Source organism: Micromonospora chokoriensis (assembly GCF_900091505.1).
Taxonomy (GTDB): Bacteria; Actinomycetota; Actinomycetes; order Mycobacteriales; family Micromonosporaceae; genus Micromonospora; species Micromonospora chokoriensis.
On record NZ_LT607409.1, the window covers coordinates 3,121,116 to 3,177,500 of the forward strand.

General features: G+C 72.8%; 54 protein-coding genes and 3 pseudogenes (2 of these 57 running past the window's edge). 44 read left to right on the forward strand and 13 right to left on the reverse strand.

Features of this window, described 5'->3' with window-relative positions:
* The 15 genes from GA0070612_RS14755 to GA0070612_RS14825 form a co-directional block, all read left to right on the forward strand.
* Positions 1–140 carry the end of a cell division protein FtsQ/DivIB gene (locus GA0070612_RS14755; RefSeq protein WP_088988413.1) on the forward strand. 679 nt of this gene lie to the left of the window's left edge, so the window shows 140 of its 819 coding nt (coding positions 680–819); the start codon falls outside the window, past its left edge; its stop codon occupies positions 138–140.
* Between the two features lie 246 nt (positions 141–386).
* On the forward strand, positions 387–1,502 hold the full coding sequence (gene ftsZ, locus GA0070612_RS14760) for a cell division protein FtsZ (protein ID WP_088988414.1): 1,116 nt from the start codon (positions 387–389) through the stop codon (positions 1,500–1,502).
* Positions 1,503–1,511: 9 nt separating this feature from the next.
* Positions 1,512–2,255, forward strand: coding sequence for a YggS family pyridoxal phosphate-dependent enzyme (locus GA0070612_RS14765; RefSeq protein ID WP_088988415.1), 744 nt, complete (start codon positions 1,512–1,514; stop codon positions 2,253–2,255).
* A gap of 190 nt (positions 2,256–2,445) precedes the next feature.
* On the forward strand, positions 2,446–3,138 hold the full coding sequence (locus GA0070612_RS14770; RefSeq protein WP_088988416.1) for a cell division protein SepF: 693 nt from the start codon (positions 2,446–2,448) through the stop codon (positions 3,136–3,138).
* A 30-nt stretch (positions 3,139–3,168) separates the two neighbouring features.
* Positions 3,169–3,474, forward strand: a complete 306-nt coding sequence (locus tag GA0070612_RS14775) for a YggT family protein (RefSeq protein ID WP_030334503.1) — start codon at positions 3,169–3,171, stop codon at positions 3,472–3,474.
* A gap of 44 nt (positions 3,475–3,518) precedes the next feature.
* A complete protein-coding gene (locus GA0070612_RS14780; RefSeq protein ID WP_088988417.1) occupies positions 3,519–4,325 on the forward strand; it encodes a DivIVA domain-containing protein in 807 nt (268 codons plus the stop codon).
* An 80-nt stretch (positions 4,326–4,405) separates the two neighbouring features.
* Positions 4,406–5,182 (forward strand): hypothetical protein, encoded by a 777-nt coding sequence (locus GA0070612_RS14785; protein WP_088988418.1) that lies wholly within the window; start codon positions 4,406–4,408, stop codon positions 5,180–5,182.
* A gap of 10 nt (positions 5,183–5,192) precedes the next feature.
* Positions 5,193–5,498, forward strand: coding sequence for a DUF167 domain-containing protein (locus GA0070612_RS14790; protein ID WP_088988419.1), 306 nt, complete (start codon positions 5,193–5,195; stop codon positions 5,496–5,498).
* A gap of 45 nt (positions 5,499–5,543) precedes the next feature.
* Complete coding sequence (locus GA0070612_RS14795; RefSeq protein WP_088988420.1) at positions 5,544–7,043, forward strand: potassium/proton antiporter; 1,500 nt, start codon at positions 5,544–5,546, stop codon at positions 7,041–7,043.
* Between the two features lie 226 nt (positions 7,044–7,269).
* Positions 7,270–7,689: a TraR/DksA family transcriptional regulator gene (locus tag GA0070612_RS14800; protein WP_088988421.1), complete on the forward strand. Its 420-nt coding sequence runs from the start codon at positions 7,270–7,272 to the stop codon at positions 7,687–7,689.
* A gap of 64 nt (positions 7,690–7,753) precedes the next feature.
* Positions 7,754–8,371: a signal peptidase II gene (lspA, locus tag GA0070612_RS14805; protein ID WP_088988422.1), complete on the forward strand. Its 618-nt coding sequence runs from the start codon at positions 7,754–7,756 to the stop codon at positions 8,369–8,371.
* A complete protein-coding gene (locus tag GA0070612_RS14810; protein ID WP_088988423.1) occupies positions 8,368–9,312 on the forward strand; it encodes an RluA family pseudouridine synthase in 945 nt (314 codons plus the stop codon). The genes lspA and GA0070612_RS14810 overlap by 4 nt, the downstream gene beginning before the upstream one ends.
* Positions 9,313–9,354: 42 nt before the next feature.
* Positions 9,355–10,383 (forward strand): hypothetical protein, encoded by a 1,029-nt coding sequence (locus GA0070612_RS14815; protein ID WP_088988424.1) that lies wholly within the window; start codon positions 9,355–9,357, stop codon positions 10,381–10,383.
* A 95-nt stretch (positions 10,384–10,478) separates the two neighbouring features.
* Positions 10,479–12,227, forward strand: coding sequence for a MinD/ParA family ATP-binding protein (locus GA0070612_RS14820; RefSeq protein WP_408630549.1), 1,749 nt, complete (start codon positions 10,479–10,481; stop codon positions 12,225–12,227).
* Between the two features lie 251 nt (positions 12,228–12,478).
* On the forward strand, positions 12,479–13,243 hold the full coding sequence (locus GA0070612_RS14825) for a DUF2567 domain-containing protein (RefSeq protein WP_231924637.1): 765 nt from the start codon (positions 12,479–12,481) through the stop codon (positions 13,241–13,243).
* On the opposite strand, the gene GA0070612_RS14830 is transcribed toward GA0070612_RS14825, so the two are convergent.
* Positions 13,158–13,862, reverse strand: coding sequence for an LON peptidase substrate-binding domain-containing protein (locus GA0070612_RS14830; RefSeq protein ID WP_088988427.1), 705 nt, complete (start codon positions 13,860–13,862; stop codon positions 13,158–13,160). The genes GA0070612_RS14825 and GA0070612_RS14830 overlap by 86 nt on opposite strands.
* Positions 13,863–13,968: 106 nt before the next feature.
* On the opposite strand from GA0070612_RS14830, the gene hisD reads away from it, so the two are divergent.
* The 12 genes from hisD (at position 13,969) to hisF (ending at position 22,460) form a co-directional block, all read left to right on the forward strand.
* The gene (gene hisD / locus GA0070612_RS14835; RefSeq protein ID WP_088988428.1) at positions 13,969–15,291 is read left to right on the forward strand and encodes a histidinol dehydrogenase; all 1,323 of its coding nucleotides are present in this window, start codon (positions 13,969–13,971) and stop codon (positions 15,289–15,291) included.
* 76 nt (positions 15,292–15,367) lie between these two features.
* The gene (locus GA0070612_RS14840) at positions 15,368–16,456 is read left to right on the forward strand and encodes a histidinol-phosphate transaminase (RefSeq protein ID WP_088988429.1); all 1,089 of its coding nucleotides are present in this window, start codon (positions 15,368–15,370) and stop codon (positions 16,454–16,456) included.
* 99 nt (positions 16,457–16,555) lie between these two features.
* The gene (gene hisB, locus GA0070612_RS14845) at positions 16,556–17,167 is read left to right on the forward strand and encodes an imidazoleglycerol-phosphate dehydratase HisB (RefSeq protein ID WP_088988430.1); all 612 of its coding nucleotides are present in this window, start codon (positions 16,556–16,558) and stop codon (positions 17,165–17,167) included.
* Between the two features lie 58 nt (positions 17,168–17,225).
* Entirely contained in the window at positions 17,226–17,399 is a 174-nt protein-coding gene (locus tag GA0070612_RS31845; RefSeq protein WP_167393628.1) for a hypothetical protein, read from the forward strand.
* Positions 17,396–18,028, forward strand: coding sequence for an imidazole glycerol phosphate synthase subunit HisH (gene hisH / locus GA0070612_RS14855; RefSeq protein WP_088988432.1), 633 nt, complete (start codon positions 17,396–17,398; stop codon positions 18,026–18,028). Before GA0070612_RS31845 ends, hisH begins: the two co-directional genes overlap by 4 nt.
* Positions 18,029–18,064: 36 nt before the next feature.
* Complete coding sequence (locus tag GA0070612_RS14860; RefSeq protein WP_088988433.1) at positions 18,065–18,388, forward strand: hypothetical protein; 324 nt, start codon at positions 18,065–18,067, stop codon at positions 18,386–18,388.
* 14 nt (positions 18,389–18,402) lie between these two features.
* A complete protein-coding gene (gene priA, locus GA0070612_RS14865) occupies positions 18,403–19,128 on the forward strand; it encodes a bifunctional 1-(5-phosphoribosyl)-5-((5-phosphoribosylamino)methylideneamino)imidazole-4-carboxamide isomerase/phosphoribosylanthranilate isomerase PriA (protein WP_088988434.1) in 726 nt (241 codons plus the stop codon).
* Complete coding sequence (locus tag GA0070612_RS14870; RefSeq protein ID WP_088988435.1) at positions 19,125–19,514, forward strand: RidA family protein; 390 nt, start codon at positions 19,125–19,127, stop codon at positions 19,512–19,514. Before priA ends, GA0070612_RS14870 begins: the two co-directional genes overlap by 4 nt.
* Positions 19,515–19,585: 71 nt before the next feature.
* Positions 19,586–20,032, forward strand: a complete 447-nt coding sequence (locus tag GA0070612_RS14875) for a MarR family winged helix-turn-helix transcriptional regulator (RefSeq protein WP_088991511.1) — start codon at positions 19,586–19,588, stop codon at positions 20,030–20,032.
* A 5-nt stretch (positions 20,033–20,037) separates the two neighbouring features.
* On the forward strand, positions 20,038–20,469 hold the full coding sequence (locus GA0070612_RS14880) for an organic hydroperoxide resistance protein (protein WP_088991512.1): 432 nt from the start codon (positions 20,038–20,040) through the stop codon (positions 20,467–20,469).
* 46 nt (positions 20,470–20,515) lie between these two features.
* Positions 20,516–21,514, forward strand: coding sequence for an NADP-dependent oxidoreductase (locus GA0070612_RS14885; RefSeq protein ID WP_088988436.1), 999 nt, complete (start codon positions 20,516–20,518; stop codon positions 21,512–21,514).
* A gap of 178 nt (positions 21,515–21,692) precedes the next feature.
* Entirely contained in the window at positions 21,693–22,460 is a 768-nt protein-coding gene (hisF, locus tag GA0070612_RS14890) for an imidazole glycerol phosphate synthase subunit HisF (RefSeq protein WP_088988437.1), read from the forward strand.
* Between the two features lie 217 nt (positions 22,461–22,677).
* Here the strand turns inward: hisF and GA0070612_RS14900 are convergent, their stop codons facing one another.
* Entirely contained in the window at positions 22,678–22,926 is a 249-nt protein-coding gene (locus tag GA0070612_RS14900; RefSeq protein WP_088988439.1) for a hypothetical protein, read from the reverse strand.
* A 114-nt stretch (positions 22,927–23,040) separates the two neighbouring features.
* Here GA0070612_RS14900 and GA0070612_RS14905 point away from each other — a divergent pair, with 114 nt between their 5' ends.
* Entirely contained in the window at positions 23,041–23,901 is an 861-nt protein-coding gene (locus tag GA0070612_RS14905) for a helix-turn-helix domain-containing protein (RefSeq protein WP_231924565.1), read from the forward strand.
* An 8-nt stretch (positions 23,902–23,909) separates the two neighbouring features.
* Positions 23,910–24,437 carry a GNAT family N-acetyltransferase gene (locus GA0070612_RS14910; protein WP_231924566.1) on the forward strand — a complete coding sequence of 176 codons (528 nt, stop codon included), beginning with the start codon at positions 23,910–23,912 and terminating at the stop codon, positions 24,435–24,437.
* A gap of 45 nt (positions 24,438–24,482) precedes the next feature.
* Here GA0070612_RS14910 and GA0070612_RS14915 read toward each other — a convergent pair whose 3' ends face one another.
* Both GA0070612_RS14915 and yczE read right to left on the reverse strand, forming a co-directional pair.
* On the reverse strand, positions 24,483–24,947 hold the full coding sequence (locus GA0070612_RS14915; RefSeq protein WP_088988441.1) for a hypothetical protein: 465 nt from the start codon (positions 24,945–24,947) through the stop codon (positions 24,483–24,485).
* Positions 24,948–25,098: 151 nt separating this feature from the next.
* Positions 25,099–25,735 (reverse strand): annotated as a pseudogene (gene yczE, locus GA0070612_RS14920) (membrane protein YczE); the annotation flags it as partial.
* Positions 25,736–25,794: 59 nt separating this feature from the next.
* Between yczE and yczR the strand changes: the two are divergent.
* Positions 25,795–27,252: a MocR-like transcription factor YczR gene (gene yczR, locus GA0070612_RS14925; RefSeq protein WP_088988443.1), complete on the forward strand. Its 1,458-nt coding sequence runs from the start codon at positions 25,795–25,797 to the stop codon at positions 27,250–27,252.
* A gap of 91 nt (positions 27,253–27,343) precedes the next feature.
* On the opposite strand, the gene GA0070612_RS14930 is transcribed toward yczR, so the two are convergent.
* The 3 genes from GA0070612_RS14930 to GA0070612_RS14940 form a co-directional block, all read right to left on the reverse strand.
* A complete protein-coding gene (locus GA0070612_RS14930; protein WP_088988444.1) occupies positions 27,344–29,170 on the reverse strand; it encodes an AMP-dependent synthetase/ligase in 1,827 nt (608 codons plus the stop codon).
* Between the two features lie 138 nt (positions 29,171–29,308).
* Positions 29,309–30,184, reverse strand: a complete 876-nt coding sequence (locus GA0070612_RS14935; protein WP_231924567.1) for a terpene synthase family protein — start codon at positions 30,182–30,184, stop codon at positions 29,309–29,311.
* A 199-nt stretch (positions 30,185–30,383) separates the two neighbouring features.
* The gene (locus GA0070612_RS14940) at positions 30,384–31,013 is read right to left on the reverse strand and encodes a TIGR03085 family metal-binding protein (RefSeq protein WP_088988446.1); all 630 of its coding nucleotides are present in this window, start codon (positions 31,011–31,013) and stop codon (positions 30,384–30,386) included.
* A 174-nt stretch (positions 31,014–31,187) separates the two neighbouring features.
* Here GA0070612_RS14940 and GA0070612_RS14945 point away from each other — a divergent pair, with 174 nt between their 5' ends.
* The 3 genes from GA0070612_RS14945 (at position 31,188) to GA0070612_RS14955 (ending at position 35,859) form a co-directional block, all read left to right on the forward strand.
* Positions 31,188–33,071, forward strand: a complete 1,884-nt coding sequence (locus GA0070612_RS14945; protein ID WP_088988447.1) for an ABC transporter ATP-binding protein — start codon at positions 31,188–31,190, stop codon at positions 33,069–33,071.
* Positions 33,072–33,240: 169 nt separating this feature from the next.
* The gene (locus GA0070612_RS14950; protein WP_088988448.1) at positions 33,241–35,022 is read left to right on the forward strand and encodes an ABC transporter ATP-binding protein; all 1,782 of its coding nucleotides are present in this window, start codon (positions 33,241–33,243) and stop codon (positions 35,020–35,022) included.
* Between the two features lie 87 nt (positions 35,023–35,109).
* Positions 35,110–35,859 (forward strand): DUF2470 domain-containing protein, encoded by a 750-nt coding sequence (locus GA0070612_RS14955; RefSeq protein ID WP_088988449.1) that lies wholly within the window; start codon positions 35,110–35,112, stop codon positions 35,857–35,859.
* A gap of 216 nt (positions 35,860–36,075) precedes the next feature.
* Here GA0070612_RS14955 and GA0070612_RS14960 read toward each other — a convergent pair whose 3' ends face one another.
* The 3 genes from GA0070612_RS14960 to GA0070612_RS14970 form a co-directional block, all read right to left on the reverse strand.
* On the reverse strand, positions 36,076–36,672 hold the full coding sequence (locus GA0070612_RS14960; protein ID WP_088988450.1) for a TetR/AcrR family transcriptional regulator: 597 nt from the start codon (positions 36,670–36,672) through the stop codon (positions 36,076–36,078).
* Positions 36,673–36,734: 62 nt separating this feature from the next.
* Positions 36,735–37,490 carry an ABC transporter permease gene (locus tag GA0070612_RS14965; RefSeq protein WP_088988451.1) on the reverse strand — a complete coding sequence of 252 codons (756 nt, stop codon included), beginning with the start codon at positions 37,488–37,490 and terminating at the stop codon, positions 36,735–36,737.
* Complete coding sequence (locus GA0070612_RS14970) at positions 37,487–38,242, reverse strand: ABC transporter ATP-binding protein (RefSeq protein WP_088988452.1); 756 nt, start codon at positions 38,240–38,242, stop codon at positions 37,487–37,489. Before GA0070612_RS14970 ends, GA0070612_RS14965 begins: the two co-directional genes overlap by 4 nt.
* 587 nt (positions 38,243–38,829) lie before the next feature.
* Here GA0070612_RS14970 and GA0070612_RS32920 point away from each other — a divergent pair.
* The 4 genes and pseudogenes from GA0070612_RS32920 to GA0070612_RS14985 all read left to right on the forward strand — a co-directional run.
* Positions 38,830–39,066, forward strand: a pseudogene (locus GA0070612_RS32920) (phosphoribosyl-AMP cyclohydrolase); the annotation flags it as partial.
* Positions 39,067–39,294: 228 nt separating this feature from the next.
* A complete protein-coding gene (hisI, locus tag GA0070612_RS32925) occupies positions 39,295–39,726 on the forward strand; it encodes a phosphoribosyl-AMP cyclohydrolase (RefSeq protein ID WP_088991514.1) in 432 nt (143 codons plus the stop codon).
* Positions 39,723–41,276, forward strand: a complete 1,554-nt coding sequence (locus GA0070612_RS14980) for an anthranilate synthase component I (RefSeq protein ID WP_088988453.1) — start codon at positions 39,723–39,725, stop codon at positions 41,274–41,276. The genes hisI and GA0070612_RS14980 overlap by 4 nt, the downstream gene beginning before the upstream one ends.
* Before the next feature lie 55 nt (positions 41,277–41,331).
* Positions 41,332–41,916, forward strand: a complete 585-nt coding sequence (locus tag GA0070612_RS14985) for a Trp biosynthesis-associated membrane protein (protein ID WP_088988454.1) — start codon at positions 41,332–41,334, stop codon at positions 41,914–41,916.
* Between the two features lie 28 nt (positions 41,917–41,944).
* Here the strand turns inward: GA0070612_RS14985 and GA0070612_RS14990 are convergent, their stop codons facing one another.
* Positions 41,945–42,208 carry a hypothetical protein gene (locus tag GA0070612_RS14990; RefSeq protein ID WP_408630550.1) on the reverse strand — a complete coding sequence of 88 codons (264 nt, stop codon included), beginning with the start codon at positions 42,206–42,208 and terminating at the stop codon, positions 41,945–41,947.
* Between the two features lie 493 nt (positions 42,209–42,701).
* Here GA0070612_RS14990 and trpC point away from each other — a divergent pair, with 493 nt between their 5' ends.
* The 3 genes from trpC to trpA are packed head-to-tail and all read left to right on the forward strand — an operon-like array spanning position 42,702 to position 45,587.
* Positions 42,702–43,505 carry an indole-3-glycerol phosphate synthase TrpC gene (gene trpC, locus GA0070612_RS14995; RefSeq protein WP_197699379.1) on the forward strand — a complete coding sequence of 268 codons (804 nt, stop codon included), beginning with the start codon at positions 42,702–42,704 and terminating at the stop codon, positions 43,503–43,505.
* A gap of 38 nt (positions 43,506–43,543) precedes the next feature.
* Positions 43,544–44,782: a tryptophan synthase subunit beta gene (gene trpB, locus GA0070612_RS15000; RefSeq protein WP_088988457.1), complete on the forward strand. Its 1,239-nt coding sequence runs from the start codon at positions 43,544–43,546 to the stop codon at positions 44,780–44,782.
* Between the two features lies 1 nt (position 44,783).
* Positions 44,784–45,587 carry a tryptophan synthase subunit alpha gene (gene trpA, locus GA0070612_RS15005; RefSeq protein WP_088988458.1) on the forward strand — a complete coding sequence of 268 codons (804 nt, stop codon included), beginning with the start codon at positions 44,784–44,786 and terminating at the stop codon, positions 45,585–45,587.
* A gap of 119 nt (positions 45,588–45,706) precedes the next feature.
* On the opposite strand, the gene GA0070612_RS15010 is transcribed toward trpA, so the two are convergent.
* Positions 45,707–46,327 (reverse strand): NUDIX hydrolase, encoded by a 621-nt coding sequence (locus tag GA0070612_RS15010; RefSeq protein WP_088988459.1) that lies wholly within the window; start codon positions 46,325–46,327, stop codon positions 45,707–45,709.
* Between the two features lie 102 nt (positions 46,328–46,429).
* Between GA0070612_RS15010 and lgt the strand changes: the two are divergent.
* Positions 46,430–47,521: pseudogene (lgt, locus tag GA0070612_RS15015) on the forward strand (prolipoprotein diacylglyceryl transferase); the annotation flags it as partial.
* Between the two features lie 387 nt (positions 47,522–47,908).
* Positions 47,909–49,096 carry an FAD-dependent monooxygenase gene (locus tag GA0070612_RS15020; RefSeq protein ID WP_088988461.1) on the forward strand — a complete coding sequence of 396 codons (1,188 nt, stop codon included), beginning with the start codon at positions 47,909–47,911 and terminating at the stop codon, positions 49,094–49,096.
* Between the two features lie 295 nt (positions 49,097–49,391).
* Here the strand turns inward: GA0070612_RS15020 and GA0070612_RS15025 are convergent, their stop codons facing one another.
* The gene (locus tag GA0070612_RS15025) at positions 49,392–50,237 is read right to left on the reverse strand and encodes a GNAT family N-acetyltransferase (RefSeq protein WP_088988462.1); all 846 of its coding nucleotides are present in this window, start codon (positions 50,235–50,237) and stop codon (positions 49,392–49,394) included.
* Positions 50,238–50,402: 165 nt separating this feature from the next.
* Between GA0070612_RS15025 and gltB the strand changes: the two genes are divergently transcribed.
* Both gltB and GA0070612_RS15035 read left to right on the forward strand, forming a co-directional pair.
* A complete protein-coding gene (gltB, locus tag GA0070612_RS15030) occupies positions 50,403–55,094 on the forward strand; it encodes a glutamate synthase large subunit (protein ID WP_088988463.1) in 4,692 nt (1,563 codons plus the stop codon).
* Positions 55,087–56,385, forward strand: partial view of a glutamate synthase subunit beta gene (locus tag GA0070612_RS15035; RefSeq protein ID WP_088988464.1) — the 5' portion only. Its footprint extends 222 nt past the window's final position; 1,299 of the gene's 1,521 nt are visible here — the first part of the coding sequence; the start codon lies at positions 55,087–55,089; its stop codon lies off the right edge, out of view. The genes gltB and GA0070612_RS15035 overlap by 8 nt, the downstream gene beginning before the upstream one ends.

Genomic DNA, 56,385 nt, shown 5'->3' on the forward strand with positions numbered 1-56,385 from the left:
TGCGGCTGAAGGGGGACCGGACGGTGGTCTGGGGCGACGCGACACGGGGTACGGACAAGGCCCGGGTGGCCACCGCCCTGCTCGACGAGGACACCGATCGGATCGACGTGAGCGCGCCGGACGTGGTGACCTTCCGATGAGCTGGGAGGCGTGTGACGTCGTGACCCGTTGCGCTCCGGCCGGCGACACGCCGGGCGGGTCCTTGGCTCATGGCGTGGTGGCGCTTACGTTGCCCCGAAGAGGTTCAGTGGTTGACATAACTGTAAGCCTCTAGTAGAGGGTGAGGGTTCACCCCTGATCCTCGTTGGTGACAGCTGTCGTCGGCCGCTGGTCTGGCCACGCCGTACCCGGTCGGCCGAAGCCAATCTCGAAGGAAAGGACCGGAGATGACACCTCCGCACAACTACCTGGCGGTCATCAAGGTCGTCGGCATCGGGGGCGGCGGCGTCAACGCCGTCAACCGGATGATCGAGGTTGGGCTCAAGGGCGTCGAGTTCATCGCGATCAACACCGATGCGCAGGCGCTGCTGATGAGTGACGCCGACGTCAAGCTCGACGTCGGCCGGGAGCTGACCCGCGGCCTGGGGGCCGGGGCCAATCCGGACGTCGGCAAGAACGCCGCCGAGGACCACCGCGACGAGATCGAGGAGGTGCTCAAGGGCGCCGACATGGTCTTCGTGACCTGCGGCGAGGGCGGCGGCACCGGCACCGGGGGCGCGCCCGTCGTGGCGAACATCGCCCGCAAGCTCGGCGCGCTGACCATCGGTGTGGTGACCCGCCCGTTCTCCTTCGAGGGCAAGCGGCGCCAGGTGCAGGCCGAGTCGGGAATAGACGAACTCCGCAACCAGTGCGACACGCTTATCGTGATCCCCAACGACCGGCTGCTGGCCCTGGGTGACCGCAACATCAGCATGATGGACGCGTTCCGCACCGCCGACCAGGTGCTGCTCTCCGGTGTGCAGGGCATCACCGACCTGATCACCACCCCCGGTCTGATCAACCTGGACTTCGCCGACGTCAAGAGCGTGATGAGCGGCGCCGGCAGCGCGTTGATGGGCATCGGCAGCGCCCGCGGGGAGAACCGCGCGGTCGAGGCGGCCGAGGCGGCCATCTCCAGCCCGCTGCTGGAGCAGAGCATGGACGGCGCGCGCGGCGTGCTGCTCTCCATCGCCGGTGGTTCCGACCTCGGCCTGTTCGAGATCAACGATGCTGCCCAGCTGGTCACCGACGCGGCCCACCCGGACGCCAACATCATCTTCGGTGCGGTCATCGACGACGCGCTCGGTGACGAGGTACGGGTGACTGTCATCGCGGCGGGCTTCGACGGTGGCACGCCCGCGTACAAGGCGGCCGAGCCGACCCGGAAGACCAACACCAACCAACCGGCGCCGCAGAGCACCCCGGTGCCGGCGCCGGCGACCAACCCGGCTCCGGCCCAGTCGCCGCGGCGGGTGCTCTTCGACGACGTGGACGTGCCCGACTTCCTCAAGAACGGGTCCTGAGCACCGCCGATGACCGACAGTTCAGCCACGGCGCGGCCGGAACGGCACGCCGAGATCGCGGCCGGCCTGGCTCAGGTGCGGTCCCGGATCGCCGACGCCTGCGCGCGGGCCGGCCGGGACCGCGCCGACGTCACGATGATCGCGGTGACGAAGACCTACCCGGCCAGCGACGTGGTGGCGCTGGCCGGGCTCGGGGTGACCGACATGGGGGAGAACCGCGACCAGGAGGCGGCCGGTAAGGCCGCCGAGGTGGCGGCGGCCGGGGTGCGTCCGCGGTGGCACTTCATCGGTCAGTTGCAGCGCAACAAGGCCCGCTCGGTGGTCCGGTACGCCGATGTGGTGCAGTCCGTCGACAGTGTCCGGCTGGCCCGGGCGTTGGCCACCGCGTCCGCCCAGCGGGAGCAGCCGCTCGACGTCCTGGTCCAGGTGAGCATCGACGGCGACGCGGCCCGGGGTGGGGCGTTGCCCGGGTCGGCCGATCCGGGCGCGGGGCTGGAACCGGTGGCCGAGGCGGTTGCCGAAGCGCCCGGGCTGCGCCTCGTCGGCCTCATGGCGGTCGCTCCGCTGGGTTGGGAACCCGAGCGGGCCTTCGCCCGTCTCGCCGAGGTCGCCGACGTGTTCCGGGGGGTCCATCCGGGAGCGACCGCGCTGTCCGCGGGGATGAGCGGGGATTTCGACATCGCGATCCGATATGGCGCGACACATGTCCGCGTCGGTAGCGCGTTGCTCGGAATGCGTTCCACGCTGCGGTAGCCTGACCGCGAGACATGCAAATTACATCAGTGTTGTTTCAGAGATGGCGTCCCCTGGTCGGGGGTCGCGGCGCGCGACGCGAATCGCGCGCCGGGGGATTGCCGTTTCGGTCCGATGGGCATGGTTGTCCACTCGCGACGGGCGACATGGCACGGGGGCGCGTGCCGCACGGCGGACGGAAGGGCGCGGGATGGGTGCACTGCGCAAGGCGGGGGTCTGGCTCGGTCTGGTCGAGGAAGACGACGAGCGGGCCTACGACGACGGTGGCTACGACAAGGGTGGCTACCGCGAGTCGCGTTACCGGCAGAGCCGATACGCCGAGGAGTTCGCCGACGAGGACGAGGACGACACCGAGGAGCCGCCGGCTCCCCGGCCACGGGTCAGCGAGCGGGGGCGGCTCTCCGAGCGCGCGAGCGGGCGGTTGGGTGAGGCCGACCGTGGCGACGGTGAGCGTCCGGAGCGGATCGAGCGGTCCAGCGTACGGTCGATCACGCGGTCGTCAGCTGGTGAGACCTCGGGCGCGTTGACCTACCACACCCGTGACAACCTGGCCCTCGCGCCGCAGGTCACGGCACGTGAGCGGGCGTTGCCCGAGGAGGAACAGCGCTACCAGATCACCACGCTGCATCCGACCACCTACCGGGAGGCGCGCACGATCGGTGAGCACTTCCGCGACGGCGTTCCGGTGATCATCAATCTCACCGAGATGGATGAGGCCGATGCCCGCCGTCTGGTGGACTTCGCCGCCGGTCTGGCGTTCGGTCTGCGCGGTACGATCGAGCGCGTGACCAATCGGGTGTTCCTGCTCTCACCGGCCAACGTCCAGGTCACCGCTGAGGACAAGGCCAAGATCGCTGAGGGCGGTTTTTTCAGCCTGAGTTGACCCCGCCCGACCCGAGGGACGTCGCTGACCGTGTTGTCGATCTTACTGCAAGTGCTGTACCTGATCCTTTATGTCTTCCTGCTCCTTCTCCTGTCCCGGTTCGTGTTGAGCGCCGTCCTGCAGTACGGCCGGCGCTGGCAACCGGGGCGCGGAGCATCGGCAGGATTGGAATCCGTGTGGAGCGTCACTGATCCCCCTCTCAACGCGTTGAGGCGTGTGATCCCTCCGCTGCGAATTGGTACCGTGAGCATCGACCTGGCCTCCCTTGTGCTCCTGGTTATCCTGTTCGTGCTGATGGAGTTCGTGTTAGGGCCGTCGATCAGGGCATCTGCCTGATGACCGACGCGCTTTCGCGGCCGCAACTGACCCGAGGAGTTTCGATGCCGCTGACCCCGGCCGACGTCCACAACGTCGCCTTCAAAAAGCCGCCGATCGGCAAGCGGGGGTATGACGAGGAAGAGGTCGACGCCTTCCTCGATGAGGTCGAGCGCGAGCTCGCCCGCCTCATCGAGGAGAACAACGAGCTGCGCGCCCAGGTGGAGCGCGGCGGCCGTGGCGGCGCCCCCGCGGGCCCCGGCGGCGACGCCCGACTGGCGGCGGAGCTCAACGACGTCAAGGCCCAGCTGGACCGGGTGCAGCGCGACAAGTCGGCGGCCGAGCAGGCCGCCCGCGCCATGCAGGCCGAGCTGGAGCAGGTCCGCACGACCGGCGGCCCCGCGGGCGTCACCGGTGACGGCGAGCAGCAGGCCCTGCGCGTGCTGATGATGGCCCAGCGCACCGCCGACGACCACGTGTCCGACGCTCGCCGCGAGGCCGACAGCCTGCTGTCCGAGGCTCGCAGCAAGGCCGAGGAGGTGACCCGGGAGGCGCGCGCGAAGGCCGACGCCCTCGAGCGGGACGCCCGCCAGCGGCACCAGGAGGCCATGGGCGGCCTGGACGCCAAGCGCACGGCCCTGCAGAAGCACATCGAGGAGCTCAAGCAGTTCGAGCGTGAGTACCGCACCCGGCTCAAGGCGTACCTGGAGAGCCAGCTGCGGGACCTCGACGGTCGCGGCCAGGGCCTCGAAGCCGAGATGACCCGCTCCGAGGCGGGTCGGGTCGCCGGCGGCAACGGGCTGGCCGCTGCGGGCCTCGCCGGTTCGTACGGCGGCGGCGGGCGCTCCGGCGCCCTCGAAGCCGGACGCTGAGCACCGGCCGGCGATCGCTCTCCGACAATGGTGACGGTCGCCGGCCCCGTCTGGGCGGTACGACGCGGCGGGGGTGAGCCGTGATAGTCGCAAGTCTCCTGCTCATCCTCGTCGCGGTGGTCCTCCTGGTGCTCGGCCTGGCCGGTGGGTCCAGCTTCCTGTTGATCATTTCCATCGCGGCCAGTCTGCTGGCCGCCGTGGCGTTGGTGGTAGGCGCCCGCCAGGCAGCCGCCAACCGCGCGACGGCGGATCCCGGCCGGACCAGCCCGCGGCAGCCCGACGTTCCCCGCATGGCCGGCCAGGCCACGGGTTCCGCGTACGGGCCGCCGCCGGCCGAGCCGGAGATACCGGTCCAGCACGTACCCACGACGGTTGGCACCGGCGGCACCGGGTGGCGGCAACCACCCGAGCCGCCGGTCGACCGTGAGCCGCGGTTCGGCTCTGCGGCGGAGCCGCCGGTCGGCTCTGCGGCGGAGCCACCGGTCGACCCCGGTGCCGACGAGGTGCCGCCGTTCGACGACGCGGCACCGTTCGTGACTGCGGCCGACGGTGCGTCCTCTCCCGTCCGGCCCGTCAGCCCCGCCTCGGCGACCGCGACGTCGACCGACGACGCCTACCGCGCCGACGAGCCGGCCGAGCAGCCGGTCACCCCCGCCGAGGCGGCCCGGGTGGCGCGACTCCCCGACGCTGTCCAGGTGGTCGACGGTCACCCCCGCTACCACCTCGCCAGTTGCCCGTACCTCGCCGGTCGGGTGCCCGAGGAGCTGCCGGTCGCCGAGGCCGTCGAACTCGGGTTCACTCCCTGCGCGCAGTGCGCGCCGGCCACCGCCCTGCTCGCCGACGTCCGTCCGATCTGAAGCGACGTCGGTGCCCGCGCAGGAGACGCTCACCGTGGCGGTACGGGTGAAGCCCGGAGCCTCCCGGGACCGGGTGGGCGGACGTTTCGACGGTCCACACGGGCCGGCCCTGGTGATCGCGGTGCACGACCCCGCCGTCGACGGGCGGGCGACCGAGGCGGCCCGTCGGGCGTTGGCGGCCGCTCTGGGTATCCGGCCGGCGGCGGTGTCCCTGCGCGTGGGCGCGGCCAGTCGGGACAAGCTCTTCCTCGTCGACCGGCCCGCGCCGGAGCTGGCCGCGCTGCTGCGCCGACTGCGCGACGGATCCGCCGAGTGAGGAACGCCCGGGCCAGGCAGCCGTGACGCCCGGGTTGGTCCCACCGTGACGCCCGGGTTGGACGTCGCGCTGCTGCTCGGTGCGGCAGTGCTGCTCGTCGCCGTGGGCGCGGTGCGACTCTCCACCCGGCTCGGTGTGCCCAGCCTCCTCGTCTACCTGGCGCTGGGTGTGGCGATCGGCGAGGGCGGGCTGGGTATCCGCTTCGACGACGTCGACCTGACCCGGGCCCTCGGCTTCTGCGCGCTGATCGTGATCATCGCGGAGGGTGGCCTCACCGCCCGATGGAGCACCCTGCGACCGGTGCTCGGGCTGGCCTCGGCACTCTCCACGGTCGGCGTCGTCGTGAGCATCGTGGTGGTCGGTGTCGCCGTACACCTTCTCCTGGGGTTGGACTGGCGGTTGGCCCTGCTCTACGGGGCGGTGCTGTCGTCCACCGACGCGGCGGCCGTCTTCGCCACCCTGCGCCGGCTGCGGTTGCCGCCCCGGCTGGTGGCGACCCTGGAGGCCGAGTCGGGCATGAACGACGCCCCGGTGGTGCTGCTGGTGGTGCTGCTGTCCCACGAGGGTTGGGCGCATCCGTGGTGGTACGAGGTCGGGCTGGTCTGCTACGAGCTGGGCGTGGGCGCGGCGGTGGGTGTGGGTGCGGGTGTCGCCGGCGCCTGGGCGCTGCGTCGGGCGGCGCTGCCGTCGGCCGGTCTCTACCCGATCGCCACCGTGGGCATCACCGTGTTGGCGTACGCCGCCGGGGCGGTGCTGCACGCCTCGGGGTTCCTCGCCGTGTATGTGGCCGGGGTGCTGCTGGGCAATGCCCGGTTGTCGCACCGGCAGGCGATCCTCGGTTTCGCGGACGGGCTGGCGTGGCTCGCCCAGATCGGGCTGTTCGTGCTGCTCGGGTTGCTGGCCTCGCCGGGTCGCCTCGACGCGGCGGTGCTTCCCGCCGTGGTCGCGGGGCTTGCCCTGGTGCTGCTGGCCCGGCCGTTGTCGGTGGCCGTCTCGGCGCTGCCGTTCCGGGTCGGCCTCCGTGAACAGGCGTTCCTGTCCTGGGCGGGGCTGCGCGGGGCGGTGCCGATCGTGCTGGCGACCATTCCGCTCTCCGAGCGGGTGCCCGGTGCGGAACGTCTCTTCGACGTGGTCTTCGTGCTGGTAGTGATCTTCACGCTGGTGCAGGCCGGGGCGCTGGGGCCGTTCGCCCGCTGGTTGCGGGTGACCGCGCCGACCGAGGCCGCCGAGATCCATGTGGAGACCGCTCCGCTGGAGCGGATGCGCGCGGACCTGCTCCAGGTGGAGGTGCCGCCGGGCTCGCGGTTGGCCGGCGTGCACGTCGACGAGCTGCGGCTTCCGCCGGGCGCGTCGGTGACGCTGGTGCTGCGCGACGGGGTGGGATTCGTGCCCGCGCCGGACACCCGGCTGAAGACCGGCGACAGCCTGCTGATCGTGGCGACCGCCGGGGTGCGGGACGCCGCCGAGCGGAGGTTGCGGGCGGTCAGCCGACGGGGGCGGCTGGCTCGGTGGTTTGGCGAACACGGGGATGAAGTGCCTGGTTGATCTGCTAGCGTTCCCTTTGCCCCAGTTGAGCATGGTTAGGGGCTGTTAAGCGGTGCGACGGTGCGGCACGTTGTCGGACGCCTGTACGTTCCGTATTCTTGCGAACCTCCGGAGTGCGCGGCCATCGTCGCCGCGCGCCCCTTTTCGTCCATGAGGGGACGCCGTGGTCGGCGCCCCTGACCAGGATGCCGCGAACCACGCGGCTCCCCGGCCGAGGGAGCGACCCATGGCTAAGCCAGCCGACACCAGGACCGCCGGACGTAAGCCGGTGGCCAAGGCCACCCGGAGCGCGGCGGAGACCGAGAAGATCCGGGCGGCGTTGGCGGCGCGGCGGGACGAGCTTCGTGCCGAGTACGATCAGACGCTGAGCGAGATCACCGAGCTGCAGCGCGATCGGCTGACCGACTCGGCCGGGGACGACCAGGCCGACACGGGCACCAAGACGCTCGAGCGGGAGCAGGAGATCTCTCTCGCCAACAGCATTCTGGAACGGATCACGCAGGTGGAGCGCGCGTTGGAGCGCCTCGACGAGGGTGGTTACGGCTGGTGCGAGCGGTGCGGCAACCCGATCCCGGTCGAGCGCCTCGCCGCATTCCCGTCGGCCACCCAGTGTGTGACGTGCAAGCAGCTGGAGGAACGGCGCTGAGGTCCGTTCCCCGGCGGCGATGAGACGGTGAGCGATCACCGCCGAGACTGTCGATGGGGAGCGCATGACCGCAGCACCGTCCGCCGAGCCCGGCCGCACCGATCCGGGCGGCGGCACACGCCGACCCCGGGCCGTCGCGATCCTCGCCGGAGTCGCCCTGGTGGCCCTGCTGGCCGACCTGGTCACCAAGCACCTCGCGCTGGCCGCGTTGACCGACCGGGAGCCGGTCCGTCTGCTCGGCGGGTTCGTCTACCTGAGCCTGACCCGTAACAGCGGCGCCGCCTGGAGCATCGGCGCGGACCACACCTGGGTCTTCCCGCTGATCACCATCGGTGTGGTCGGCTGGATCGTCTGGATGGCCCTGCGACTGCGCTCACTGCCCTGGGCGATCTCCCTCGGCCTGGTGCTGGGCGGCGCGCTGGGCAACCTCGTCGACCGGATCTTCCGGGCACCGTCCCCCTTCCACGGGCACGTGGTCGACATGATCAGCCTCTTCGACCCGTACGGCCAGGTCTGGCCGGTGTTCAACCTGGCGGACAGCTCGCTGGTCTGCGGCGTGCTGCTGGCCGTGCTGTTGGAGCTGACCGGCCGCCAGCGCGACGGCCGACGCGCCGGCCGCGACGGCGACCCGACCGGGACGGACGCCCCCCAGGGCGCCGCCGAGCAGCAGGAGCGGGCATGACCTCCGCATTCGCCGCTGGCGGCGACCACCGTTCCCTGCCCGTGCCGGACGGCCTCGACGGCATGCGACTGGACCAGGCCGTGTCCCGCCTGTTCGGGCTCTCCCGCACCGCCGCCGCGGCCCTGGTGGATGCCGGGGACGCGCTGGTCGACGGCAGCGCCCGGCCGAACTCGCACAAGGTCAAGGCCGGCTCCTGGCTGGACGTCACGCTGCCCGCCCCGGTCGCGCCACCGACCGTGGTGCCCCAGGCGGTGCCCGGGCTGCGGGTGGTCTACGCCGACGACGACATCGTGGTGGTCGACAAGCCGGTGGGAGTGGCGGCCCACCCCAGCCCCGGATGGACCGGCCCGACGGTGATCGGCGGCCTCGCCGCGATCGGGCACCGCATCTCCACGAGTGGTGCCGCCGAGCGTCAGGGCGTGGTGCACCGGCTCGACGTGGGGACCACCGGCATCATGGTGGTCGCCAAGAGCGAACAGGCGTACACGGCGTTGAAGCGGGCCTTCAAGTACCGCGAGGTGGACAAGGGTTACCACGCCGTGGTGCAGGGCCACCTGGACCCGCTGCGCGGGACCGTGGACGCGCCGATCGACAGGCACCCGACCCACGACTACCGCTGGGCGGTGGTGTCCGGCGGCAAGCCGAGCATCACCCACTACGACACCCTTGAGGCGTTCCCGGCGGCGAGCCTGGTCGACGTCCGGCTGGAGACCGGTCGGACGCACCAGATCCGGGTGCACTTCTCCACCCTGCGGCACCCCTGCGTGGGTGATCTCACCTATGGCGCCGACCCCACCCTCTCGGCCCGTCTGGGCCTGGCCCGACAGTGGTTGCACGCCCGCGAACTGAGCTTTTTGCACCCCCGAACGGGGGACGAGGTCCGGTTCGTCAGCGACTACCCTGACGATCTGGACCGCGCGCTCCAGATCCTGCGTGACTGAGCGGCGACCGCCCGACACCGATCCGACGAGGGGATCCCGCCCGTGCGCGCCGGCAACCTGCTGCGGCAGCTGGACCAACGGCTGCTGCCGCCGCTGACCCGGGCCGTGGCCCGGCTGGGCGACCGGTCGGCGCGGTCCGGGGTGCTCACCTGGGCCGCGGTGCTCTCCGCCGCGGCGGTCCTGGGCACCGCGGTCTGGGCTGTCGACGACGCGCCGGTGGGTGACCGGACGGTGGGTGAGGTGACCCGGGTCGGCGTCACCGACGGTGATTCCGTCCCCGGCTACCTGCGGTCCGCCGCCGCCGACCTGGCCGGGCTCCCCGCGTCCGCCCCGTCCACGGGGAGTGGCACGTACGCGCTGGTCACGCTTACCGATTACCTGCCGCCGCAGCGTCTGTCGGCGGTGCTCGGCGACGTCGGGGTCTCCACCGTCTTCGGGCGGGTGCCGCTGCCCGGACGGCAGACCGAGATCGTCCGCATTCCCGCGCTACGGGTGCCCGACGACGTGGTCGCCGGGATGGAGGAGGTGGCGGCCCGCAAGGCCGCCGAGGCCGCCGACTACCGGGCCCGGGCCGCGGCCGTCGACGGTGCCGGCGCGGGCGAGCGGGAGCTGCGGGAACGCTACGTCAGCGGGGCCGAGGTGGCGACCGCCGAGGCGGCGGCGTACCGGACCGGCTGCGCCTGCGTCTACGCCGCTGTGGTGCGGGCGGCCCCGCAGGTGTTGCGGGGTGTGGCGGCCCGCCCGGACGTCCGGGCGGTCGACCCGGCCCCCGAGGTGTACCGGCTGGACCGCACCGTCTTCACGCCACCACTGCCCGAGCAGCGCGACGTGGTGCGCCCGCCGGCCGACACCGGGCCGAGTCCGGCGTCGGCACCGGACGATGCCGTGGAGTCCACCCCACCCGCGCCCGCGCCGCTGGCGTCGGTGGGCGAATCGTCGGAACCCGCACCGGTCGTCACGATTCCGTCACCCACGCCGTCGTCCGCCGAGTCGACCGAGCCGCCCCCGCCGAGCGTCGCCACCTCCCCGGACAGCACCGGTGCCGAATCCCCGGCACCCGCGTCGTCGTGATCTGCGTCGGCTGGTGTGCGCTCTGAGGTGTGGTCCGAATAGGGTTTGGTTCGTAGCCTGTCAGACGGAGATCGATGGCGCTGGGAGGGCGGGCCGTGGAGGGCAGTGAGACCGGCTGGGGCCGGCCGGCCGAACCAGCGCCGCGGTGGCGTGCGTTGTTGGACCGTGCCCGGCTGGGCGGTCGCGGCGCGGAGCAGACCGAGCCGGAGCGGCGTGCCGACGACGCGCCACCTGACCCGCTGCCCCGGCGCGCGGCCCCCAACGGCTACGCGGGGCGGGCACCCGCCATCGGGCATCCCGCAGATCTGTCGTACGGCGCGGAGCCCGACTACCGCGCCGAGGCGACCTACCGCGTCGACCCCGCCTACCGGGCCGAGCCGGACTACCGCGCCGAGCCGGCGTACCGCTCGGACCCCGCGTACCGGTCCGAGCCGGACTACCGGTCGGACCCGGCGTACCGCGCGGAGCCGGGTTACCGGGCCGAGCCGGGGTACCGGCCGGAGCCCGACTATCGGGCCGAGCCGGCGTACCGTGCGGAGCCGGCCTATCGCCCGGAGCCGGGCTTCCGGGCCGAGCAGGGCTTCGGGGCCGAGCAGGGCTTCGGGGCCGAGCCGGGCTTCGGGGCCGAGCCGGGTTACCGGGGTGAGCCCGACTATCGGGCGGAGTCGGCGTACCGCGCGGAGCCGGGGTACCGGGCGGATCCGGGCCAGCGGATCGAGCCGACGTACCGGACCGAACCCGAGCCGCCGCCGGCCGTCCCCGACCCGGGTCCGTCGCGGTACGCGTTGCTGGACAACGGTTACCGGCCGGGCGACCCGCCGGTGGAGTCGCGGTACGCCCTGCTGGAGACCGGCTACCAGCCGGAGACCGGCTATCCGGTCGCCGTGCCGCAGCCCTCACCACCCGCAGCGCCGATCGCCCCACCGCCCGTCGCCCCGCCGCCGGTCGCGCCTCCGCCGGTCGCCCAACCGGTCGGCTCGGCGGTCGTCGAGCGCTCCTACCCGGCCCGGATCGAGTGGCGCTCGCAGGGCATCGACGAGCAGGAACGGGCCAACGGGGTGCTGCGACGGGATCTGGGCACGCCCCGGGTGCTCGCCTTCGCCAACCCGAAGGGCGGGGTGCACAAGACCACCGCGACCGTGCTCGCCGCCGCCACCGTCGGCAGCGTACGGGGGCAGGGCGTGCTGGCCTGGGACGACAACGAGCTGCGCGGCACCCTCGGTCTGCGCGCCGGCAGTGCCCGGCACGCCCGGACGATCCGGCACCTGGTCACCGACCTGGCCCAGATCGAGATCCTCGAGGGCGAGACCCTGCTGGGTCGGCTGGACGACTACCTGCGGCACGCCTCCGACGGTTCGTACGACGTGCTGGCCGGTGAGGAGAGCCCGCGCTTCGCCCAGCGACTGGACCAGTTCACCGTCCGGCGGGTGCTGGAGCTGCTACGGCGTACCCACGACGTGGTCTGCGTCGACACCGGCAACAACGTGGAGAGCCCCAACTGGCGCACCGTGATGCAGGCCGCCGACCAACTGGTGGTGACCACCGTGCCGCGGGAGGACGCGGCGTTCAGCGCGGACTGGATGCTCGACCTGCTGCACGAGGAGGGCATGGGCGAGCTGGCGGACAACGCCGTCACCCTCATCTCCTGCCCGACCCCGGGTCGCTCGCCGTTGCAGGACGACCTGGAACGGCACTTCGCCACCCGTACCCGTGGAGTGGCCGTGGTGCCCTACGACCCGGCGCTGGAGACCGGGGCGTCGATCGAGTACCACCAGCTCCAGCCGGAGACCCGGCAGGCGTGGTTGCGGGCGGCGGCGATGATGGTGGAGCCGTTCGCCCGGTGAGCTGGTCTGCCGCCACCGGAGCCCCGGCACTCGACCGGGCCTGAGAGGATCATCGGGTGAGCCCGGACTACCCCGATCCCACGCGGCCCGTCGGCGAGCCCGACCGCCCCGCGCCGCCCCGCACGCCAGGCGCGACCTCGCCGGAGGCTGAGCGGTCGTCCGGGCCGCAGCCGGACGCCGGGCCGCAGCCGGAGGCCGGGTCACAGCCGGAGGCCGGGTCGCGCCCGGAGGCCGGGTCACAGCCCGGGGACGTGTCGCTGCCGGGGACCGTGCCACCGCCGGACGCCCCGCCGGCGACACCGCAACACGGGTACGGTCCGGGCGACGCCCCCGCCTCGGCGGCGTACCAGAGCTCGTTGGAGTTGAGCTTCGACGAGCCGCGTCGTCCGCTGCGTACCGTGGCGACGGTGCTGGCCAGCGTGCTCGCCGTGGCCGTCCTGGGGGTGCCGTTCGGGCTGCTCTGGGCCGGGCTCGCGCCGGACACGCCGGTGCTCAAGACCGCCGAGGGGGCGATCTACGCCGACCCGCAACCGGAGCAGCCGATCGCCGCCGACGGGTGGTTCAGTCTGCTCGGGCTGGCCTTCGGGTTGCTGGTGGCTCTCGCCCTGTGGTTCGCGCTGCGACGTCGGCGCGGCCCGGTCGGGCTGCTCGCCGCGGTGCTCGGCGCGTTGGCCGCCGCGCCGGTGGCCTGGCAGGTGGGACGGCGGATCGGATTGGCCACCTTCGACCGGCTGCTGGCCACCGCCCCGGCCGGGCAGGCCTTCACCAAACCCGCCGACCTGCGGGCCGGCGGGGTCGACTGGCTGCTCGGTGTCCTCCCGGTGCCGCACGGCAACCTGCTGTTGCCGGCGTTCGGCGCCGCGATCACGTACACACTGCTGGCGGGCTGGTCACGGTGGCCGGGCCTGCGCCCGGAGCCCGAGCCAGGGCTCAGTTGGGTGTCGGCGGGGACGCCAGTTCCGCCAACGGCACCGGAACCGCCCGCACCTGACGCAGCAGAGCCGCCTCGCGGTTGAGCAGCCGCAGCTCGGCGCGGAGCCGCGCGGCGGTGTCGTCGATGGCCAGCAGCCGCTGCCGGTCGTCCACGGTGAGCGCCGCGGTCGCCGCCACCAGATGGGACAACACCGTCGGATCCTCCGGCAGTTGCTCGGAGATCTCCTCCGGGTCGGGGCGGATCAGCCCGAGGTACTGCCGGAACACCGCGATCACCCGGGCGGCCAACAGGTCGGCGACCTCGTCGGGCCCGGAGGGATCGGGGAGCCATTCGACGTCCGCGGTCAGGTAGGGAGCCGCGTCCTCGTCGACCTCGGCGATCCGGAACCGGCGGCGGCCGACAGTGACGATGTCGAAACCACCGTCGGCCAGTTCGGTCACCTGTCGCAGCTCGGCGGTGCAACCGACCTCGTGCAGGGTGACCTGGCCGACGCCCGCCGTCGCGCGGGCGCCGGGACCGGCGGGCGCGACCTCCCAGCCAGCCTGGATGGCCACCACACCGAACTCGCGGGGAGCGCCCTCGGGCAGGTCGACGAGGTGTCGGACCAGCGCCCGGTAGCGCTCCTCGAAGATGTGCAGCGGCAGCACCAATCCGGGAAAGAGCACCGTTGCGAGCGGAAACACCGGCAGCCGTGCGGTCACGTGGTCGAGCCTAACCAATCTCGTCCCGGTGGGCGTGGCCCGGCTCACCGTCCCGGCGTACGGGCGGCTCGGGTGCGCCGCGGGCGGGCCGCCTAGACTCGCAAGGGTGCTGAACCGGATCGACCTGCGCAACGGTCTCGGAGACCCGCGCCGCCTGCTGCCCCGTGCCCAGCTCGACGTGTCCGTCGCCGTCGAGCGGATCCGACCGCTGGTGGAGGCGGTCCGCGAGCATGGTTACCCGGCGATCCGGGAGGTCAGCGAGCGGTTCGACGGCATCTCGCCGGAGGTGCTGCGGGTGCCGGTCGAGGCGATCGCCGAGGCCGAGGGGGTGCTCGACCCGAGCGTGCGCGCCGCGCTGCTGGAGTCGATCAGCCGGGCCCGTCGGGTGCACGACGACCAGCGGCGCACCGACCACGTCACGCAGGTGGTGCCCGGCGGCACTGTCACCGAGCGGTGGCTGCCGGTCGACCGGGTCGGCCTCTACGTGCCCGGCGGCCTGGCGATGTACCCGTCGACGGTGGTGATGAACGTGGTGCCCGCCCAGGCGGCCGGTGTGCGGTCGCTGGTGGTGGCCAGCCCGCCGCAGAAGGACAACGGCGGCCTGCCCGACCCCCGGGTGCTCGCCGCGTGCGCGCTGCTCGGCGTCGACGAGGTGTACGCCGTCGGCGGGGCCCAGGCGGTGGCGATGCTGGCCTACGGCGCGGCCGTCGACCCGTTGGGTGAGCTGCGGTGCGACCCGGTCGACCTGATCACCGGCCCGGGCAACATCTGGGTGACCGCCGCCAAGCGGCTGCTGCGCGGCGTGGTCGGCATCGACGCCGAGGCCGGGCCGACCGAGATCGCCATCCTGGCCGACGACACCGCCGACCCGGCGCACGTGGCCGCCGACCTGATCAGTCAGGCCGAACACGACCCGCTGGCGGCGAGCGTGCTGGTCACCCCGTCGCTGGCGCTCGTCGAGTCGGTGGAGCGGGAGTTGGCCCGGCAGGTGTCGGCGACCAAGCACGTCGAGCGGGTGACCACGGCGCTGACCGGCGAGCAGAGCGGCGTGGTGCTGGTCGACGATCTGGAGGCCGGGCTGCGGGTGGTCGACGCGTACGCGGCCGAGCACCTGGAGATCCAGACGGCCGACGCCCGGGAGTGGGCGCTTCGGGTGCGCAACGCCGGGGCGATCTTCGTGGGCGCCTGGTCGCCGGTGTCACTCGGCGACTACTGCGCCGGGTCCAACCACGTGTTGCCGACCGGCGGGTGCGCCCGGCACTCCTCCGGGCTGTCGGTGCAGTCGTTCCTGCGCGGCGTCCACCTGATCGAGTACACCGAGGCGGCGCTGCGTGACGTCGCCCCGCACGTGGTCACCCTGGCCACCGTCGAGGACCTGCCCGCACACGGCCAGGCGGTGCAGGCGCGCTTCCCGGGAGCGTCGACGTGAGCGAGCGCAGCGAGCGAACCGGCTGGCTCAGTCGACTGGTGCCTCAGGCCGCCCCCTCGCGAAGCGGGGAGGCGGCATGAGCAGTCTCGACGACCTGCCGATCCGGGACGACCTGCGAGGGCTGTCGCCGTACGGGGCGCCGCAGCTGGACGTGCCGGTGCGGCTCAACACCAACGAGAATTCCTACCCGGTGCCGGAGCCGGTGGTCGAGGCGATCGGCAAGGCGCTCGCGGCCGAGTTGCGCGAGTTGAACCGCTACCCGGACCGGGACGCGGTGGCGCTCCGCGCCGACCTGGCCGCATATCTCGGGCACGGGTTGACCGTCGAGCAGGTGTGGGCGGCGAACGGCTCCAACGAGATCCAGCAGCAGTTGCTCCAGGCGTTCGGTGGGCCGGGGCGCAGCGCCCTCGGCTTCGTTCCGGCGTACTCGATGCATCCGTTGCTGGCCCTCGGCACCGGCACCCGGTGGGTGCCCGCCGCGCGTGGCGTCGACTTCGGGTTGACCGTCGCGGAGGCGGTCGCCCAGGTCCGCGAGCACCGACCCGACGTGGTCTTCCTCTGCTCACCGAACAATCCGACCGGCACGGCACTGGACCCGGCGGTGATCGCCGCGGTGCTCGACGCCGCGCCGGGCATGGTGGTCGTCGACGAGGCGTACGCCGAGTTCGCCCGGCCCGGGACGGTCAGCGCCCTGGCGGTGCTGCCCGGCCACCCGCGGCTGGTGGTCAGCCGCACGATGAGCAAGGCGTTCGGCTTCGCCGGTGGGCGGCTGGGTTACCTGGCCGCCGATCCGGCGGTGGTGCAGGCGGTGCAGCTCGTCCGGCTGCCGTACCATCTGTCCACGCTCACCCAGGCCGCCGCCCGTGCGGCGGTGACCCACCGCGACGCCCTCCTCGGTACGGTGAACGCGATCATGGCGCAGCGGGACCGGATCGTGGCGACGCTGCGGGAGCGCGGGTTGCGGGTCGCCGACAGCGACGCCAACTTCGTGCTCTTCCGGGTGGGCGGCGACCAGACCGTCGTCTGGAAGGCCCTGCTGGCCCAGGGCGTGCTGGTCCGGGACGTCGGTCTGCCCGGCTGGCTGCGGGTGACCGCCGGCACCGCCGTCGAGACCGATGCCTTCCTCACCGCAATGGAGACAGTCACGTGGGAGCGCGAGGAGTGAGCTTGCGAGCCCCGCAGTCGCGAACCGGCAGGCCCGGTGAGCGCGAGGAGTGAGCCGGTTTTGCGAGCCCCGGAGTCGTGAACGAAAGGTTGCACAGCGATGAGTCGGACCGCCCGGGTGGAGCGGATCACCAAGGAGACCAGGGTCCTCGTCGAGATCGACCTCGACGGCACCGGAGCCGCCGAGATCAGCACCGGCGTGGGCTTCTACGACCACATGCTGCACCAGATCGCCCGGCACGGCGGCTTCGACCTGACCGTGCGCACGGTGGGTGACCTGGAGATCGACGCGCACCACACCATCGAGGACACCGCGCTCGCCCTGGGCGCCGCGTTCGACGAGGCGCTGGGCGACAAGGCCGGCATCCGACGGTACGGTTCGGCGACGGTGCCGATGGACGAGGTGCTGGTCCGGGCCGCGGTGGACCTGTCCGGTCGGCCGTACGTGGTGCACGACGAGCCGGTGCTGGCGCCGTACATCGGGCCGGTCTACGCGACGAGCATGACCCGGCACATCTGGGAGTCCTTCGGGCAGGCGGCCCGGGTCACGCTGCACGTCGACGTGCTGCGGGCGGCCCGGCCGGGCGGCCACCCGGACGCGCACCACGTGGTGGAGGCGCAGTTCAAGGCGGTCTCCCGGGCGTTGCGCGAGGCGACCTCGATCGACCCGCGCGCCGCCGGCGCGATCCCCAGCACCAAGGGCGCGCTCTGATGAGCGCGAGGAGTGCAGCGGAGCGGAGCCCCGCAGTCGCGAATGGCGGGTGGAACTGATGGGCGCCGCGTTGCCGACGTTGTTGCTGATCCTGGCCGGGGTGCTGGTGGGTGGCGCCTGGTCGCTGTACCGCCAGGGTGCGCCGAAGGGCGTGGTGGGCATCACCGCGCTGCTCGCGGTGCTCGCCACTGTCGGTGGGGTGCTGTGGCTGTTGCCGGGGCAGGACGCATGAGCGCCGTGGTGGTGCTCGACTACGGCTCGGGCAACCTGCGCTCGGCGGAGCGGGCACTGGCCGCCGCCGGCGCGGACGTGCGGGTGACCGACGACCTGTCCGCCGCGGCCGCCGCCGATGGTCTGGTGGTGCCGGGGGTGGGCGCGTACGCGGCGTGCATGGCCGGGATCGAGGCGTTGGGCGCCGGCCCGGTGATCGCCGAGCGGGTGGCGGCCGGTCGGCCGGTGCTGGGGATCTGCGTGGGCATGCAGGTGCTCTTCGAGTACGGCGAGGAGCACGGTGTGGTGACCAAGGGCCTCGGGCTGCTGCCCGGTGGCGTGACCCGGTTGGCCGCCACGCGGTTGCCGCACATGGGCTGGAACACGGTCCGGGCGTCCGGTACGTCGGTGCTCTTCGCCGGGTTGTCGGAGCGGAGCCGGTTCTACTTCGTCCACTCGTACGCCGTGGGTGACGCGGCGGCGCTGGCTGCCGCCGGTGCCACGGTGACCACCGCCCATCACGACGTCGATTTCGTCGCCGCCGTGGAGCGGGGGCCGTTGTCGGCCGCCCAGTTCCACCCGGAGAAGTCCGCCGACACCGGTGCCGCGCTGTTGCGCAACTGGCTCGCCACGCTGCCCAGCGGTGGTTGAGCGTCGTCGCCCGGTGCCCGGCGCGGGGGCGTCGCGGTGAGCCGGGAACGGGCCCGTCGGCGGGCGGAGCGGGAGGCGGAGCAGGCCCGGGAGCGCGCGGTCCGGCAGCGGCAGGTGGCTCGCCGGCAGCGTCGTCGCGCGCTGGTCCGCCGGTTGACGCCGCAGCTGCGGCGGGGCCGTTCGGGCCGGCTGGCCCGGCACAGCCGTGGTGAGCGGGCCGCGATCGTGCTGCTCACCGGCGCGGCGCTGATTCTGATCTGGGCGCTCGTCGACAATGTGGCGTTGCGTGTCGCGCTGATCGTGCTGTTGCTGCTCGTACTGCCGGCGATCGTGGTGATCGCCCTGGACCGTCGTACCTGATCGAGGAGAAGACGTTGAGCCTGACCCTGTTACCCGCCGTGGATGTCGCCGACGGCCGGGCCGTCCGGCTCGTGCAGGGCGCCCTCGGAAGCGAGAGCGTCTACGGCGACCCGTTGGACGCGGCGCTGGCCTGGCAGCAGGACGGCGCGGAGTGGATCCACCTGGTCGACCTGGACGCGGCGTTCGGGCGGGGCACCAACGCGCACCTGCTCGCCGAGGTGGTGCGCCAGTTGGACGTGAAGGTGGAGCTGTCGGGCGGTATCCGCGACGACGAGTCGCTGCGTGCGGCGTTGGGCACCGGTGCGGCCCGGGTGAACATCGGGACCGCGGCTCTCGAGGACCCGGTCTGGTGTGACCGGGTGGTCGGGGAGTACGGCGACCGGGTGGCCATCGGGTTGGACGTGCGGGGACAGACCCTGTCCGCGCGTGGGTGGACCCGGGACGGCGGTGACCTCTACGAGGTGCTGGAGCGGCTGGACAAGGCGGGCGCGAGCCGGTATGTCGTCACCGACATCACCAAGGACGGCACGATGCGCGGGCCGAACCTGGACCTGCTGCGTGAGGTGTGTGCGCGTACCGACCGGCCGGTGATCGCCTCCGGGGGTGTGTCCACGCTGGACGACCTGCGGGCGTTGGCGACCCTGGAGACGGTCGGGGTGGAGGGCGTCATCGCCGGTAAGGCGCTCTACGCGGGCGCTTTCACGGTGGCCGAGGCGCTGCGGACGCTGGCCGAGGCGTGACTGTCACCCGGCTGGGGTCGGGTGGGCCGTGGGAGCAGAGTTTCGGTTACTCCCGCGTGGTCCGGGCCGGTGACCGGGCCTGGACGGCGGGCTGCACGTCGACGGTGGACGGTCAGGTCGCGCACGTCGGTGACGCCGCCGCGCAGACCGCGCAGGCGTTGCGGATCGGTCTGGACGCGTTGGCCGAGGTCGGTGCGGAGCCGGGTGACGTGGTCCGGACCAGGCTGTACGTGACCGACCGGCTGCACGCCGACGAGGTGGGCCGGGCGCACAACGCGGTCTTCGGAGCGGTCCGGCCGGCGGCCACCCTGGTGGTGGTGGCCGGCCTGTTGGACGCGGAGCACCTGGTCGAGGTGGAGTTGGAGGCGTACCTCGACGATCGCTGAGGTGTGTCCGGCCGAGCCGGGGTCGACCCAATTAAGTTGTGCACAACCTAATTGTGGGCTACGGTTCAACGGTGATCGATGACCTGGTGCTGCGCCGGCAGGTGTGCTTCGCGCTCTATACCGCGTCGCGCGCGATGACCGACGTCTACCGGCCGATCCTCGACGAGTTCGGGCTGACCTACCCGCAGTACCTGGTGCTGCTGGTGCTCTGGGAGCGTCCCGACGACGCCCGCACGGTGACCGAGCTGGGCACCGAGCTGCAACTGGACTCCGGCACCCTCTCTCCGCTGCTCAAGCGGCTGGAGGGGGCCGGGCTGGTGGCCCGACGACGGTCGGCCCGCGACGAGCGGCGGGTCGAGGTGGGCCTCACCGAGCAGGGTCGTGCCCTGCGCCGGCAGGTCGACCACGTCCCGATGTGCGTCGCCCAGGCCACCGGGCTGGGCATCGCCGAGCTGGTCGCGCTGCGCGACACCCTCAACCAGGTCACCGACACCATCCACCGACAGAAGGAGCAGTGACGCTCATGCAGGTTCTCTACACCGCGTCAGCGACCGCCAGTGGCGACGGCCGGGACGGCCACGTCGAGACCTCCGACGGCACCCTCACGCTCGACCTGGCCGTGCCGAAGGAGATGGGTGGCGCCGGCGGCGCGGCCAACCCCGAGCAGCTCTTCGCCGCCGGCTACGCGGCCTGCTTCCACAGCGCGCTGCGGGTCGTGGCCCGTCGGGCCAAGGCCGACGTGACCGGCTCCGTCGTCGCCGCCGAGGTGGGCATCGGCCCGAGCGGCAGCGGTGGCTTCGGGCTCACCGTGCAGCTCGTCGTCGACCTGCCGGCCGTGCCCCGCGAGGCCGCCGAGCAGTTGGTCGAGCAGGCCCACCAGGTCTGCCCCTACTCGAACGCCACCCGGGGCAACATCGACGTCGCGCTGACCGTCCGCGAGACCCTGGCCGCCTGACCACAGGCCCCTCAGGCACCCCACGGACGAGAGGACGACCACCCCCGTGACCAGCAACCGTGAGATCCACCTGGCCAGCCGCCCGGAGGGCTGGCCCACCGACGACAACTTCCGGCTCGTCGAGACCGACGTCCCGACGCCGGGGCCGGGCCAGATCGTGGTCCGCAACCAGTACATGTCCGTCGACCCGTACATGCGGGGACGGATGAACGACGTCAAGTCGTACGTCGCGCCGTACGCGCTCGACGCGCCGCTCGACGGTGCCGCGATCGGCGAGGTGGTGGCCAGTGAGTCGGCCGACGTCGCCGTCGGGGCCACCGTCCTGCACGGGCTGGGCTGGCGGGAGTACGCGCTGCTCGACGCCACCGCCGCCCGGCCGGTCGACCCGACCGTCGCCCCGGCCAGCGCGTACCTCGGCGTGCTGGGCATGACCGGGCTCACCGCGTACGCCGGGCTGCTGGAGGTGGCCGCGATGAAGCCCGGCGAGACGGTGTTCGTCTCCGCCGCGGCCGGCGCGGTCGGCAGTCTGGTCGGCCAGATCGCCAAGCTCAAGGGCGCCGGGCGGGTCGTCGGCAGTGCCGGCTCGCCGGCCAAGGTCGAGCGGCTGCGGGCGTTGGGCTTCGACGCCGCCTTCGACTACCACGACGGGCCGGTCCGTGACTCGCTGCGGGCGGCCGCCCCGGACGGCGTCGACGTCTACTTCGACAACGTCGGCGGCGACCACCTGGAGGCGGCGATCTCCGCGATGAACCTGCACGGTCGAGCCGCCATCTGCGGCATGATCGCGCAGTACAACGCCACCGAGCCGCCGGCCGCCCCGCGCAACCTGGCGCTGGTCATCGGCAAGCGGCTCACCCTGCGTGGCTTCCTGGTCAACGACCACAACGACGTGCGTTCGGCGTTCGTCAGTGACGTCGCCGGCTGGCTGCGCGACGGCACGCTGTCCTACGACGAGACGATCGTGGACGGCATCGAGAACGCCCCGGCGGCCTTCCTCGGCCTCCTGCGCGGCGAGAACCTGGGCAAGATGCTCGTCCGCGTGTGACGCCCGACTCGGTTCCACCACCCCCCTTGATCCACTCGAGCTCGCCGACATGGCGGTATCCGAGCGCCGGGGATACCCCAACTTCGGTGAAACGGAGGGGGTCACCCCGCAAGCGCGGCACGGCGGTCGACCCGTCCGGGTCGACCGCCGTGCCGCGCGCGGGAGATAGGCTCGCGGCATGACCGTGGCGGTACGGGTGATTCCCTGTCTGGACGTGGATGCCGGACGGGTGGTCAAGGGCGTCAACTTCCTCGACCTCCGCGACGCCGGCGACCCGGTGGAGTTGGCCGCCGCGTACGACCGGGCCGGCGCGGACGAGCTGACCTTCCTCGACGTCACCGCGTCGTCGAGCGACCGGGGCACCATGCTCGACGTGGTACGCCGCACCGCCGAGTCGGTGTTCATCCCGCTGACCGTCGGCGGTGGGGTCCGGCAGGTCGCCGACGTGGACACGCTGCTGCGTGCCGGTGCGGACAAGGTGGGCGTGAACACCGCCGCGATCGCCCGTCCGGAGCTGATCGCCGAGATCGCCGACCGGTTCGGCCGGCAGGTGCTCGTGCTCTCCCTCGACGTCCGACGGGCCCCGGACGGCGTGACGCCCAGCGGCTTCGAGGTCACCACCCACGGCGGCCGACGTGGCACCGGGATGGACGCCGTGCGGTGGGCGGCCCGCAGCGCCGAGCTGGGCGCGGGGGAGATCCTGCTCAACTCGATGGACGCCGACGGCACCAAGGCCGGCTTCGACCTGGAGTTGATCGCCGCGGTGCGCGCGGTGGTGGACGTGCCGGTGGTCGCCAGTGGCGGTGCCGGCGAGGTGGCCCACTTCCCGCCCGCGATCGGCGCCGGGGCGGACGCGGTGCTCGCCGCCAGTGTCTTCCACTTCGGCGAGCTGACGGTGGCCCAGGTCAAGGACGCGCTGCGCCACAGCGGTCACCCGGTGCGCTGACTCGTCAGTGCCCGCCGGAGTGGCCCTCCGGGTTCGGCTTCGGGGAACGCCGACGGCGGGCCCAGGTGGTACGCATCGTGCGCGATCAGATCCGCGAACGCTCCCGCCCATACCCAGCACCGAGCGCGAGTGCCGCACATGGGGCATCGCCCGTGTCGTTGCTCATGCTCAGCCAAAACCCGCCACCATCGGGTCAGTTGTTCGGGGTTCGGCGGACTCACCGGGCTCCGTCAATGTTCGCGCGGATCGCCGCGACCGACACTCGCGCCTCGAAGCACCAGCCGCCGGCGCAATCCGGTGCAGGGCCAGCACACGTGTGCCCCCGCATCCACACCATGCCTCCGACCTGCTGCGGGTCCACGATCACCACCCAAACCAGTTCGTCGCGGTTGGTCGGATTCGGGCTGATCTCCCACGCCACCAGGTGCAGCGGGGTGCCCGCAGGAACCTGAAGGCTGTCGGTCATCTTGGCTCCGAGGGCAAGGGGGTGGACATCACCGAGAACGGCAGCGACACTTCCCTCCGCAAGCTGCTGTATCAGATGGGCTGGCACGTCGAGCGTGGCCGATAAGCTGCTCCTGTGGCAGGCGTGCACGGTGTGCACACGCTCCTGCACACGCGCTGGGAGCCGGGAATGGATACTTTCGGGCAGCTGCTCAGACGGCATCGCGAGAGCGCAGGGCTGTCCCTGCGGCAGCTCGACTCGCTCATCCACTTCCAGTACAGCCACATCTCCCAGGTGGAGCGCGGTGACCGCCGACCCACCGAGGCACTCGCCTCGGCCTGCGATCGAGCCCTCGGTGCTGAAGGTGCGCTCATCGAGGCGTACCGAAGCGAGCGGGCCGGTGCCACCGACATGCGGAGACGCACGATGCTGCGTGCCGTGACCGCCATGGCCGCCGGTCCTGCCGTCGCCCCGCTGGCCGAACTGGAAGCCCTGCGCCACGGTCTCGGCGGCGCGGCGACACCCCACCACGACGAGTGGGAGCAGATCACGGCCGACTACGGCCACGGCTACTACCGGCAAGCCCGCCCCGAGTTGATGGCCCAACTGAGCGCTGACCTGACCGTGCTGCAACACCAGATCGCCGCCGACACGGGCACACACCGAGCCAGGCTCCTGCGGGCTGCCGCGCGCCTATCCGTCATCGTCGCGTTGAGCCTTGTCGCTTCGGGGCAGATCATGCTGGGTCGCCGCTGGTGGCAGACCGCCCATCGGGTGCATCAGGCCGCCCGGCTGATTCGTGGCGGGCTCATTCCCGACGGACTACGGTGTGCCGCCGACACCCTTGACGCGTTGCCAGTCCACCTGCACAACCACGTGCTGCGGTCAGTGGCCGGGCAGGTCACGGACGCCGTACCCAGAGCCGAGTGGTCACGGCCGGCGTTCGCTGATCTCGCCGACCGGGTTCGGGCCCAGTCCTATCCGCCATGCCGGTGACGTACACCGTGCACACCGCCGAATCGGCCACTGCCGTGTTTCCGGCGCTGGTGCGTCTGTACGCAGTCGTCTACGCCGAGCCGCCGTACGCCGAGGGACCGGAGCAGGTGGCCGCCTTCGCCGGCGGTCTGTCTGCCGAGAAGGAGCGGCCCGGGTTTATCCTCGTCGTCGCCCAGGACGACGACAGTGCCCTGGTCGGTGCGGCATACGGATGGACGATGACCGCCGGACGGTGGTGGACGCGCGCCGACACCGAGCCTCCCGAAGATCTCCGGTCCGCCAGCAAGTTCGCGGTCATGGAGTGGGTCGTGCATCCCGACCGGCGCGGCGCGGGCATCGGCGGGGAACTCATCCACCGGCTCCTCGACGGGCGGCCGGAGTCTTGGGCGACCCTCGCGTCCAACCCGGCCGCACCGGCCCGCGCGATCTACCAGCGCGCGGGATGGCAACAGGTTGGCAGGTCGGCGATGCCCGATGGCACACCCATGGACCTGCTGGTCCTGCCGCTGCCCGCTGCGCCGGTCCGGCGTCGCTGATCCCCGGCCGCATCCGCCGGGCCGAGCCTTGCGACGACAGGGATGTCAGTGTCCGCCGGAGGAGTGGCCCTCCGGGGACCGGCGGGGCGTCGGGATGGACCGGACCGCGTACTCCTGGACGGCCGCCGCGTGGTCGGCCTCGTCCAGGTTCCATTCGGCGCTGCCGGGAGCGTGTCGGCGGGTCAGCACGCCCTGCACGGTGTCCACCATGGTCGCCACACCCGCCCGTGGGCGGGTACGCCAGAGCTGCTCGCCCTCGGCGGTGATCCGGAACCAGCCGTCGGCGACGCTGACCAGGCCCGCCCCGACCAGCCGCTGGACCGCGGCCTCCACCTCGTGTCGCTGCGGAATCGTGTGGTTGAGGTGGTCGGCGGTCGACAGCACATCGGTGAGGCGGACGCCCTCCGGCCGTCGACTTGTCGCCGACCGACGATGCCGGCCGGCACCGCTCGCGATGACCAACGAAACGAAGATCCAGGCGTCCGTCCAGCGCCAACCGTTCTCCCCCATGCAGAGATGATGACGGCGCGCGCCCCGGAAGGGAACACCCACCCTCCATCCGGCGCTGTGGAGCACCACGGCGTGCCGGCCCGGGGACGGTCGGTGAGGGTTCAGGCGGTGGGGGCGGCCGGTGCGGTACTACCGGCCGTGGGCGCGGCGCCGTCGGCTGCGGCTTGGTCGGATGTGGCGGCTTCGGGTACGGCGAACAGCGGGATGAAGAGCTGCGCCAGCGGACCGATGGCCAGCGCGTACGCGACGGTGCCCAGGCCGACGGTGCCGCCGAGCAACCAGCCCAGCGCCAGCACGGTGACCTCGATGGCCGTTCGCACCAGCCGGATCGACCAGCCGGGCCGGCGGGCCACGAAGCCGGTCATCAACCCGTCGCGTGGGCCCGGGCCCAACCGGGCACCGAGGTACATGCCGGTGGCGGCCCCGTTCGCGACGATGCCGGTGACCAACAGCGCGATCTGGACGCCGAGCGGGCCACCGGCGGGCAGCACCGCCAGGGTGGCATCCACGACCAGACCGATCACCACGACGTTGCTGACCGTGCCGAGACCGGGTCGCTGCCGCAGCGGGATCCAGAGCAGCAGCACCAGCGCGCCGACGCCGATGGTGACGGTGCCGAACGAGAGCCCGGTCCGCTTGGAGAGGCCCTGGTGGAAGACGTCCCACGGGTCGAGGCCCAGCTGGGAGCGGACCATCAGGGCCATGCTGACGCCGTAGACGCCGAGCCCGAGGTAGAGCTGGACCAGCCGCCGAACCGGCCGGTGCCGCAGATTGCCAAGCAATGCCATGCATGCCACCCTAGGTGCCAATCCTCATCCAGGAAGAAGCCAATATTGGGGGAGTGGCCATGACTGGTCAGGTGCGTGGGGTCCAATTGGCTCGCCTGCTCGGGCAGTGGCATGCCCTCCCGGGTCGCCGACGCAGCCCCGACTACGCGGCCCTGGCCGGCGCGGTGCGCGGTCTGCTCGCCGACGGCCGCCTGCCGCTGGGCGTGCGCCTACCCGCCGAGCGGGAGCTGGCCGAGGCGCTGCGGATCAGCCGGACCACTGTCACCGCCGCGTACCGGCACCTGCGCGAGACCGGGCACCTGGCCAGCCGCCGGGGCGCGGGCAGCTGGACGATGCTGCCCGGCAACCACCGCGTCGCCAGCACCGGCCTGTGGACCCCGCTCGACGACCGGGACATGATCGACCTCGGGGCCGCCGCACCGGCCGCCCCACCGCAACTGCTGGACGCGGCCCGCGCCGCCGCCGAGGACCTGCCCCGCTACCTGGGCGGAGCCGGTTACCACCCGACCGGCATCATCGAGCTGCGCGAGGCGGTGGCCGCCGGGTACACCGCCCGTGGGCTGCCCACGTCGGCCGACCAGATCATGGTCACCAGCGGCACCCAGCACGCCCTGGACCTGGTGCTGCGGCTCGCCCTGGCCCCGGGCGGCAGTGTGCTGGTCGAGTCCCCGACGTACCCCAACGCGCTCGCCGCGCTGGCCGGGCGACGGGCCCGGATCACCACCCACGGTCTGGCCGTCGACGCCGACGGCTGGGATTCCGACCTGCTGCTGGGCAGCCTCCGGCAGACCCGGCCCAAGCTGGCCTACCTGATTCCGGAGTTCCAGAACCCGACCGGGCACCTGATGCCCGCCGCGCTACGGGAGCGGGTGGTGGCCGCGGCCCACGCGGTCGGCACCGACCTGGTCGTCGACGAGTCCTTCGTGGACCTGCCACTGGACGGCACCGAGCTGCCACCCCCGGTCGCCGTCTACGACCGGCACAGTCGCGTGATCAGCATCGGTGGGATGAGCAAGCCCTACTGGGGTGGCCTGCGGATCGGCTGGGTACGCGCCGCGGCGCCGCAGGTGCAGCGGCTGGCCGCCGTCCGGGTCGGGGTGGACATGGCCAGCCCGGTGCTGGACCAACTGGTGGCGGTGCACCTGCTCGCCCACGCCGACGCGATCGTCACCGACCGCCGCGTCACGTTGGCCGCCCAACGCGACGCGCTGCTCGACGCGCTGGCCCAGCGGTTGCCGGACTGGCGGGTCACCGTTCCCCGAGGCGGCGTGACGCTCTGGGCCGAGTTGGACGGCCCGGTCTCCAGCGCGCTGGCCCGGGCCGCCGAGGAGGTCGGCGTACGACTGGCGCCCGGCCCCCGGTTCGGCCTGGACGGCACTCTGGAGCGGTTCCTGCGGCTGCCGTTCACCCTGCCCGCCGCGGACCTGGTGGAGGCGGTGGGGCGGATCGCGGCGGTCCGCTACGACCTGGACCGGACCGGCCGGCAACGGTGGCGGGAGACCGCCGTCATCGCCTGAGCCCCGACGGCGACGGCCGACCCCCGGCGAGGGCGGCGGCGACAAGCCGATGGCCCCGCACCCGGGCGGGCGCGGGGCCATCGGCCACTCGTCAGAGCTCGGCGAGCGTGCCCGCGTACATCTCCTCGATCTGGGCGGCGAAGTTGCTCTCCACACCACGTCGCTTGATCTTCAACGACGGGGTGATCTCGCCGTCCTCGATCGTCAGGTCACGCGGCAGGATGGCCACCTTCTTGATGGTCTCCCAGCGGTTGAGCTTCCCGTTGAGCTCGGCGACGTACTCCTCGACCATCGTCCGGGCCTCCGGCGAGGCCACGATCTCGGCGTAGCTGCGTCCCTCCAGCGGGCCACCGGCCGCCCAACCCCGGATCGCGTCCGGGTCGAGCGTGACCAGCATCGTGCAGAAGTTGCGGGCCTGACCGACGACGACCGCCTGCGAGGTGTACGGGCAGATGGCCTTGAACATCCCCTCGATGTGCGACGGTGCGATGTACTTGCCGCCCGAGGTCTTGACCAGGTCCTTCTTGCGGTCGGTGATCCGCAGGTAGCCCTGCTCGTCGAGGCTGCCGATGTCGCCGGTGCGGAAGAAGCCGTCCTCGGTGAACGCGGCGGCGGTCTCCTCCGGCAGGTTGTGGTAGCCGCGCATCACCGGCCGACCCCGCACCAGGATCTCCCCGTCGCTGTCGATCCGGCACTCCAGGTCACCCATGGCCTGGCCCACGGTGCCGATCCGCAGCCCCGACGGCGGGTTGACGAAGTTGCCGGCGCTGGTCTCGGTCAGGCCGTAGCCCTCGGAGATCGGCAGGTTCGCCGCGGCGAAGAAGGTGGCGATCTCCGGGCTGAGCGGGGCGGCGCCGGACACCAGCACCCGCATCCGGCCGCCCAGTCGGGCCTGGAGCTTGCTGAACACCAGCTTCTCGGCCAGCCCGTACCGCAGCTTGAGCCCGCCCGGCACCGGCTTGCCGGCCTGTTCCAGGGCCACCTTCTCCTTGCCGACCCGGACGCCCCAGGCGAAGATCTTCGCCTTCGCGCCGCCCGCGCCCTGGGCGGTGGTCACCGCGCGGTTGTAGACCTTCTCGAACACCCGGGGCGCGCCGCACATCAGCGTCGGGCGGATCACCGACAGCAGGTCGACCAGCTTCTCCACCCGACCGTCGACGTAGGTGGGCAGGCCGACGTGGATGGCGCCGCAGAGCAGCGTCTTGCCGAACGAGTGGGCCAGCGGCAGCCAGAGGTACTGCAGGTCGTCGTCGCGCAGCAGCCCGACCTCGGCCTGCGCCACGGCCTCCCAGCACCATCCGCCGTGCAGCAGCTCGACGCCCTTGGGTCGGCCGGTGGTCCCGGAGGTGTAGATCAGGGTGGCCAGGTGCTCCGGGCCGATGCCGGCCACGAGCATGTCGATCAGATCCGGCTCGGCGGCGAGCGCGTCGGCGCCCCGCTCCTCCAACTCGGCGAGCGTCAACTGCGGAACAGCGGCGGTCGGGTCGACGGCCCCGTCGAGGAGCACCACGTGGGTGAGCGCGGGCAGGGTGGCGCCGGCGATCTTCGCCGCCTGGGCCGGGTTTTCCGCGAAGAGCACCTTCGACCCGGAGTCCGCGATGATGTACGTCGCGTCGGCCGGTTCGGTGGTCGGGTAGACGGTCGTGGTCGCACCGCCGGCACACATGATGCCGAGGTCGGCGATCACCCAGTCCAGCCGGGTGTTGGCGAGGATCGCGACCGGGTCCTCCTGGCCGACGCCCAGGCCGTGCAGGCCGGCGGCGACCGCCTTGGCGCGCCGGCCGACCTGCTCCCAGGTCAGCCAGGCAGGCCCCGCGTCGTCGGGGGTCGGGGACGCGAACGCGTTCCGGTCGGGGGTGGCCGCCACACGCTTGAGGAACATGTCCGGGATGGAGCGGTACGGTACATCGAGAGCCATCGCTGTAGCCGCCTTCGGGGGTGGTGGCGTGACGGGCGTCACGTCATGATGGTTACCGAAGAGTATTGCCTGCCACCGTGCATCGGCTAGCCCTGGTGATCGTCTAGCCGTGGCAACCCGCCGACCGGTACGGCGGAATCAGGCGTATCGGTCAGCCACGACTGACCAGTCGTAGGTGGCCCGGACCCAGTTCCGGCGGGCGGCCAGCGCCAGGTGCATCTCGTCGTTCCCGCTGGACAGCAGCGCCTCCTCGGCGTCCAGGTAATCTGCCAGGCCCTGGTTGAACCGGTTCGCCGCGGCACGCAGCGCGGCCGGCTCGTCCGCGTCGCTGTCCTGGGCGATCACCGTGACCAGGTTGTGCGCGTCCGGGTCGGCCCGGCTCTCCTTGCCGTAGGAGAAGAGGTCGTTGCACCAGCAGACCAGATCCACGGCCAGTAGATCCAGGGCGAGCAACGCCGGGTTGGCGCGTTGGGCCGACCCCGGGGGCCGCGCGGAGGCCAGGTCGGTCAGCGTGAGGCAGGGATGCACGCCGCCGATGTGCCGGCGCAGTTGGACGTACTCCGCCACGTCGGGCACGCGCCGGCGCTCCCGGTTGGTCGCCTCCCAGAGCAGCGCCAGCAGGTACTCCCGCATCTGGCTGACGAACCGCAGCAGCAGGGCCGAGTGCCCGTGCAGCCGGATCCGGCGGCACAGGTCGTGCAGCGCGTCACCGAGCGGCCCGACGGCGGGTGGTAGGACGTCCGGGTCGCCGTAGCGGTCCAGCACGTCGAGCAGGGTGCTGATCGCCGGACCCAGCCGGACCGGGTCGGCGCCGAGGCCGTCCTCGTCGCACGCGTCGTCCATCACGAAGAGCCAGCTGATCAGGTCGGTGAGCAGTCGCAGCCCGTCGATCGAGCCGTCCGGGCAGGCGCGCCCGGACAGGCCGGCGGCGTCGGCTCGTTGCAGTCGGTGCACCCGTTGACTGGAATCGACCAGCCCGAACGCGCGCGCCCACTCCACGCTCTCGCTCGCCACCTGCTCCGTGGCACCGTGGCGCCCCGTGGGAAACGGGGGCTCCCGCAGCGCCGAAATCGCGAAACTCCGCACAGTGCGCCCCCACTTCGTGCCGCCCGGCGCGGAGCGGCGCGGTGAAGCGTACGGGAGGAGGTATCTGTATGTTTCGCTGGGTGTGGGGAATTCCACACCTGTTTTGTGTCCGTTTATGCGCAGACGGTTACATGCCCAGGCTGGCGGTGCGGAGCCGTCGTGCCGCCTCCGCGGAACCGTCCAGTTGGACCCGGGCCACCCGTTGACGACCGGAGAGGAACAGGACCAGCTCCGCCGGAGGGCCGACCACCCGCAGCGGCTCGCCCCCTCGGCCGACGGACAGCTCACCGTGGCCGGGCGCCTGCACGTAGAGGTCCGCCGGGAAGCGGCGCAGGGCCAACCGCGCCATCGGGGTGGCCCGCTTCCAGAGCGCGCCCTGTAGACCGGCGGGCAGGTCACGCGGCTGCCATCCGGAGCCGGCCCGGCGGACGTCCTCGTGGTGGATGAAGAACTCCATCAGGTTGGCCAGCTCGTCGGTCAACGGATTGCTGATCGGGCTCCACAGCGGTGGGCGGCGGACCTGCGCCACCAGGTCGGGATAGGGCCGCGCGGCGAGGTGCCGGCGGACCCGCTCGGCGTAGCCGCGCAGCGGTGGCAGCACGAGCCCTCCGGCCGCGTCCGGACGACGCTCCCGGAGCACCAGGTGGGCGGCGAGGTCACGGGTCACCCAGCCCTCGTTGATCGTCGGGGCGTCCGGCCCCAGGGCCAGGAGGAGATCGGCCAGCGCCTCGCGCTCGGCTCGGGCGTACCGCGGCATGGCCCGATCGTAGGCCCGTCGGCCCGCCGGCGCGCGACGGCGGCGGCCGGGGACGAGGGCCGCCGCCCGCCGCCGTCCACTACGTGACGGTCGACATATCCGGTCGGGGTCGGCGGTGCTGGCCCGGACCGGTAAGGATGAGGGAGATAATTGACGCTTACGGCGGGGGAGAGCGTGGCGAGCAGGACAAGTCGGGACGTGCTCAGTCGAGGGCTGGGTGTCCTGCGGCAGGCCATTCGCGAGCAGCCACGGATCTTCACCGTGGCGGTCGTCGGCAGCGTGCTCTTCGGCGGCATGATCATCATCAGCGCGCGGGTGGTCGGGACGGTCATCGGCGAGGTGGCGCTCCCGGCCATCGAACGCGGTGAGGTGGGCGCGGGCACGCTCGCGCTGGCGGCGACGGCGTTGTTCGGGATCAGCGTGCTGCGGGTGGCCGGCATCGTCGGTCGCCGGCTCGGGGCCGGCTACATGCAGTACCGCCTCCAGGCCTCCTACCGACGTCGGGTCACCCGCCGGTACCTTGAGTTGCCGCTGTCCTGGCACCACCGCAACTCCACCGGCACCCTGCTGTCCAACGCCAACTCCGACGTGGAGGCGGCCTGGTACCCGATCGCGCCGCTGCCCTTCGCCGTCGGCACGCTGGTGATGCTGGTCGGCGCGATCGTGTCGCTCTTCGCCACCGACTGGGCGCTGGCCCTGGTCGGCCTCGCGGTCTTCCCCGCGCTGTTCGCCCTCAACGTCGTCTACTCCCGCCGGATGGCGCCCCGGCAGGCCCGGGCGCAGCGGCTGCGCGCCGAGGTCAGCGGCATCGCCCACGAGAGCTTCGACGGCGCCCTGGTGGTCAAGACGATGGGCCGCGAGGCGCAGGAGACCGCCCGGTTCGCCGGCCGCGCCGGTGAGCTGCGCGACTCGTTGATCGCTGTCGGTCGGCTGCGCGGCGTCTTCGACCCGCTGTTGGAGACCCTGCCCAGCCTCGGCACCCTCGCCGTGCTGGTGGTCGGGGCGTTCCGGCTGCGCCAGGGCGCCATCAGCGTGACCGAGTTGGTCAGCGTGGCGTTCCTCTTCACCGTGCTGGCCTTCCCGGTACGGGCCATCGGCTGGGTCCTGGCCGAGCTGCCGCGCAGCGTCGCCGGCTGGGACCGGGTCCGCCGGGTGCTCGACGCCACCGGCGAGATGCCGTACGGGCAGCGCGTGCTCGACCCGGCCGGCTCCGGCCCGGCCACCCTCACCTTCGGCGACGTGCACTTCTCCTACCCGCCGGCGGAGGCACACCAGCGCGGCGCGCAGGTCCTCGGCGAGGTCGGCTTCACCGTGCCGGCCGGTCGGACGGTGGCCCTGGTCGGGCCGACCGGCGCCGGTAAGTCCACCATCGCCTCGCTGGCGGTGCGCCTCGTCGACCCGGACACCGGCGTCGTCGCCCTGGACGGGGTGGACGTCCGCGAGCTGACCGCCGCGTCGCTGGCCGGCACCGTGGCACTGGTCGCCCAGGTGCCGTTCGTCTTCGACGACACGGTGCGCGCCAACATCGCGCTGGACCGGCCGGGCATCGACGACGAGGCCGTCTGGGCGGCCCTGCGGCTCGCCGAGGCGGACGGCTTCGTCGCGGCGCTGCCCGACGGGTTGGACACCATGGTCGGCGAGCGGGGCACCTCGCTCTCCGGCGGGCAGCGGCAGCGTCTCACCCTGGCCCGGGCGTTGGCCGGCCGCCCGCGTCTGCTGGTGCTCGACGACGCGACGAGCGCGGTGGACCCCCGGGTGGAGGCGGCCATCCTGGCCGGGCTTCGGTCGTCGACGGCCGAGCCGGGTGTGCCGGTAGCGTCGATCCTGGTGGTGGCGTACCGGCGGGCCACCATCGCGCTCGCCGACGAGGTGATCTATGTGGAGCAGGGGCGGGTGGTCGCCCGGGGCACGCACAACGAGTTGCTGGCCACCGTGCCGGGCTACGTCGACCTGGTGACGGCGTACGAGCAGGCCGAGGTCGAACGCGCGCAGGAGAGTCCGTACGGCGACGACGTCGCGCCGCTGCCCTCGGGCCTGGAAATCGAGGTGGACCGGTGAGCGCGAGGAGTGCAGCGGAGCGGAGCCCCGCAGTCGCGAACGAAGGACGCCCGGTGAGCGCGAGGAGTGCAGCGGAGCGGAGCCCCGCAGTCGCGAACGAAGGACGCCCGGTGAGCGCGAGGAGTGCAGCGGAGCGGAGCCCCGCAGTCGCGAACGAAAGGTCGGTTCGGTGACGACTTCTACGGAGGCGGGCGACACGCGGGAGGAGACGACGTGGCAGACCCTGCGTCGGGGTCTGTCGTTGTCGCCGGAGCTGCGGACCGGTCTGGCGGGCACGTTGGCCCTCGCGTTGGTCTACATGGTCGGTCGGGTGGCCGTGCCGGTCGCCGTCCAGCAGGGCATCGACCGGGGCATCGTCGGCGGTCTGAATCTGGGCGTGCTCTGGTCGGTCGTGGGGATCACCGCGGCGATCCTGGCGATCACGACGCTCTGCGGTTACCTGATGATGCGCCGGTTGTTCACGGTGAGCGAGACGGCGTTGGCGAACGTGCGGACGCGGGCGTTCCGGCACGTGCACGACCTGTCGATGTTGCACCAGCAGTCGGAGCGACGCGGGTCGTTGGTGTCGCGGGTGACCAGCGACGTCGACCAGATCACCCAGTTCCTCCAGTGGGGTGGGGTGATCCTGCTGGTCAACCTCGGTCAGTTGGTGGTCACGACCGCCGTGATGCTGGCGTACTCCTGGCAGTTGACTCTTGTGGTGTTGGCCGCGTTCCTGCCGGCGGTGTTCGTGATCCGGCAGTTGCAGCGTCGGCTCGCGACGGCGTACGCGACGGTGCGGCAGCGCACCGGCACGTTGCTCGGCGCGATCGGCGAGAGCGTGGTGGGTGCGCCGGTGATCCGGGCGTACGGCATCGCGGGGCGTACCGAGCGGCGGTTGGACGAGGCGATCGACAGGCAGCGGCTGGCGCAGCAGCGGGCGATCCGGATCAGCATCGTGGGCAGTTCGGTGGGCGAGCTGGCGGCGGGGCTGGCGTTGGCCGGTGTGGTGGTGCTCGGCGTGACGCTGGGGGTGGGCGGCACGTTGTCGATCGGCCAGCTGACGGCGTTCCTGTTCCTGGTGACGCTGTTCATCCAGCCGGTGCAGATCGCCACCGAGGTGCTCAACGAGGCGCAGAACGCGATCGCGGGCTGGCGTCGGGTGCTGGACGTGTTGGATGTCGCCCCGGACGTGGCGGACCCGGGGGAGCAGGGGCGGGAGTTGCCGGGTGGGCCGTTGGACATCCGCTTCGCGGGTGTGCGGTTCGCCTATCCGGGTGGTCCGCCGGTGCTGCACGACATCGACCTGGAGATCCCGGCGAAGAGCCGGGTGGCGGTGGTCGGTGAGACGGGCAGCGGCAAGACCACGTTCGCGAAGTTGTTGACCCGGCTGATGGACCCGTCGGCCGGGGCGGTGCTGCTGTCCGGGGTGCCGCTGGCGCAGGTGCGGTTCGACTCGCTGCGGTCCCGGGTGGTGATGGTGCCGCAGGACGGGTTCCTGTTCGACGCGACGGTGGGGGACAATGTCCGGTTCGCCCGGCCGGAGCTGACCGACGAGCAGTTGGCTGTCGCCTTCACGGAGCTGGGCCTGTCGGACTGGTTGGAGGGTCTGCCGGCGGGCCTGGACACGCCGGTCGGTGAGCGGGGCGAGGCCCTCAGCGTCGGGGAGCGGCAGTTGGTGGCGTTGGCCCGCGCGTACGTGGCCGATCCGGACCTGCTGGTGCTGGACGAGGCGACCAGCGCGGTGGATCCGGCGACCGAGGTGCGGTTGCAGCGCACCCTGGACGCGGTGACCCGGGGGCGGACCACCCTCGCCATCGCGCACCGGCTCTCCACCGCGCAGGCGGCCGACGAGGTGATCGTGGTGGATCGGGGTCGGGTGGTGCAGCGGGGCCCGCACGACGAGCTGGTGCGGGACGCCGACTCGGTCTACGGCCTGCTCTACGCCTCCTGGCTGGAGCAGACACGGTGACGTGGTGTTCCGGTGTGGTGGACGCCGGAGGTCAGGTGCTCTAGGCTCCGGCTTAGGTAAGCCTAACCTTCGAAGGAGGTCGCGCCCATGCGGCCCAACCCCGCCGAGATCGTCCGTACCCTCGTCGCCGGCCGCCTGCCCGGCCTCGTCCACCTGGCCCACCGGCCCGGCCCGCACCACGCCCGGCACGTGACGGACCCGGACGGGCGGGTGCTGCTGCTGGTGCCGGTGGCCAGTCACCTGGCCGCCGCCCTGCAACCGGTCGCCGGAGGCGACGACGTGGCGGTGGTCCTCGACGTGCTCGACCTGCCGCCGGCCGCCGGCGCGCCTGGTCTGGGTCGGGCGTGGGTGTCCGGTTGGGCGGCCGAGCTGCACGGCGACGAGGCCCGCCACGCGGCTGTCGACTTCGCGGCGGTGGAGCCGACCGGTGACCTCCTCGACCTGGGCACCTGCTTCCGGCTGTTCCGCTTCGAGGTGGTCGAGGTCCGCTGGGAGCGGGCGGGCGTCGTCCACCGGGTCGACCCGGTGGAGTACGCCGGGGCGGAGCCGGACCCGGTGCACCCGGTCGAGGCGCGGCTGCTGGCCGACCTCGCCGAGGACGACAGCGCGCGGGTCACCGAGTACCTGCGTCGACAGCTCGGGTTGACCGAGAAGGCCCCGGACGGGACGCCCCGGGTGGTGCGCATCGACCGCTACGGGTTGGTGGTCGCCCTCGGCCGACCGGGTTCCGGGCGTCGGGTCCGGCTGGCCTTCCCGGGCCCGGTGGCCGATCCGGCCGACCTACCGGGGCTGCTGCCGCCGCTGCGCCTCCCGGCCGGTGCCCGCCCGCCGCGCTGACCCGGGCTGTCGTCGTGCCCCGCGCCGCGCTGACCGGGCTGTCCTGCCCCGCCCGCCGCGATCCGCGCCGCAGCGGCAGGTCGCCGCGCTGACCGGGATTGATCCACTCGGGTTCGCCGATGTCGGGGTGTCCCGGGCACTCGGATGCCGCGGCATCGGCGTACCGGAGTGGATCACGGTGGCTGGGACGCCGCAGGCCGGGACGGTGCTCGGATCTCAGGCCGGCAGCGGCCCGGTGAGGTAGCGCTGGATCGTCGGGCCGACCGTCGCGACCAGGGTCTCCGGGGCCGCCGACGCGACCGGCTCCAGGCGCACCACGTACCGCATCATCGCCAGGCCGATCATCTGGGTGGCCACCAGCGAACCGCGCAGCGGCAGTTGGGCCGGGTCGACGTCGAGCTGTTCGAGCACCCGGCGCAGCACCTGGGTGGTGACGAACTCGCGCAGCAGCCGAGCGGTCCACTCGTTGCTCACCGCGGACCGCAGCAGCGCCTGCGCGGCGCTGCCGGCCGGCGAGTCCCAGACGCCGAGGAAGGTGCGCACCAGGCGCTCACCGGCGCCGTCCCGATCACCGGCGAGCACCGTCGGCACCAGTTGGGCGGGGTCGACCGGGAAGTTCATGGCGGTGAGGAAAAGCTGGTCCTTGCTGCCGAAGTAGTGGTGCACCAGAGCGGGGTCGACACCGGCCGCGCCGGCGATGGCGCGGATGGACGCGGAGTCGAAGCCACGGTCCGCGAACGTCGTGCGCGCGGCGTCGAGGATCGCCTCCCGGGTGTCCGGGTTGCCGGGTCGCCGGCCGGTCCGCCGCGTCATCGCCGCCCCTCGTTCGTCCACGTGGGCAGCCGTGGGCCGGTCGACCCACGGCTGCCGCAGCCTCAGCCGCTGCGCCGGCGCAGGGTGGCCGCCGCGAGCACCAGCGCCAGCACCACCGCCCCGAGCACCACCGCCACGTCCCGCCACATCCGGCCGGTCGGCTCGGCGTGGGCGCCGACCTCCTGCAACGCCTCGATGGCGTACGACAGGGGGAAGGCGTCACTGAGCGCCTGGAGCCAGCCGGCCATCTGGTCGCGGGCCACGAACAGCCCGCAGAGCAGCAGTTGGGGGATCACCACGACTGGCAGGAACTGTACTGCCTGGAACTCGGTGCGCGCGAAGGCGCTGCACAGCAGGCCGAGCGCGACGCCGAGCACGGCGTCGACGACGGCGATCCCGATCACCAGCCCCATGCTGCCGGCGGTCTCCAGACCGAAGATCCAGTACGCCACACCGGCGGCGACGACGGCCTGTACGGCGGCGGCCAGCCCGAACGCGATGCCGTAACCGAAGAGCAGGTCGAGCTTGCCCAGCGGTGTGGTGAGCAGCCGCTCCAACGTGCCGGAGGTGCGTTCCCGGAGCATGGCGATGCTGGTCACCAGGAACATGATCACGAAGGGGAAGATGCCCAGCATCACCAGCGCGATCCGGTCGAACGTCGTCGGTTGGCCGGGTGGGGTGGGCTGGTCGGCGTACATGAAGTAGACCAGGGTGAGCAGGGCCGCCGGCACCACCACGAGCAGCGCGATGGTGCGCCGGTCGTGTCGGAGCTGGCGCAGGATGCGACCGGTGGTGGCGGCCAGGATCCGCGGGGTCACGACTGCTCCCGCCCGTTCGTCGCGTCCATGGTGGCCGGACCCGCCTCGCCGGCCCGGATCAGGCGCAGGAACGCCTCGTCGAGGTCGTCCACGCCGGCGGTGGCGCGGACGGCGGCCGGGCTGTCGTCGGCGATCAGCCGCCCCTGGCGGATCAGCAGGAGCCGGTCGCAGCGGGCCGCCTCGTCCATGACGTGGCTCGACACCAACAGGGTGGTGCCCGCGGCGGCCATCGCGTGGAAACGGGCCCACAGATCGGCGCGCAGCACCGGGTCCTGACCGACTGTCGGCTCGTCGAGGATGACCAGCTCCGGCTCTCCGACCAGCGCGCAGGCCAGGGAGGCCCGGCTGCGTTGACCACCGGAGAGGGTGGCGACGAGTTGACCGGCCGCCGAGGCGAGCCCGACATCGGTGATCGCCTGGTCGGCCTCGGTCCGACCCCGGCCGTACAGGGCCGCGAAGTAGCGGGCGTTCTCCCGCACGGTCAGGTCGGCGTAGACGCTCGGCGCCTGGGTCAGGTAGCCGACCCGGTGCCGCAGCGCCGGGGTGCCCGCCGGTCGTCCGAGGACGGTGATCGTCCCGCCGCTGACCAGCTGCACCCCGACCACCGCGCGCATGAACGTGGTCTTTCCGCTGCCGCTGGGGCCGAGCAGACCCGTGACGGCGCCGCGCGGGACGCGGCAACTGATGCCGTCCAGCACACGCCGCCCGCCCCGGTCGACGACCAGGTCCCGGACGGCTATCGCGTCGTCCATCCCGCACCTCCAAGAGAACTCATCATCTGTTGAAATCAACGCTAGATGAATTACTGATCCCGACGCAACGCGTCACGCCGCCCCGTCGTCGCACGAAGCATGAGAACGGGCAGTAGGCTCCGGACCGGACACTGAGTCCGCCAACGGGCATTGCGCGCTGATCGGGCGTACGGCACGATGGCGCGGTGGGTCACCCTCCGTTACCGGACAGCGGTTTTCTCGAGGACTGGGCCGCGCGGTTGCGACAGGCCGCCGAGCGGCCGGTCGTCGGCATCCTGCTGCGCGGCAGTCACGCCCGCCGCGCGGCCACCGCGCACAGCGACGTCGATCTCGACGTGCTGGTCGGCGGCGCCCCGTACGCCGCCCGACGGGCGTACCTGGCCGAAACCGCAGGCCGGGTCACCCACGTGTCGGTGGCCGCCCGGGACGTTCGCTCCTGGGTGCACCGACTCGGGGAACCGGCCGACTGGGCGTTCGGGCTACCGGTCAGCACGCCGGCCCGACTGCTCTGGGCCGACCCGCACTGGCGGCCCCGGATCGACCTGCCGGTGCTCTGCCAGCCCGCCGAGCCACCCCGACTCGAGGAAATGATCGCCACGCTGGGTAAGGCCGCGGCGGCCCGAGCCGTCAACGACCGCCTCGGGGTCCGGCTCGCCGTCGCCGACCTGGCCCGCCTCTGCCCGTCGGTGCTGCGCCCGGCCAACCCCTCGGTGCGGGTCCACTCCCGTCGGGCGGCCTTCGCGGCGGCCCTCGACCTGCCGGTGGCCCCACCCGGATACCGGGCCGACATGCTGCTCTGCCTCGGGCTGCGCCCGGGCGCCACCAGCGCGCTGTGGGCCGCCGCGGTGCGGCTGGTCGCCGGCACGTTGCCGCTGATCCGGCCGTACGCCGAGGAGATCGCCGACACCTCCGGTGCGGACCTGGCCGCCGCCCTGGTCGACGGCCGGCTGGACCGCTACGTGGCCCAACTGGCCCGACCCGTCGCGCCTGCGCCGCAGCACGACCGGGAGCGGTCGCCGGTACCCGCGCCGCGTGCGGGACAATTGGTCACTGTGCCCGTACCTGACGCGCCGGCGACCGGCGTCCCCAGCGATCCGAGCGGCCCGGTGACGTCCGAGCCGGCTCGCCCGTCTCGGCTCGACCCGGCCATCGCCGCCCGGCTGCGCCGCAGCGCCGACGGCCTGGTCGCCGCCGTGGTCCGTGCGCACGACTCCGGCGAGGTGCTGATGGTCGCCTGGATGGACGACGAGGCGCTGCACCGCACCCTCACCACCGGCCGCGCGACCTACTGGTCGCGGAGCCGCCGCGAGTACTGGGTCAAGGGGGCCACCTCCGGGCACCACCAGTACGTCCGTTCGGTCGCCCTGGACTGCGACGGGGACGCGCTGCTGGTGAGCGTGGAGCAGGTCGGCGCCGCCTGCCACACCGGGCACCGGACCTGCTTCTTCACCGAACTGCCCGTCACCACCCAGGCCCAGCCGTGACCGACGGCGCGGTCACCCCGGACCTGGCCACGTTCACCGAGACGGCGGCCCGCTGGCGGGTCGTGCCGGTCACCCGACGGCTGCTGGCCGACGCGGAGACCCCGGTGGGCGTCTACCGGAAGCTGGCCGGAGGGCCGGGCACGTTCCTGCTGGAGTCCGCCGAGCAGGGCGTCGGATCGGCCGGCATGGCCTGGTCGCGCTATTCCTTCATCGGGGTACGCAGCAGCGCGACCCTCGTCGAGCGGGACGGCGTGGCGACCTGGCTCGGCCAGCCGCCGCCGGGGCTGCCCACCGAGGGCGACCCGGTGCGGGTGCTGCGGGAGACCGTCGCGGCGTTGGCCGGCCCGGTCGGGGATCCCTCCGACGGGCTGCCGCCGTTGACCGGGGGCATGGTCGGCTACCTGGGCTACGACCTGATCCGCCGCTTCGAGCGGTTGCCCGAGCTGACCGAGAACGACCTGGGTGTGCCGGAGCTGGGCATGATGCTCGCCACTGACCTGGTGGTGCTCGACCACTACGACGGTTCGGCGATCCTGGTCGCCAACGCGGTGCTGCCACCGTCGGACGCACCGGACCGCGCCCCGCAGGTCGCCGCCGCGTACCACCACGCGGTGGGCCGACTGGACGCGATGACCACCGCGTTGTCCCGGCCCATCCCGCCGATGATCTCGACGGTCGAGCGTCCACCGGTGGGGGAGGTGCTCTGCCGTACGCCGGCTGACGGGTACCCGAAGGCGGTGGAGGCGGCCAAGGAGGCCATCCGGGCCGGGGAGTGCTTCCAGATCGTGCTCTCCCAGCGGTTCGAGCGGCCGATCCACGCCGACCCGTTGGACGTGTACCGGGTGCTGCGCACCAGCAACCCGAGCCCGTACATGTACCTGCTGCGCTTCGACGGGTTCGACATCGTCGGTTCGTCACCGGAGGCGCACCTGAAGGTCACCGCCGCCGAGGACGGGCGACGGCGGGCGCTGCTGCACCCGATCGCCGGCACCCGACCGCGCGGCGACACTCCCGCCACCGACGCCGCGCTCGCCGCCGAGCTGCTCGCCGACCCGAAGGAACGGGCCGAGCACGTGATGCTCGTCGACCTGGGTCGCAACGACCTGGGCCGGGTCTGTCAGCCGGGCACCGTGGAGGTGCCCGAGTTCGCCACCATCGAGCGGTACAGCCACGTCATGCACATCGTCTCCACCGTCACCGGCACGCTGCGTGACGATCAGACGGCGTTCGACGCGCTCGCCGCGACCTTCCCGGCGGGCACCCTCTCCGGCGCGCCGAAGGTGCGGGCCATGGAGATCATCGAGGAGCTGGAGCCGGTCCGTCGTGGTCTCTACGGGGGCACTGTCGGCTACTTCGGCTTCGGCGGTGACCTGGACATGGCGATCGCCATCCGGACGGCGCTCATCCGCGACGGCCGCGCCTACGTGCAGGCCGGTGCGGGGGTGGTCGCCGACTCGGACCCGGCCGCCGAGGACCAGGAGACGCGGAACAAGGCCGCCGCGGTGCTGGCGGCGATCGCGGCCGCCGAAACACTGAGGCCGGCTCGGTGAGCGTGAGGAGTGCAGCGCAGCGGAGCCCCGCAGTCGCGAACGAAAGGCCAGTTCGGTGAGCGAGCGGTCGGCTGTGGGGCGGCGCGAGTTGACGTACGCCGTCCTGCTGTGTCTGGTCGGCGCGGGCCTGGCGCTGTGGGCTGCGACGCGGAGTTGGTCGGTCGAGGTGACGGTGCGCCCGGCGCCGCTGCCGCCGGTGCGGGACACCCGCAGCGGCGCGGGCCTGTTGCCGTGGCTGCCGGCGCTGGCCGTGGTGGCGTTGGCGGGTGGTGGTGCGGTGCTGGCCACCCGGGGCCGGGTGCGGCGGGTGCTCGGCGGGCTGCTCGGCGTGTTGGGTCTGTCAGTGGCGGCCGGTGGCGGCTACGGGCTGGTCGCCGACGTGGGTGGCTCGGTGAGCCGGCAGTGGCCGGCGCTGTGCCTGCTCGGCGGGTTGGTGGCTGCCGCTGGTGGCTGCTGGACGGCGCTGCGGGGCGGCGGTTGGCCGGCGATGGGCGCTCGCTACGAACGGCCGGCGCGCTCCGGCCCGGAGAGCGGGTCGGCGCCAGCTGGTCCGGAGGGTTCGTCGGCGCCGTTGGCCGGGCGGCGGACGACGGAGGCGTGGGACGCTCTGGACCGGGGCGAGGACCCGACGGCCGACTGACGCGTCGGCCGGCGCGGCCGGTGGGGTGTCAGCCGACCGGCTGACGCTCGCGCTCTGTCCGACGGGCGGCGGCGCGGGCGGCGGTCAGTTCGGCCACCAGGCGGTTCAGTTCGGCGCGTTGGTCGGCGCGGGCCCGGTCGGCGCAGACGGCCTCCCAGGCGTTGCCGCGTGCGGTCCGCATCCGTCCTTCGCCGACCACCGCGCGTTCGACGGTGTGCACCACGCCGACGGCGAGCGACGCCACTGTCCGTGAGATGGTGGTCAACCCGCTGGTCGGCTGCGGCTGGGACATGCTCATGGTCACCTCGCACGAGGAGTTGCGGCGGTCGGGGGCAGGCGCGCCATTGAGTCTGCCCGAGGACGATGCTCGTCGGCCGAGGTTTCGCCGCTGTGACCGCCCGGTCAACTGTCGCGCCTGGGCCGTGACCAGGGCCGTCCGTCCGACCTTGAGCTTGCTCACAACATCGACCGACGTTGTTGTCGTCGCGCGCCGACCGGCGACTGGTGGCATGATCGATGGATCGGCCCGGTCCGACCGTGGTCGTCGGGCCTCGCACCGCGTGACGGCGGTCGATACCGGAGGTGGCGCTGCGTGACACACCGTTCACGGCAAGTCGGCCATTATGCCGCAGCCCTTTTCGTGAGCAGCGCCATACCCCCGGCATTCGGCGTCGGTCGGCTGCCCCTAGCATCGGCCCATGACGCCCGGAGAGGGGAGTCCGTTGGTGACTGCTGAGCATGCGCACGCGGAGGGGGACGACGCCGGTCAGGCAGCGTCCGTAAGCGTGCTCGACGAGATTCTGGCTGGCGTACGTGAGGACGTCGCCCGACGCCAGGAGCAGGTTCCGCTGGAGCGGATCCGTGAACTGGCAGCGGCGGCGCCGCCGCCGCTGGACGCGTACGCGGCACTGCGCAAGCCCGGCGTCGCCGTGATCGCCGAGGTGAAGCGTTCGTCGCCGTCCAAGGGCCGGCTGGCCGAGATCGCCGATCCGGCCGATCTCGCCGCCGACTACGCGGCCGGTGGGGCTCGGGCGATCAGTGTGCTGACCGAGGGGCGCTGGTTCGGCGGTTCGCTGGACGACCTGGCGGCCGTCCGCGCCGCGGTGACCGTGCCGGTGCTGCGCAAGGACTTCGTGGTCTCCAGCTACCAGGTGCACGAGGCGCGTGCGCACGGCGCGGACCTGGTCCTGCTGATCGTCGCCGCGCTCGAGCAGAACGTGCTGATGGGTCTGCTGGAGCGGATCGAGTCGCTGGGCATGACCGCGCTGGTCGAGGTGCACGACGAGGAGGAGGCCGACCGGGCTCTGGAGGCCGGCGCGCAGGTGATCGGGGTCAACGCCCGTGACCTGCGTACCCTTGAGGTCGACCGGTCGGTGTTCGAGCGGATCGCGCCCGGCCTGCCCAGCAGCGTCGTCAAGATCGCGGAGTCCGGCGTTCGTGGCCCGCACGACCTGATCCGGTACGCGTCCGCGGGCGCCGACGCGGTGCTCGTCGGCGAGGGCCTGGTCACCCAGAAGAGCCCCCGCGAGGCGGTCGCCGAGTTGGTCAACGCGGGCAACCACCCCGCAACGCCCCGGCCGGTGCGCTGACCCCGCACCGACGTGACGCCCCACCGAGAGGAATCCCGATGAGCGCCGACGCGCTGGCCCCGGTGGCCGGCCCGCAGCCCGACTCCGCCGGCCACTTCGGCCGCTTCGGCGGTCGGTTCGTTCCCGAGGCCCTGGTGGCCGCGTTGGACGAGCTCGACGGGGCGTGGCGCGCCGCGATGGCGGACGAGTCCTTCCGGGCGGAGTTCGGGGCACTGCTGCGCGACTACGCCGGCACCCCGTCGCTGCTCTACGAGGCCCGGCGTTTCTCCGCGCAGGTCGGCGCGCGGGTGCTGCTCAAGCGCGAGGACCTCAACCACACCGGCGCGCACAAGGTGCGCAACGTGCTCGGCCAGGCGCTGCTCACCAAGCGGATGGGCAAGACCCGGGTGATCGCGGAGACCGGCGCCGGCCAGCACGGTGTGGCCACCGCGACCGCCGCCGCTCTGTTCGACCTGGAGTGCGTGGTCTACATGGGCCAGGTCGACACCGAGCGGCAGGCGCTGAACGTGGCCCGGATGCGCATGCTCGGCGCCACCGTCGTGCCGGTGACCAACGGATCGCGCACCCTCAAGGACGCGATGAACGAGGCGATGCGGGACTGGGTGGCCAACGTCGACGAGACGCACTACCTGATCGGCACCGCCGCCGGCCCGCACCCGTTTCCGGCGATGGTCCGCGACTTCGTGCGGGGCATCGGTGACGAGGCCCGCCAGCAGTGCCTCGACCTCACCGGCGCGCTGCCGGACGCGGTGACCGCCTGTGTCGGTGGTGGGTCCAACGCGTTGGGCATCTTCCACGCCTTCGTCGGAGACGGCGACGTGCGGCTGTACGGCTTCGAGGCCGGCGGCGACGGGGTGGCCACCGGCCGGCACGCGGCGAGCATCACCGGCGGTTCGGCCGGTGTGCTGCACGGCACCCGGACGTACGTGCTGCAGGACGCCGACGGGCAGACCCTGGAGTCGCACTCGATCTCCGCCGGTCTGGACTACCCGGGAGTCGGGCCGGAGCACGCCTGGCTGCACGACACCGGCCGGGCGAACTACCTGCCGGTCACCGACGACGAGGCGATGGCCGCGTTCGAGCTGCTCTGCCGCACCGAGGGGATCATCCCGGCGATCGAGAGCGCGCACGCGCTCGCCGGCACCGTGGCGTTGGCCCCGAAGCTCGCCGCCGAGCTCGGTCGGGAACCCACCATCGTGGTCAACCTCTCCGGGCGGGGCGACAAGGACGTGCACACCGCCGGTGACTACTTCGGCATCCTCGACAAGGAGCGGTGAGATGAGCCGGATCGGGCTGGCCTTCGACAAGGCCCGCGCCGACGGGCGGGCACTGCTGGTCGGCTGCATGCCGGCTGGTTTCCCGAGCGTCGAGGGCAGCATCGCCGCGATGGTCGCCATGGTCGAGGCCGGGGTCGACGTCATCGAGGTGGAGATCCCCTACTCCGACCCGGTGATGGACGGGCCGGTGATCCAGAAGGCCAGCGACATCGCCCTGGCCGGTGGTGTCCGCACTGCCGACACGATGCGCATCATCGAGGCGGTGGCGGCCACCGGCGCGCCGGTGGTCACCATGACCTACTGGAACCCGGTCGAGCGGTACGGCGTGGACGTCTTCGCCCGTGACCTCGCCTCAGCCGGCGGCACCGGCCTGATCACCCCCGACCTGATCCCCGACGAGGCCGACGAGTGGCTCGCCGCCTCGGACGCCCACGGTCTGGACCGCACGTTCCTGGTCTCGCCGTCGTCCACCGACGCTCGGCTGGCGATGACGGTGGAACACTGCCGTGGCTTCGTCTACGCGACCGCCGTCATGGGTGTGACCGGAGCCCGGGCGAGCACCTCGGACGCCGCTCCGACGCTGGTCTCCCGGGTCCGGGCGGTCACCGACCTGCCGGTCGGCGTCGGTCTGGGCGTGGGCACCGGCGCGCAGGCGAGCACCGTCGCCGGGTACGCCGACGGGGTGATCGTCGGCAGCGCCCTGGTCCGGTGCGTGCTCGACGCGCCCACCGAGGCCGACGGGCTGGCCGCGCTGCGTACCCTCAGCGCCGAACTCGCCGAGGGCGTCCGCACCCCCACCCGCTGAGCGATCCGCCTTTCTTCGGGCGCTCGGACCTGAACACTCGTGCCGGGACGCCTTCCGCAGTGCGGCGCACCCGGGCCATGTGTGTCTGTCGCAGACGCCCGGCCGGGTGCGGTCGGTGATCACGCGAGCGGACCCCGGGATCGTCGGGTGCGGCGGAGGGGACCGTCCGCGGCTTCGCCGCGTTGTTCCGGCGGCTGTCCCGTCCCTGACCGTCCGACCTGGTCGGCTGCCGGCTGACCCTTATGCCCGGCGAGGGTCGCCGAGGGTGGTGGGAGGTCCAGGGTGTCGGGCACGCAGGCGACGTCCTGGAGTACGCCGGAGCGGCCCGCACGAGCGTCGGTGACGGCGGCCCGGGTGAGCGGCGTGACGGCCTCGGGCAGCACGTCGGGGGAGTGCCAGGACAGCCGGCAGCCCGGCGGTGGCGCGGCGGCGGGCCGGGCCCCGGCGGCACGGGCCCGGAACACGTGCACGAGGACGTCGGGCCGCGGCCCGACGCGGCCGGCCGCGGCCTCCCCCGGAGGGCCGATCAGGTGGTAGACGCCGATCAGGTCGACCAGTTCGATGTCCCAGCCGGTCTCCGCCCGGATGTCCCGCAGGGCTGCCCGCACCGGACTCTCCGCCGGACGTAGGCGTCCACCGGGCAGCGCGTAGCGGCGCTCGCCCCGACCCTGTCGACAGAGCAGCACCCGGCCGGTGTCGTCGGTGACGACCGCGGCGACCGCCCAGGTGAGCGCGCTCATGGACAAAGAGCGTACGGGGGTGCAAACCAGAAGTCACCGAGTTGCGGGCTCCGGCGGCCCGGGGTGCCGCGGTGGGGGTGTGCAGCGGTAGCGTGTGCACCCGTGACCCTCGCCTCGCTGTCCCCCCAGGCGGCCCTGCCCAGCCCCAGCACCGCGGTCTGGCAACTCGGGCCGGTGCCGATCCGGGCCTACGCGCTCTGCATCATCGCCGGCATCGTGCTGGCCTGTTGGGTGACGGAGCGCCGGCTGCGGCAGCGCGGCGTCGCGCCCGGCGCGGTGCTCGACATCGCCGTCTGGGCGGTGCCGGCAGGCATCATCGGCGCCCGGATCTACCACGTGATCACCTCGCCGGAGAAATACTTCGGCGCCGGTGGGGACCCGATGAAGGCGTTCGCCATCTGGGAGGGCGGTCTCGGCATCTGGGGCGCCGTCGCCGGTGGCGCGGTCGGGGCGTGGATCGCGGCCCGGCAGCTCGGTATCCCGTTCGGGGTGGTGGCCGACGCGCTCGCGCCCGGGCTGCCGCTGGCCCAGGCGGTCGGCCGGCTCGGCAACTGGTTCAACAACGAGCTGTTCGGCGCCCGCACCACGCTGCCGTGGGGCCTGGAGATCCACCGGATGGACCCGGACAATCCGGGGCACGCCCTGCGGGACGACGCCGGGCAGCCGATCCTCGAACCGGGCCTGTACCAGCCGACCTTCCTCTACGAGCTGCTGTGGAACCTCGGCGTCGTCGCCCTGGTCCTCCTCCTCGACCGCCGGCTCAAGCTGGGTCGGGGTCGGGCCTTCGCGCTCTACGTCATGGGCTACACCGCCGGTCGGTTCTGGATCGAGCTGATGCGCACCGACGAGGCCAACCAGATCCTCGGCGTCCGACTCAACGTCTGGACCGCCGCCCTGGTCTTCCTCGGCGGGTTGATCTATTTCGTGCGGGTACGCGGCCCGCAGGAGTTCCTGATCCCGCTCGGCGCGACGACGACGCCGACCCCGCCCCCCGCGTCCGACCTGTCCCAGGTGGACCTGTCCGAGCGGGAGACCCCGACGCGGACCGCCGCGCCGGAGGGCTACCGGGTGGTCAGCGAGGAGCAGTACGCCGCCTGGCAGGAGAGCGGCGTCGTGCCGCCGGGGCCCGCCGGCGACGAGGCCGCCGGACCGCGCACCGACGAGCCCGGCACCGACGCGTCCCGCACCGGCGACGCGTCCCGCATCGGCGACGCGTCCCGCATCGGCGACGCGTCCCGCATCGGCGACGCGTCCCGCACCGGCGACACGGTCGTCGGCGGCACGTCGACCGACGACGACCCGGCACGCGATCCGTCCGCCGACCGGGCTGACGTTGCGGGCGCCCGGCCCGCCGACCGGGCTGACGTTGCGGGCGCCCGGCCCGCCGACCGGGCTGACGTTGCGGGCGCCCGGCCCGCCGACCGGGCTGACGTTGCGGGTGCCCGGCCCGCCGACCGGGCTGACGTTGCGGGTGCCCGGCCCGCCGACCGGGCTGACGTTGCGGGTGCCCGGCCCGCCGACCGGGCTGACGTTGCGGGTGCCCGGCCCGCCGACCGGGACAGCTGAGCGGGGGCGACACCGATGCGAAGCGCGGTGGTGGTCGGCGCCGGGGTCGGTGGCCTCGCGGTGGCCGGCGCGCTGGCCCGCTCCGGCTGGATGGTCACCCTCATGGAGCGCGCCGAACGGGTCCGGCCCGAGCCGACCGCCGTGGTGCTCTGGCCCAACGGTGTCCGCGCGCTGCAAGCCCTCGGCCTCGGCGCGGGCCTGGCTGCCATCGCCACCCCGCTGCCCGACGGTGGGGTCCGCCGCCCGGACGGGCACTGGCTCGTGCAGCCCCGGCCCATCCCCGCCGACCGGATGCCGGTGGTGGTGCACCGTGAGGACCTGCACGACGCGTTGATCGCCGGCCTCGGCGAGCGGGTCGACCTGCGTACCGGCGTGACGGTGCGCCACGTCCGGGTCGAGCCGGGTGAGCGACCGGCGGTCAGCGACGGGCGGCAGACCCTTGAGGTCGACCTGGTGGTCGCTGCCGACGGCACGGACAGCGGCATCCGCCGCCAACTCGCCCCCGAATCCCGGGTGGTCAGCTCCGGATGTGCCGCCTGGCGCGCTGTCATCCCCTGGTACAAGGCGCCTCGGCTCCCCGACGACCAACCGCTGGTCGGTGAGATCCTCGGCGCCGGCTACCGCTTCGTGGCCGCGTCGTTGGGTGAGCGCGGCTCGTCGGGCGGTTCCACCCGGGGAGGCATCTACTGGGTGGCCACCGCCGCCGGCGCGCCCCGCCCCGAACCGCCGGAGACCCAGCTCGCCCTGCTCCGTCGCTGGTACGCGGGCTGGCCCGACCCGATCGGCGCGCTTCTCGACGCCACCGATCCGAGTGACCTGGTCCAGCAGGAGGTCCGCGAGCTGCGGCCGCTGCCCCGGGCGTACGGCTTTCCGGCCGGCCCGGGCGGGGTGGTGCTGCTCGGTGACGCGGCGCACGCCATGCCACCGCACCTCGGGCAGGGCGCCTGCCTCGCGTTCGAGGACGCCGCCACGCTCGCCACCCTGCTCCGTGAGGCTCGGCTGCCCGACGCCGTTCAGGCGTACGACCGGGTGCGCCGCCCGCGCGCCGCGACGGTGGTCCGGCAGACGCGGCGGATGTCGGCGGTGCTCCAGGCCCGCGGTCGGTTGGCGCTGCGCGCCCGCGACGCCGCGCTCGGCACGATCAACTCCCGGCTGCTCTCCAGCGCCGCAGCCACCGCCGCCCAGTGGCGCCCTCCCACCTGACCCGCCACCCCCCGCCCCACCCGCGCCCGGCGCCCGTGCCCGCGCCCGGCGCCCGCGCCCGCGCCTGCGCCCCGCGCCCCCAGCCCTCCGCGTCGATCATGGAGTTGTGGTGGTGGACCAAGCGTGACAAACCCTTCCTAACCCGGCACCACAACTCCATGATCGACCCGGGAGAGGGCGGGGCGGGAGAGGGCGGGAGAGGGCGGGGCGGGAGAGGGCGGGGCGGGGCGGGGCGGGGGAGGGTGGGGTGGGACGGGAGCGCGGGGTGGGTGCAGGGGGACGTGTGGGGGTGGCGTTAGGGGATCAGGGGTGCGGGTTCGGCGATGCAGGCGGTGCCGATGCGGCGGAAGCCGACCCGCAGGTAGACCCGGGCGATCTCCTCGCTGCCGGCGGAGAGGAAGACCAGGTCGGTGCCGGCCGCGAGGAGTTCCCGGGCGAGGGTGGCGGTCAGCGCGGCGCCCAGTCCGCGTCGGCGCGCGGCCGGCAGGGTGGCCACCCCGGCGATCTCCGCGACGTCGTCGACGCGCATGGCCATGCCGCTGGCCAGCGCACCCTCGGTCGGCGTGCCCGCCAGGGCGGAGATCCGTCGGCCGTCGGCGATCCGGGCGCGTTCCTCGTCGAGCGCGGCGAGTTCGAGTTCGGTGACCGCGGCGTCCCGCTCGGCCGGGCCTGCCTCTCCGGTCGCGGTGCCGGCGGCGGCGAACGACACGGCTGCCACCGCGCGTCGGGCGGCGACGTCGGCGGCGAAGTCGGGGGACTCGGCGGCCAGCACCCGTACCGTCACGTCGGACAGCGTCGCCGGGTCGGGCAGCGCGGTCGGGTCGAGCACCATCAGCGGCGCTTCCAGCACGTGCAGCCCTGCCGAGCGGGCGACCGCCAGCAGGTCGGGGGTCGTCTCGTGCACCCACTCGAAGGCTTCCGGCAGGCCCAGCTTGCGTTGCCGCTCGCGAACCGAAGTCACGTCGGCCAGCGACGGCGGTTCGCCGGCGTCGAGCCGGGGGCGGGCGTAGAACGGCCATCCGTTGCCCTCGCGGACGAACAGCACCAGCCCGCCATGCTCCTCCGCACCGGCGACGTCGCGGGGCACCGCGTCGTAGAAACGTTCCAACCGGTCGAAGACGTGCTTGTTGAGCGGATCCACCGCGCGAGACTACACGTCCCAGCCTGTGGACGGTGTGATCAATCTCAGGTGGCCGTGCGAGCGTCGCCCTAACGTAGACTCAATAGACCCACGGGCCGACGTCGTCCCCACCATGATCCAACCTGAGTGACGACAGGAGGCCCGGTGGCTCAGCCGTACGCGGATATGACACAGCCGTACCCGCACAGCCCGCAGGCGTCCCCGATGCCCGACCCCCACCCATCCGCCCAGGGCCTCTACGACCCCGCGCAGGAGCACGACGCCTGCGGTGTGGCGTTCGTGGCGGACCTGCACGGCCGGCGTTCGCACGCGGTCGTCGCCAACGGGCTCGGTGCCCTGTGTCGACTGGACCATCGCGGCGCCCGAGGCGCGGAGCAGAACACCGGCGACGGCGCGGGCATCATGATCCAGGTCCCCGACGCGTTCCTGCGCGCGGTGGCCGACTTCGCGCTTCCCCCGGCCGGTGAGTACGCGACGGGGCTGGTCTTCCTCCCCGACGACGACGACGCCGAGGCGCGTGCCCGGCGGGTGGTCGAGAAGTACGCGCTGGTGGAGGGCGCTGACCTGCTCGGCTGGCGGGACGTGCCGATCGACAGCAGCGACCTCGGCGAGACGGCCCTGGCGGCGATGCCCCGGGTCCGGCAGCTCTTCCTGGCCGCGCGTCGGCTCACCGACGCGCCCGAGGGGCCGGCCGGTTCGCCGCTGCACGGCATCGAGCTGGACCGGGTGGCGTTCAGCCTGCGCAAGCAGGCCGAACGGGAGACCGCCGAGCGGGGCGTCCCGGCGTACTTCCCGTCGCTGTCCAGCCGCACCATGGTCTACAAGGGAATGCTCACTCCCGACCAGTTGCCGGCGTTCTACCCGGATCTGCGTGACGAGCGGATCGACAGCGCGATCGCGTTGGTGCACTCCCGCTTCTCCACCAACACGTTCCCGTCCTGGCCGCTGGCGCACCCGTACCGCTTCATCGCCCACAACGGCGAGATCAACACGATCCGGGGCAACCGCAACTGGATGCAGGCCCGGGAGGCGCTGCTGCGCTCGCCGAACCTGCCCGGCAACATCCGGCGGGTCTTCCCGGTCTGCACCCCGGCCGCGTCCGACTCGGCGAACTTCGACGAGGTCCTGGAGCTGCTGCACCTGGCGGGGCGGAGCCTGCCGCACGCGGTGCTCATGATGATCCCCGAGGCGTGGGAGAACGACCCCGGCATGGAGCCGGCCAAGCGCGCCTTCTACCGCTTCCACGCCAGCCTCATGGAGCCGTGGGACGGTCCCGCGTCGGTGGCCTTCACCGACGGTGAGATCGTCGGCGCGGTGCTGGACCGCAACGGGCTGCGCCCGGGTCGCTGGTGGCAGACGGACGACGGCCTCGTCGTGCTCGGTTCCGAGGCGGGCGTGCTCGACCTCGACCCGGCCCACGTGGTCGCCAAGGGGCGACTCCAGCCGGGCAAGATGTTCCTGGTCGACACCGTCGCCGGTCGGATCGTGCACGACGACGAGATCAAGTCCGAGTTGGCCGCCGCCCAGCCGTACGCCGAGTGGCTGCACGCCGGGCTGATCGAGCTGGGTGACCTGCCGGCCCGCGAGCACACCGTCTACACCCACGACTCGGTGCGTCGCCGGCAGCAGACCTTCGGCTACACCCAGGAGGAGCTGAAAATCCTGCTCGGGCCGATGGCCCGCACCGGCGCCGAGCCGCTCGGTTCGATGGGTACGGACACGCCGATCGCGCCGCTGTCCACCCGGCCGAGGCTGCTCTACGACTACTTCCACCAACTCTTCGCCCAGGTCACCAACCCGCCGTTGGACGCCATCCGGGAAGAGCTGGTGACCAGCCTGGCGTCGACGATCGGGCCGGAGGGCAATCTGCTCGACCCGGGCGCGGCGAGTTGCCGGCAGATCGTGCTGCCCCATCCGATCATCGACAACGACGAGCTGGCGAAGATCCTCTCCATCGACGAGGACGGCGACCTGCCCGGCTTCAAGGCGGTCCGGGTGTCCGGGCTGTACCGCGTCCGGGAGGGCGCCGCCGGGATCAAGGCGCGGCTGACCGAGATCTGCCGGCACGTCTCCGAGGCGATCGAGGACGGCGTACGGATCCTGGTGCTCTCCGACCGGGACTCCAACGCCGACCTGGCGCCGATCCCGTCGCTGCTGCTCACCGCCGCCGTGCACCAGCACCTGGTACGCGAGCAGACGCGTACCCAGGCGGCGTTGATCGTGGAGTCCGGCGACTGTCGGGAGGTGCACCACGCGGCTGTGCTGATCGGTTACGGGGCGGCGGCGGTCAACCCGTACCTGGCGTTCGAGTCGGTGGAGGATCTGATCGCCACTGGCGCTCTCGCCGGGGTGGAGCCGGCCGCCGCGGTGCGCAACTACGCCAAGGCGCTCGGCAAGGGCGTCCTGAAGATCATGTCGAAGATGGGCATCTCGACGGTGTCCTCGTACTGCGGGGCGCAGGTCTTCGAGGCGGTCGGTCTCGACAGCCGGCTCGTCGAGCGGTATTTCCGGGGCACCCCCAGCCGGATCGGCGGGGTGGGCCTCGCCGGCGTGCACGCCGAGGTGGCCGCCCGGCATGCGCTGGCCTGGCCGTCGCCGGGCACCGTCGCCTCCGACCGGCTAGAGGTCGGTGGCGAGTACCAGTGGCGTCGCGAGGGTGAGCTGCACCTGTTCAACCCGGAGACGGTCTTCCTGTTGCAGCACGCCACCAGGACTCGGCAGTACGACGTCTTTCGGGAGTACACCGCGAAGGTCGACGCGCTCGCCGCGCAGGCCGGCTCGTTGCGCGGGCTGTTCACCCTGCGTACCGGGGTCCGGCCGGCGGTGCCGATCGAGGAGGTCGAGCCGGCCTCCGAGATCGTCAAGCGGTTCGCCACCGGCGCCATGTCGTACGGGTCGATCTCCGCCGAGGCGCACGAGACACTCGCCATCGCGATGAACCGTCTCGGCGGCAAGTCCAACACCGGTGAGGGCGGCGAGGACGTCGAGCGCCTGCACGACCCGGCCCGCCGCTCGGCGGTCAAGCAGATCGCCAGCGGTCGCTTCGGTGTGACCAGCGAATACCTGGTCAACGCGGACGACCTCCAGATCAAGATGGCGCAGGGTGCGAAGCCGGGCGAGGGCGGTCAGCTGCCCGGCAACAAGGTCTGGCCGTGGATCGCGCGTACCCGCCACGCCACTCCCGGCGTGGGTCTGATCTCCCCGCCGCCGCACCACGACATCTACTCCATCGAGGACCTGGCCCAGCTCGTCCACGACCTGAAGTGCGTCAACCCGGCGGCCCGGGTGCACGTCAAGCTGGTCAGCGAGGTGGGCGTCGGCACCGTCGCCGCCGGGGTGGCGAAGCTCAAGGCGGACGTCATCCTGATCTCCGGCCATGACGGCGGCACGGGCGCGTCCCCGATGAACTCGCTCAAGCACGCCGGTACGCCGTGGGAGCTGGGGCTGGCCGAGGCGCAGCAGACGCTGTTGCTGAACAAGCTGCGCGACCGGGTCACCGTGCAGGTCGACGGCCAGCTCAAGACCGGCCGGGACGTGCTGGTCGCGGCGCTGCTCGGCGCGGAGGAGTTCGGTTTCGCGACCGCCCCGCTGATCGTCGAGGGCTGCGTGATGATGCGGGTCTGCCACCTGGACACCTGCCCGGTCGGCATCGCCACCCAGAACCCGGTCCTGCGGGAGCGGTTCACCGGCAAGCCGGAGTTCGTGGAGAACTTCTTCCTCTTCCTCGCCGAGGAGGTCCGGGGCTACCTGGCGGAGCTGGGTCTCCGGTCGATCGAGGAGGCCATCGGGCAGGCAGAGCTGCTCGACGTGGCCCCGGCCCTGGCGCACTGGAAGGCGCACGGGTTGGACCTGGCGCCCGTCCTGCACCTGCCGGAGCTGCCCGCCGGTGCGGCCCGGCGCGGGGTGCGCGCCCAGGACCACGGCCTGGAGCAGGCCCTGGACAACGAGCTGATCGCGCTGGCCCGTCCGGCGCTGTCCGACGGGGCCCCGGTGCGCGTCGAGGTGGCGGTGCGCAACGAGCACCGCAGCGTCGGCGCGATGCTCGGCGGGGAGGTCACCCGTCGCTTCGGCGGCGCCGGGCTCCCGGACGACACCATCGAGTTCGTGCTGAACGGCACGGCCGGGCAGTCGTTCGGCGCGTTCCTGCCGCGTGGGGTGACCCTGCGGCTGCACGGGGACGCCAACGACTACGTGGGCAAGGGTCTCTCCGGTGGGCGGGTCGTCGTCCGCCCGGACGCCGCCGCGCCGTTCCTCGACCCCGACGCCGCGCCGGGGCAGCGGGCCGAGGACCAGATCATCGCCGGCAACACCATCCTGTACGGAGCCACGGGGGGCGAGGTCTTCCTGCGTGGCCGGGTGGGGGAGCGGTTCGCGGTGCGCAACTCCGGCGCGGTCGCCGTGGTCGAGGGTGTCGGTGACCACGGTTGCGAGTACATGACCGGTGGCACGGTCGTGGTGCTCGGCGCGACCGGCCGTAACTTCGCGGCCGGCATGTCCGGTGGCACGGCGTACGTGCACCACCTGGACCGTGCGCGGGTCAACACCGAGCTGGTGGATCTGGCGCCGCTGGGTGAGCAGGAGCAGGCGCTGGTGCACGACCTGATCCAGCGACACGTGGCCGAGACCGGCTCGGCGGTCGCCGAGGAGTTGCTCAAGCGCTGGCCGGAGGCGGTGGCCGAGTTCACCGCTGTGGTGCCCCGCGACTACCGCCGGGTGCTGGAGATCATGCGGGCCGCCGAAGCCGCCGGCCGCGACGTCGACGACGCGGTCATGACAGCGCTGACCGCACCCGCTGTGCCGGCGATGCCGGTGCCGCCCGCCCCGCGGGTGGCGGCCCAGGAGGTGGCACGTGCCTGACCCGAACGGTTTCCTGCGCTACGACCGGCGACTGCCGGCCCGCCGTCCGGTGTCGGTGCGGATCAGCGACTGGCGTGAGGTCTACCCGCCGGCCGGCGAGGAGCTGGTCCGTGAGCAGGCCACGCGATGCATGGACTGCGGCATCCCGTTCTGCCACGACGGCTGCCCGCTGGGCAACCGCATCCCGGACTGGAACGACCTGGTGCGTACCGGCAACTGGGACGCGGCGGTGGAGTCGCTGCACGCCACCAACAACTTCCCGGAGTTCACCGGTCGGCTCTGCCCGGCGCCCTGCGAGGCGGCCTGCGTGCTCGGCATCTCCGGCGGTCAGCCGGTCAGCATCAAGCAGGTCGAGGTGGAGATCGCCGACGCCGCCGCCGCGCGTGGGTTCACCCCCCGCCCGGTGCCGGCGCCGTCCGGCCGGTCGGTCGCCGTCGTCGGCTCCGGGCCCGCCGGCCTCGCCGCCGCCCAACAGCTGGCCCGCGCCGGTCACGTCGTGACGGTGTACGAGCGGGACGACGCCATCGGTGGTCTGCTCCGGTACGGCATCCCCGACTTCAAGTTGGAGAAGCGGCACATCGACGCCCGGTTGGCCCAGCTCGCCGCCGAGGGGGTGCGTTTCCGCACCGGTGTGAACGTCGGGGTGGACGTCACCGCCGAGCAGTTGCGCGCCGAGCACGACGCGGTGCTGTTGGCCTGCGGCGCGTTGCAGGGCCGGGACACTCCGGAGACCCCGGGGCGGGCGCTTCGGGGCGTACACCAGGCGATGGCGCACCTGGTCGCAGCGAATCGGGCGGTGGCCGGCGCGACCACCGAGGAGGCCGCCGAGCGCCGGCTGGCGACGGCGGTGCTGCCGGACGGCACTCCGATCGACGCGGCCGGCAAGCACGTGGTGATCATCGGCGGTGGGGACACCGCCGCCGACTGCCTCGGCGTCGCCCACCGCCAGGGCGCGGCGGGCGTGCACCAGCTCGACCTGTACCCGCAGCCGCCGCAGGAGCGCGACGAGGCACGGGACCCGTGGCCGACCTGGCCGTGGATCCTGCGCAGCTACCCGGCGCACGAGGAGGGCGGCGAGCGGGTCTTCGCCGCTGCGGTGCAGGAGTTCGTGGACGACGGCACCGGCCAGGTGCGGGCGGTTCGGATCGCCGAGGTGACCGTCGAGAAGCGTGACGGCCGGCGCATCGTCACCGTGGTGCCGGGCTCCGAGCGGGAGCTTCCGGCGGATCTGGTGCTGCTGGCGATCGGTTTCGAGGGCACCGAGCAGCAGCCGCTGCTGGCGCAGTTCGGG

What these genes read in the sequence shown, in the direction of transcription:
- GA0070612_RS14960 (WP_088988450.1), bottom strand. Translation starts at nt 36,672, where the DNA reads ATGACGCGGCGGACCGGCCGGCGACCCGGCAACCCGGACACCCGGGAG.
- GA0070612_RS14770 (WP_088988416.1), top strand. Translation starts at nt 2,446, where the DNA reads ATGGGTGCACTGCGCAAGGCGGGGGTCTGGCTCGGTCTGGTCGAGGAA.
- GA0070612_RS15020 (WP_088988461.1), top strand. Translation starts at nt 47,909, where the DNA reads ATGCGAAGCGCGGTGGTGGTCGGCGCCGGGGTCGGTGGCCTCGCGGTG.
- yczR (WP_088988443.1), top strand. Translation starts at nt 25,795, where the DNA reads ATGACTGGTCAGGTGCGTGGGGTCCAATTGGCTCGCCTGCTCGGGCAG.
- GA0070612_RS14765 (WP_088988415.1), top strand. Translation starts at nt 1,512, where the DNA reads ATGACCGACAGTTCAGCCACGGCGCGGCCGGAACGGCACGCCGAGATC.
- GA0070612_RS15010 (WP_088988459.1), bottom strand. Translation starts at nt 46,327, where the DNA reads ATGAGCGCGCTCACCTGGGCGGTCGCCGCGGTCGTCACCGACGACACC.
- GA0070612_RS14880 (WP_088991512.1), top strand. Translation starts at nt 20,038, where the DNA reads ATGCAGGTTCTCTACACCGCGTCAGCGACCGCCAGTGGCGACGGCCGG.
- GA0070612_RS14900 (WP_088988439.1), bottom strand. Translation starts at nt 22,926, where the DNA reads ATGACCGACAGCCTTCAGGTTCCTGCGGGCACCCCGCTGCACCTGGTG.
- GA0070612_RS14915 (WP_088988441.1), bottom strand. Translation starts at nt 24,947, where the DNA reads ATGGGGGAGAACGGTTGGCGCTGGACGGACGCCTGGATCTTCGTTTCG.
- GA0070612_RS14780 (WP_088988417.1), top strand. Translation starts at nt 3,519, where the DNA reads ATGCCGCTGACCCCGGCCGACGTCCACAACGTCGCCTTCAAAAAGCCG.
- gltB (WP_088988463.1), top strand. Translation starts at nt 50,403, where the DNA reads ATGACACAGCCGTACCCGCACAGCCCGCAGGCGTCCCCGATGCCCGAC.
- hisH (WP_088988432.1), top strand. Translation starts at nt 17,396, where the DNA reads ATGAGCGCCGTGGTGGTGCTCGACTACGGCTCGGGCAACCTGCGCTCG.
- trpA (WP_088988458.1), top strand. Translation starts at nt 44,784, where the DNA reads ATGAGCCGGATCGGGCTGGCCTTCGACAAGGCCCGCGCCGACGGGCGG.
- ftsZ (WP_088988414.1), top strand. Translation starts at nt 387, where the DNA reads ATGACACCTCCGCACAACTACCTGGCGGTCATCAAGGTCGTCGGCATC.
- trpB (WP_088988457.1), top strand. Translation starts at nt 43,544, where the DNA reads ATGAGCGCCGACGCGCTGGCCCCGGTGGCCGGCCCGCAGCCCGACTCC.
- GA0070612_RS14800 (WP_088988421.1), top strand. Translation starts at nt 7,270, where the DNA reads ATGGCTAAGCCAGCCGACACCAGGACCGCCGGACGTAAGCCGGTGGCC.
- hisF (WP_088988437.1), top strand. Translation starts at nt 21,693, where the DNA reads ATGACCGTGGCGGTACGGGTGATTCCCTGTCTGGACGTGGATGCCGGA.
- GA0070612_RS14970 (WP_088988452.1), bottom strand. Translation starts at nt 38,242, where the DNA reads ATGGACGACGCGATAGCCGTCCGGGACCTGGTCGTCGACCGGGGCGGG.
- GA0070612_RS14810 (WP_088988423.1), top strand. Translation starts at nt 8,368, where the DNA reads ATGACCTCCGCATTCGCCGCTGGCGGCGACCACCGTTCCCTGCCCGTG.
- GA0070612_RS14990 (WP_408630550.1), bottom strand. Translation starts at nt 42,208, where the DNA reads ATGTCCCAGCCGCAGCCGACCAGCGGGTTGACCACCATCTCACGGACA.
- hisB (WP_088988430.1), top strand. Translation starts at nt 16,556, where the DNA reads ATGAGTCGGACCGCCCGGGTGGAGCGGATCACCAAGGAGACCAGGGTC.
- GA0070612_RS14955 (WP_088988449.1), top strand. Translation starts at nt 35,110, where the DNA reads ATGCGGCCCAACCCCGCCGAGATCGTCCGTACCCTCGTCGCCGGCCGC.
- GA0070612_RS14840 (WP_088988429.1), top strand. Translation starts at nt 15,368, where the DNA reads ATGAGCAGTCTCGACGACCTGCCGATCCGGGACGACCTGCGAGGGCTG.
- GA0070612_RS14940 (WP_088988446.1), bottom strand. Translation starts at nt 31,013, where the DNA reads ATGCCGCGGTACGCCCGAGCCGAGCGCGAGGCGCTGGCCGATCTCCTC.
- GA0070612_RS14930 (WP_088988444.1), bottom strand. Translation starts at nt 29,170, where the DNA reads ATGGCTCTCGATGTACCGTACCGCTCCATCCCGGACATGTTCCTCAAG.
- lspA (WP_088988422.1), top strand. Translation starts at nt 7,754, where the DNA reads ATGACCGCAGCACCGTCCGCCGAGCCCGGCCGCACCGATCCGGGCGGC.
- GA0070612_RS31845 (WP_167393628.1), top strand. Translation starts at nt 17,226, where the DNA reads ATGGGCGCCGCGTTGCCGACGTTGTTGCTGATCCTGGCCGGGGTGCTG.